Annotated in this window: 55 protein-coding genes; 30 read left to right on the top strand and 25 right to left on the bottom strand. The window is 69.8% G+C overall.

From position 1 onward, the window contains the following. The first annotated feature begins 414 nt into the window (after positions 1-414). On the top strand, positions 415-1,875 hold the full coding sequence (locus tag AB0M56_RS26970) for a SulP family inorganic anion transporter (protein WP_364180514.1): 1,461 nt from the start codon (positions 415-417) through the stop codon (positions 1,873-1,875). Here AB0M56_RS26970 and AB0M56_RS26965 read toward each other — a convergent pair. Continuing rightward, a complete protein-coding gene (locus tag AB0M56_RS26965; RefSeq protein ID WP_364180512.1) occupies positions 1,872-2,747 on the bottom strand; it encodes a LysR family transcriptional regulator in 876 nt (291 codons plus the stop codon). The genes AB0M56_RS26970 and AB0M56_RS26965 overlap by 4 nt on opposite strands. A gap of 70 nt (positions 2,748-2,817) precedes the next feature. On the opposite strand from AB0M56_RS26965, the gene AB0M56_RS26960 reads away from it, so the two are divergent. The 4 genes from AB0M56_RS26960 to AB0M56_RS26945 all read left to right on the top strand — a co-directional run bounded on the left by AB0M56_RS26960 (position 2,818) and on the right by AB0M56_RS26945 (position 6,829). Then, positions 2,818-3,024, top strand: a complete 207-nt coding sequence (locus AB0M56_RS26960) for a hypothetical protein (RefSeq protein WP_364180510.1) — start codon at positions 2,818-2,820, stop codon at positions 3,022-3,024. Further along, positions 2,970-3,959 carry an FAD-binding oxidoreductase gene (locus AB0M56_RS26955; protein WP_364180509.1) on the top strand — a complete coding sequence of 330 codons (990 nt, stop codon included), beginning with the start codon at positions 2,970-2,972 and terminating at the stop codon, positions 3,957-3,959. The genes AB0M56_RS26960 and AB0M56_RS26955 overlap by 55 nt, the downstream gene beginning before the upstream one ends. A 110-nt stretch (positions 3,960-4,069) precedes the next feature. Further along, on the top strand, positions 4,070-4,498 hold the full coding sequence (locus tag AB0M56_RS26950; RefSeq protein WP_364180508.1) for a hypothetical protein: 429 nt from the start codon (positions 4,070-4,072) through the stop codon (positions 4,496-4,498). A gap of 291 nt (positions 4,499-4,789) precedes the next feature. Then, complete coding sequence (locus AB0M56_RS26945) at positions 4,790-6,829, top strand: alkaline phosphatase family protein (RefSeq protein ID WP_364180507.1); 2,040 nt, start codon at positions 4,790-4,792, stop codon at positions 6,827-6,829. A gap of 49 nt (positions 6,830-6,878) precedes the next feature. Here the strand turns inward: AB0M56_RS26945 and AB0M56_RS26940 are convergent, their stop codons facing one another. Further along, complete coding sequence (locus AB0M56_RS26940) at positions 6,879-7,094, bottom strand: hypothetical protein (RefSeq protein ID WP_364180505.1); 216 nt, start codon at positions 7,092-7,094, stop codon at positions 6,879-6,881. Between the two features lie 119 nt (positions 7,095-7,213). Between AB0M56_RS26940 and AB0M56_RS26935 the strand changes: the two genes are divergently transcribed. After that, positions 7,214-8,365 (top strand): acyltransferase, encoded by a 1,152-nt coding sequence (locus tag AB0M56_RS26935; protein ID WP_364180503.1) that lies wholly within the window; start codon positions 7,214-7,216, stop codon positions 8,363-8,365. 15 nt (positions 8,366-8,380) lie between these two features. Here the strand turns inward: AB0M56_RS26935 and AB0M56_RS26930 are convergent, their stop codons facing one another. After that, entirely contained in the window at positions 8,381-8,788 is a 408-nt protein-coding gene (locus tag AB0M56_RS26930; protein WP_364180501.1) for a nitroreductase family deazaflavin-dependent oxidoreductase, read from the bottom strand. A 121-nt stretch (positions 8,789-8,909) separates the two neighbouring features. Here AB0M56_RS26930 and AB0M56_RS26925 point away from each other — a divergent pair, with 121 nt between their 5' ends. After that, positions 8,910-9,365, top strand: coding sequence for a MarR family winged helix-turn-helix transcriptional regulator (locus AB0M56_RS26925; protein WP_364180500.1), 456 nt, complete (start codon positions 8,910-8,912; stop codon positions 9,363-9,365). Here AB0M56_RS26925 and AB0M56_RS26920 read toward each other — a convergent pair. Both AB0M56_RS26920 and AB0M56_RS26915 read right to left on the bottom strand, forming a co-directional pair. Next, positions 9,346-9,915, bottom strand: a complete 570-nt coding sequence (locus AB0M56_RS26920; protein WP_364180499.1) for an oxidoreductase — start codon at positions 9,913-9,915, stop codon at positions 9,346-9,348. The two genes, AB0M56_RS26925 and AB0M56_RS26920, sit on opposite strands and share 20 nt — an antisense overlap. A gap of 747 nt (positions 9,916-10,662) precedes the next feature. Further along, positions 10,663-11,331, bottom strand: coding sequence for a GNAT family N-acetyltransferase (locus AB0M56_RS26915; RefSeq protein WP_364180497.1), 669 nt, complete (start codon positions 11,329-11,331; stop codon positions 10,663-10,665). A 52-nt stretch (positions 11,332-11,383) separates the two neighbouring features. On the opposite strand from AB0M56_RS26915, the gene AB0M56_RS26910 reads away from it, so the two are divergent. Then, positions 11,384-12,232 carry a PaaX family transcriptional regulator C-terminal domain-containing protein gene (locus AB0M56_RS26910; protein WP_220244509.1) on the top strand — a complete coding sequence of 283 codons (849 nt, stop codon included), beginning with the start codon at positions 11,384-11,386 and terminating at the stop codon, positions 12,230-12,232. Here the strand turns inward: AB0M56_RS26910 and AB0M56_RS26905 are convergent. Then, positions 12,222-12,614 carry a RidA family protein gene (locus AB0M56_RS26905; RefSeq protein ID WP_364180495.1) on the bottom strand — a complete coding sequence of 131 codons (393 nt, stop codon included), beginning with the start codon at positions 12,612-12,614 and terminating at the stop codon, positions 12,222-12,224. The two genes, AB0M56_RS26910 and AB0M56_RS26905, sit on opposite strands and share 11 nt — an antisense overlap. A gap of 68 nt (positions 12,615-12,682) precedes the next feature. Between AB0M56_RS26905 and AB0M56_RS26900 the strand changes: the two genes are divergently transcribed. The 3 genes from AB0M56_RS26900 to AB0M56_RS26890 are packed head-to-tail and all read left to right on the top strand — an operon-like array spanning position 12,683 to position 16,962. Next, the gene (locus AB0M56_RS26900; RefSeq protein WP_364180493.1) at positions 12,683-15,034 is read left to right on the top strand and encodes a bifunctional salicylyl-CoA 5-hydroxylase/oxidoreductase; all 2,352 of its coding nucleotides are present in this window, start codon (positions 12,683-12,685) and stop codon (positions 15,032-15,034) included. Beyond that, positions 15,031-16,170, top strand: a complete 1,140-nt coding sequence (locus AB0M56_RS26895) for an acyl-CoA dehydrogenase family protein (protein ID WP_364180491.1) — start codon at positions 15,031-15,033, stop codon at positions 16,168-16,170. Before AB0M56_RS26900 ends, AB0M56_RS26895 begins: the two co-directional genes overlap by 4 nt. A gap of 60 nt (positions 16,171-16,230) precedes the next feature. Then, positions 16,231-16,962, top strand: a complete 732-nt coding sequence (locus AB0M56_RS26890) for a dienelactone hydrolase family protein (RefSeq protein WP_364180490.1) — start codon at positions 16,231-16,233, stop codon at positions 16,960-16,962. Here AB0M56_RS26890 and AB0M56_RS26885 read toward each other — a convergent pair. Next, on the bottom strand, positions 16,959-17,684 hold the full coding sequence (locus AB0M56_RS26885) for a decarboxylase (protein WP_364180488.1): 726 nt from the start codon (positions 17,682-17,684) through the stop codon (positions 16,959-16,961). The two genes, AB0M56_RS26890 and AB0M56_RS26885, sit on opposite strands and share 4 nt — an antisense overlap. A gap of 9 nt (positions 17,685-17,693) precedes the next feature. Beyond that, positions 17,694-18,407, bottom strand: coding sequence for a DUF2306 domain-containing protein (locus AB0M56_RS26880; protein ID WP_364180486.1), 714 nt, complete (start codon positions 18,405-18,407; stop codon positions 17,694-17,696). Positions 18,408-18,594: 187 nt separating this feature from the next. On the opposite strand from AB0M56_RS26880, the gene AB0M56_RS26875 reads away from it, so the two are divergent. Beyond that, entirely contained in the window at positions 18,595-19,434 is an 840-nt protein-coding gene (locus AB0M56_RS26875; protein ID WP_364180484.1) for a TIGR03619 family F420-dependent LLM class oxidoreductase, read from the top strand. On the opposite strand, the gene AB0M56_RS26870 is transcribed toward AB0M56_RS26875, so the two are convergent. From AB0M56_RS26870 to AB0M56_RS26835, 8 genes are all read right to left on the bottom strand, one after another. Further along, a complete protein-coding gene (locus AB0M56_RS26870) occupies positions 19,425-19,778 on the bottom strand; it encodes a nuclear transport factor 2 family protein (protein ID WP_364180483.1) in 354 nt (117 codons plus the stop codon). The genes AB0M56_RS26875 and AB0M56_RS26870 overlap by 10 nt on opposite strands. A 159-nt stretch (positions 19,779-19,937) precedes the next feature. Further along, positions 19,938-21,344 (bottom strand): GH1 family beta-glucosidase, encoded by a 1,407-nt coding sequence (locus AB0M56_RS26865; RefSeq protein ID WP_364180481.1) that lies wholly within the window; start codon positions 21,342-21,344, stop codon positions 19,938-19,940. 13 nt (positions 21,345-21,357) lie between these two features. Beyond that, on the bottom strand, positions 21,358-22,374 hold the full coding sequence (locus AB0M56_RS26860; RefSeq protein WP_364180479.1) for an ABC transporter ATP-binding protein: 1,017 nt from the start codon (positions 22,372-22,374) through the stop codon (positions 21,358-21,360). Continuing rightward, positions 22,371-23,369, bottom strand: coding sequence for an ABC transporter permease (locus tag AB0M56_RS26855; protein ID WP_364180478.1), 999 nt, complete (start codon positions 23,367-23,369; stop codon positions 22,371-22,373). The genes AB0M56_RS26860 and AB0M56_RS26855 overlap by 4 nt, the downstream gene beginning before the upstream one ends. A 3-nt stretch (positions 23,370-23,372) precedes the next feature. Continuing rightward, on the bottom strand, positions 23,373-24,353 hold the full coding sequence (locus AB0M56_RS26850) for an ABC transporter permease (protein ID WP_364180476.1): 981 nt from the start codon (positions 24,351-24,353) through the stop codon (positions 23,373-23,375). Next, positions 24,350-25,462 (bottom strand): ABC transporter ATP-binding protein, encoded by a 1,113-nt coding sequence (locus AB0M56_RS26845; protein ID WP_364180475.1) that lies wholly within the window; start codon positions 25,460-25,462, stop codon positions 24,350-24,352. Before AB0M56_RS26845 ends, AB0M56_RS26850 begins: the two co-directional genes overlap by 4 nt. Before the next feature lie 21 nt (positions 25,463-25,483). Further along, positions 25,484-27,154, bottom strand: a complete 1,671-nt coding sequence (locus AB0M56_RS26840) for an ABC transporter substrate-binding protein (RefSeq protein ID WP_364180473.1) — start codon at positions 27,152-27,154, stop codon at positions 25,484-25,486. A 201-nt stretch (positions 27,155-27,355) separates the two neighbouring features. Further along, positions 27,356-28,552 (bottom strand): ROK family protein, encoded by a 1,197-nt coding sequence (locus AB0M56_RS26835; RefSeq protein ID WP_364180471.1) that lies wholly within the window; start codon positions 28,550-28,552, stop codon positions 27,356-27,358. Positions 28,553-28,673: 121 nt separating this feature from the next. Here AB0M56_RS26835 and AB0M56_RS26830 point away from each other — a divergent pair, with 121 nt between their 5' ends. The 5 genes from AB0M56_RS26830 (at position 28,674) to AB0M56_RS26810 (ending at position 36,401) form a co-directional block, all read left to right on the top strand. Continuing rightward, positions 28,674-29,924 carry an ROK family transcriptional regulator gene (locus tag AB0M56_RS26830; protein WP_364180469.1) on the top strand — a complete coding sequence of 417 codons (1,251 nt, stop codon included), beginning with the start codon at positions 28,674-28,676 and terminating at the stop codon, positions 29,922-29,924. Between the two features lie 352 nt (positions 29,925-30,276). Beyond that, positions 30,277-31,521: a family 16 glycosylhydrolase gene (locus AB0M56_RS26825; RefSeq protein ID WP_364180467.1), complete on the top strand. Its 1,245-nt coding sequence runs from the start codon at positions 30,277-30,279 to the stop codon at positions 31,519-31,521. 530 nt (positions 31,522-32,051) lie between these two features. After that, positions 32,052-33,143, top strand: coding sequence for a ricin-type beta-trefoil lectin domain protein (locus AB0M56_RS26820; RefSeq protein ID WP_364180466.1), 1,092 nt, complete (start codon positions 32,052-32,054; stop codon positions 33,141-33,143). A 2-nt stretch (positions 33,144-33,145) separates the two neighbouring features. Next, a complete protein-coding gene (locus AB0M56_RS26815) occupies positions 33,146-35,017 on the top strand; it encodes a ricin-type beta-trefoil lectin domain protein (protein ID WP_364180464.1) in 1,872 nt (623 codons plus the stop codon). Between the two features lie 19 nt (positions 35,018-35,036). Next, entirely contained in the window at positions 35,037-36,401 is a 1,365-nt protein-coding gene (locus AB0M56_RS26810; RefSeq protein WP_364180463.1) for a ricin-type beta-trefoil lectin domain protein, read from the top strand. Positions 36,402-36,912: 511 nt separating this feature from the next. Here AB0M56_RS26810 and AB0M56_RS26805 read toward each other — a convergent pair. Next, a complete protein-coding gene (locus AB0M56_RS26805; RefSeq protein ID WP_364180461.1) occupies positions 36,913-37,620 on the bottom strand; it encodes a GntR family transcriptional regulator in 708 nt (235 codons plus the stop codon). Between the two features lie 124 nt (positions 37,621-37,744). Between AB0M56_RS26805 and AB0M56_RS26800 the strand changes: the two genes are divergently transcribed. The 6 genes from AB0M56_RS26800 (at position 37,745) to AB0M56_RS26775 (ending at position 43,018) form a co-directional block, all read left to right on the top strand. Then, positions 37,745-39,019: an MFS transporter gene (locus AB0M56_RS26800; RefSeq protein ID WP_364180459.1), complete on the top strand. Its 1,275-nt coding sequence runs from the start codon at positions 37,745-37,747 to the stop codon at positions 39,017-39,019. Further along, positions 39,016-39,810, top strand: coding sequence for a putative hydro-lyase (locus AB0M56_RS26795; RefSeq protein WP_364180457.1), 795 nt, complete (start codon positions 39,016-39,018; stop codon positions 39,808-39,810). Before AB0M56_RS26800 ends, AB0M56_RS26795 begins: the two co-directional genes overlap by 4 nt. After that, the gene (locus AB0M56_RS26790; protein WP_364180455.1) at positions 39,801-40,550 is read left to right on the top strand and encodes a 5-oxoprolinase subunit PxpA; all 750 of its coding nucleotides are present in this window, start codon (positions 39,801-39,803) and stop codon (positions 40,548-40,550) included. The genes AB0M56_RS26795 and AB0M56_RS26790 overlap by 10 nt, the downstream gene beginning before the upstream one ends. Further along, positions 40,550-41,149: a 5-oxoprolinase subunit PxpB gene (gene pxpB / locus AB0M56_RS26785; protein WP_364180453.1), complete on the top strand. Its 600-nt coding sequence runs from the start codon at positions 40,550-40,552 to the stop codon at positions 41,147-41,149. The genes AB0M56_RS26790 and pxpB overlap by 1 nt, the downstream gene beginning before the upstream one ends. Next, a complete protein-coding gene (locus AB0M56_RS26780) occupies positions 41,149-42,015 on the top strand; it encodes a biotin-dependent carboxyltransferase family protein (RefSeq protein WP_364180452.1) in 867 nt (288 codons plus the stop codon). The genes pxpB and AB0M56_RS26780 overlap by 1 nt, the downstream gene beginning before the upstream one ends. 115 nt (positions 42,016-42,130) lie before the next feature. Then, entirely contained in the window at positions 42,131-43,018 is an 888-nt protein-coding gene (locus AB0M56_RS26775) for a helix-turn-helix domain-containing protein (protein WP_364180450.1), read from the top strand. Here the strand turns inward: AB0M56_RS26775 and AB0M56_RS26770 are convergent. Both AB0M56_RS26770 and AB0M56_RS26765 read right to left on the bottom strand, forming a co-directional pair. Then, positions 42,987-43,607: an alpha-ketoglutarate-dependent dioxygenase AlkB gene (locus AB0M56_RS26770; RefSeq protein ID WP_364180448.1), complete on the bottom strand. Its 621-nt coding sequence runs from the start codon at positions 43,605-43,607 to the stop codon at positions 42,987-42,989. The genes AB0M56_RS26775 and AB0M56_RS26770 overlap by 32 nt on opposite strands. Positions 43,608-43,810: 203 nt before the next feature. Further along, positions 43,811-44,881: an alcohol dehydrogenase catalytic domain-containing protein gene (locus AB0M56_RS26765; RefSeq protein WP_364180447.1), complete on the bottom strand. Its 1,071-nt coding sequence runs from the start codon at positions 44,879-44,881 to the stop codon at positions 43,811-43,813. Positions 44,882-44,929: 48 nt separating this feature from the next. Between AB0M56_RS26765 and AB0M56_RS26760 the strand changes: the two genes are divergently transcribed. After that, positions 44,930-45,196: a hypothetical protein gene (locus tag AB0M56_RS26760; protein ID WP_364180533.1), complete on the top strand. Its 267-nt coding sequence runs from the start codon at positions 44,930-44,932 to the stop codon at positions 45,194-45,196. On the opposite strand, the gene AB0M56_RS26755 is transcribed toward AB0M56_RS26760, so the two are convergent. From AB0M56_RS26755 to AB0M56_RS26740, 4 genes are all read right to left on the bottom strand, one after another. Further along, the gene (locus AB0M56_RS26755) at positions 45,107-45,436 is read right to left on the bottom strand and encodes a transcriptional regulator (protein ID WP_354874815.1); all 330 of its coding nucleotides are present in this window, start codon (positions 45,434-45,436) and stop codon (positions 45,107-45,109) included. The two genes, AB0M56_RS26760 and AB0M56_RS26755, sit on opposite strands and share 90 nt — an antisense overlap. 74 nt (positions 45,437-45,510) lie before the next feature. Then, a complete protein-coding gene (locus tag AB0M56_RS26750) occupies positions 45,511-46,332 on the bottom strand; it encodes an LLM class flavin-dependent oxidoreductase (protein ID WP_364180445.1) in 822 nt (273 codons plus the stop codon). Between the two features lie 301 nt (positions 46,333-46,633). Next, positions 46,634-47,317, bottom strand: a complete 684-nt coding sequence (locus AB0M56_RS26745) for a metal-dependent transcriptional regulator (RefSeq protein ID WP_354874811.1) — start codon at positions 47,315-47,317, stop codon at positions 46,634-46,636. 110 nt (positions 47,318-47,427) lie between these two features. Continuing rightward, positions 47,428-47,868 (bottom strand): GNAT family N-acetyltransferase, encoded by a 441-nt coding sequence (locus tag AB0M56_RS26740; protein WP_364180443.1) that lies wholly within the window; start codon positions 47,866-47,868, stop codon positions 47,428-47,430. A gap of 45 nt (positions 47,869-47,913) precedes the next feature. Between AB0M56_RS26740 and AB0M56_RS26735 the strand changes: the two genes are divergently transcribed. Beyond that, positions 47,914-48,261 carry a hypothetical protein gene (locus AB0M56_RS26735; protein ID WP_364180441.1) on the top strand — a complete coding sequence of 116 codons (348 nt, stop codon included), beginning with the start codon at positions 47,914-47,916 and terminating at the stop codon, positions 48,259-48,261. Here the strand turns inward: AB0M56_RS26735 and AB0M56_RS26730 are convergent. Continuing rightward, a complete protein-coding gene (locus AB0M56_RS26730) occupies positions 48,246-49,862 on the bottom strand; it encodes an amidohydrolase (RefSeq protein WP_364180439.1) in 1,617 nt (538 codons plus the stop codon). The two genes, AB0M56_RS26735 and AB0M56_RS26730, sit on opposite strands and share 16 nt — an antisense overlap. A 47-nt stretch (positions 49,863-49,909) precedes the next feature. Here AB0M56_RS26730 and AB0M56_RS26725 point away from each other — a divergent pair, with 47 nt between their 5' ends. From AB0M56_RS26725 to AB0M56_RS26710, 4 genes are read left to right on the top strand one after another with little or no spacing between them, the layout of a single operon-like run. Continuing rightward, the gene (locus AB0M56_RS26725) at positions 49,910-50,653 is read left to right on the top strand and encodes an enoyl-CoA hydratase/isomerase family protein (protein ID WP_364180437.1); all 744 of its coding nucleotides are present in this window, start codon (positions 49,910-49,912) and stop codon (positions 50,651-50,653) included. Next, positions 50,650-52,182 (top strand): ATP-dependent acyl-CoA ligase, encoded by a 1,533-nt coding sequence (locus tag AB0M56_RS26720; RefSeq protein ID WP_364180435.1) that lies wholly within the window; start codon positions 50,650-50,652, stop codon positions 52,180-52,182. The genes AB0M56_RS26725 and AB0M56_RS26720 overlap by 4 nt, the downstream gene beginning before the upstream one ends. Further along, positions 52,179-52,826 (top strand): TetR/AcrR family transcriptional regulator, encoded by a 648-nt coding sequence (locus tag AB0M56_RS26715; protein ID WP_364180434.1) that lies wholly within the window; start codon positions 52,179-52,181, stop codon positions 52,824-52,826. Before AB0M56_RS26720 ends, AB0M56_RS26715 begins: the two co-directional genes overlap by 4 nt. A 46-nt stretch (positions 52,827-52,872) precedes the next feature. Beyond that, the gene (locus tag AB0M56_RS26710) at positions 52,873-53,196 is read left to right on the top strand and encodes a hypothetical protein (RefSeq protein WP_364180432.1); all 324 of its coding nucleotides are present in this window, start codon (positions 52,873-52,875) and stop codon (positions 53,194-53,196) included. A gap of 107 nt (positions 53,197-53,303) precedes the next feature. Here AB0M56_RS26710 and AB0M56_RS26705 read toward each other — a convergent pair whose 3' ends face one another. Then, positions 53,304-54,473: an acyl-CoA dehydrogenase family protein gene (locus tag AB0M56_RS26705; protein WP_364180430.1), complete on the bottom strand. Its 1,170-nt coding sequence runs from the start codon at positions 54,471-54,473 to the stop codon at positions 53,304-53,306. 147 nt (positions 54,474-54,620) lie between these two features. On the opposite strand from AB0M56_RS26705, the gene AB0M56_RS26700 reads away from it, so the two are divergent. Further along, positions 54,621-55,310: a 4'-phosphopantetheinyl transferase superfamily protein gene (locus AB0M56_RS26700; protein WP_364180428.1), complete on the top strand. Its 690-nt coding sequence runs from the start codon at positions 54,621-54,623 to the stop codon at positions 55,308-55,310. Positions 55,311-55,418: the final 108 nt, after the last annotated feature.

Below are 55,418 nucleotides of genomic sequence, written 5' to 3'. Positions count from 1 at the left end.
AGGCACGCTTTCCCGCCTTGACAACACGTCACCGGCCGTCAACACAATCCAGCTTCGGGGTGCACCCCCCACGCAACACGCCCCGCGAGGCCCGAACCCGCACCCCCCACGCAACACGCCCCGCGAGGCCCTCTTGTCTTGGCTGCAGAAGCTCACAACGGAAGACCCCATGCCTAGACCGGCCACCCACCGTGAGGTGATCCCCGCCGCACTCGACCAGGGAGGTCGCGACCACCCGGTTCACGCTGATCTAACGTCGAACCCCGAGTCGCCACCGAGGGCGGCCGCTCCCCGGGCGAGCTGGGCGGCGCCCCGCAGTGGCCGCCAGACTGGAGAAGCCGGGGGTGCAACCCCAGGCGCGTCGGCGGCGCGTCCGAACGAGTCAGGGCGTGTGGCGTGCCGAAGGTGTTCCGAATGGCCCGGCCGGCGTGGTTGTCGCCCAAGGTGGCGCGGGTGGAGGTGCTCGGCGGGCTCGTCGTGGCGCTCGCGCTGATCCCCGAGGCGATCTCGTTCTCGATCATCGCCGGCGTCGACCCGCGGGTGGGGCTGTGCGCGTCGTTCACGATGGCCGTGGTGATCTCGATCGTGGGTGGGCGCCCGGCGATGATCTCGGCCGCGACGGGGGCGATCGCGCTGGTCGTGGCGCCGCTGGCGCGTGAGTACGGGTTCGGCTACCTCATCGCGACGGTGATCCTCGGTGGTCTGATCCAGATCCTGCTCGGCGCGCTCGGCGTGGCCAAGCTGATGCGGTTCGTGCCGCGCAGCGTGATGGTCGGGTTCGTCAACGCGCTGGCCATCCTGATCTTTCTGGCGCAGCTGCCATCGCTGATCGACGTGCCGTGGCCGGTCTACCCGCTCTTCGCCGGCGGCCTGCTGCTCATGGTCTTCCTGCCCCGGCTCACCAAGGTCGTCCCGGCGCCGCTGATCTCGATCGTCGTCCTCACCACGCTCACGATCGGCGCCGGCATCACCGTGCCGACCGTCGGCGACAAGGGCGCGCTGCCGTCCTCGTTGCCCGTGCCCGGAGTGCCCGACGTGCCGTTCACGATGAACACCCTCACCTTGCTCGCGCCGTACGCGATCGCGTTCGCGCTGGTCGGGCTGATGGAGTCGATGATGACGGCCCAGCTCGTCGACGACATCACCGACACCCGGTCGAGCAAGACCCGTGAGGCCATCGGCCAGGGCATCGCCAACGTCGTCACCGGCATCTTCGGCGGCATGGGCGGCTGCGCGATGATCGGGCAGACCATGATCAACGTCAAAACCGCCGGCTCCCGCACGCGCCTGTCGACGTTCCTGGCCGGCACGTTCCTGATCATCCTGTGCATCGTCTTCGGCCCGCTCGTCTCGCGGATCCCGATGGCCGCGCTCGTGGCCGTGATGGTGCTCGTCGCGTTCGGCACGTTCGACTGGCACAGCATCGCCCCGGCCACGCTCAAACGGATGCCCGCCGGCGAGATCACGGTCATGGTGATCACCGTCGCCGTCGTGGTGGCCACCAGCAACCTCGCGATCGGCGTGGTCGTCGGCACGATCACCGCGATGGTCATCTTCGCGCGCCGCGTCGCGCGGCTGCTCGACGTGACCGCCGCCGTGGACCCCGACGGCAACCAGGTCGTCTACGCGGTCACCGGCGAGCTGTTCTTCGCCTCCAGCAACGACCTCGTCTCCCGCTTCGACTACGCCGGCGACCCCGCCCACGTCGTCCTCGACCTCACCGACGCCCACATCTGGGACGCCTCCACCGTCGCCGCGCTCGACGCCATCACCACGAAGTACGCCGCCCGCGGCAAAACCGTCGAGATCGTCGGCCTCAACTCCCCGAGCGCCCGCATGCACGGCCGGCTCACCGGAGAGCTCACGGCACACTAGAGCACCGAGCGCGCGAACTCGATCAACGTGCGCGCGGCGGGACCGCTCGGACCGTCGGCCCGCCACGCCAACGCGAGCTGACCACGCAGCCGCGGTCGCAGCTGCAGCATGTGCAGCTCGGCGGCGTAGTACCGCGCAAGGGATTCCGGCACGATCGCCACGCCGAGACCGCGCATCGCCAGCTGTGCCAGCACGTTCGGGTCGCTGGCCTCGATCGTCACGCGCGGGTGGACCCCCGCCGTCGCGAAGCCGCGGTCGAGGACACCGCGCACGCCGGTGCCCTTCGGCAGGCAGATCAGGCCGCGGCCGGCCAGGTCGGCGAACGTGACCTCCGAACGTGCGGCCAGATCGTCGGACACAGCGGTGACGGCGACGACGGCCTCGTCGAGCACGACCTGCGCGGCGAGGCCCGCGGGCACGCCGTCGGCGAGGCCGATCACGGCGACGTCGAGGCGGCCTTCGCGCAGCGCTTCGACCATCACGTCGGAGTTGGTCTCGCCCAGGGTGATCTCAACCCCCGGGTAGCGCTCGGCGAAGCCGGCGAGGAAATCGGGCAGCGCGACCGGTCCCGCCGACGTCACGATCCCCATCGCCACCTGCCCGCGGACCAGACCCTCGTGCTCGGCCACGGTCTCGCGCACGGCGGCCACCGCGGCGAGCGCGGCGCGCGCGTGCGGCAACGCGGCGGCGCCGACGTCGGTGAGCCGCACCGCGCGCGCCGACCGGTCGAACAACGGCTGCCCCAGCTCGCGTTCCAGGCGCCGGATCTGCGCACTGACGCCGGGCTGCGCGACGTGCATCCGGGCCGCGGCGCGCGTGAAGTTGGCTTCTTCGGCGACGGCCACGAAGTACTCGAGCTGGTGCAGTTCCATAAGCACTGATTCTAGCTCTGGGAAGTACTATCTCTTGGACTTCTCGAAAGCCACGAGCCACGCTGGAGTCATGCAGACCTTCACCCCTGGCCAGGACGGCTACCGCGAGGAAATCGCCGGTTTCCAGACCGGCATCGAGTCGGCGCCGAAGCTGGTCGTCGCCGCCACCACGGCCGATGACGTCGCCGGGGCCGTGCGCCACGCCGCGGCCCGCGACCTCCCGTGGCGGTCCAGGCGACCGGCCACGGCCTGCGCGCCCCGGCCGACGGGGTGCTGATCTCGACGCGCCGCATGACCAACGTCGAGATCGACCCGGTCAGCGCCGTCGCCCGGGTCGAGGCCGGCACCACCTGGGGCAAGGTGCTCGAGGCCGCCGCCGAACACGGGCTCGCGCCGCTCAGCGGCTCGGCGCCCGGCGTCGGAGTCGTCGGCTACACGCTGGGCGGCGGCTTCAGCCTGCTCGGGCGCCGCTACGGCCTCGCCGCCGACCACGTGCGCTCCGCCGAAGTCGTGACCGCCGAGGGCACGATCGAACGCACCACCGACCTCGGCGACGGCGTGATCACCGCGCTGGAGTTCGGCCTCGTCCCCGTGACCAGCCTGTACGGCGGCGGCCTCTACTTCGACACCCCGAAGCTGCCCGAGGTCCTGCACACCTGGCGCGACTGGACCGCCGACCTCGCCGACACGCTCACCACGTCACTCGCCCTGATCCCCTACCCGGACCTGCCGATGGTGCCGGAACCGTTGCGTGGCAAGCACATCGCCCACGTCCGCGTCGCCCACCTCGGCGACGACGGCCCGCGGCTCGTCGCACCTCCGCGCGCGCTGGGACCGCTCGTGGACACGCTCAAGACCATGCCGTTCACCGACTCCGGCTCCATCGCCGCCGAGCCGCCGCATCCCCACGCGTACCTCGGCGACAACCGCGTGATCGCGCATCTGCCCGACACCACGATCGACGCGATCCTCGAGCACGCCGGCCCTGGCGCGCCCGTGCCGACCGTGCTGATCGTCGACCTCCTCGGTGGCGCCTACGTCCATGCGAAGGCCCCGGACTTCACTCCCGACTCGCGCTACACGATCCGCGCTCTGTCCGTTTTGGACGAATCCGGACCGGACCCGGTGCGCGCGGCCCACGCCAAATTGTTCGCCCCGCTCACCGCGACAGGCCGGTTGCGCAGTTTCGTGTACGGGCAGCCGCTCTCCTAAGTCGATCTCAAGTTTTCACCGGAGGTCTCGACGCCCGCCGCGCGCTGAGTAGATTTGCGCCAGGCCAGTCGAATTCTGGGGGCTGGCACTACTGGGAAGGTTCACCGCGAATGGGTATTCAGGATTCTTCGCGCCGTTTTTCCCGACTCGCCGCGGTCGTCGCGGCGACCGCGGTCGCCGGCGGCATGCTGCTCACCGGCGCCACGGCCGAGGCGGCACCGCAGTCGGCCAACGCGTGTTCGGGCTCCCACCAGGCGGGGGGCGCGCCGCAGGTCTGGAGCAAGGCGTCACACTCGGGCTGCAGCGTGTTCGGTTCGCCGGGCCGCAAGCAGGGCTACAGCTTCACCGTGACGAACAACCAGACCGCCTGCGTGCAGGGCTGGGGATTCGACTCGGCGCACCCGAAGGGCGGCTGGTTCGACATCGGCTGTGGCGTTTCCGGGCACATGACCGTGCCGTGGGGAAATGTTCTGGGCGAACCGCAGGTGCGCGTGAAGAGCGTTTCCCTCCTGCCGACACTGCCCGACTGGTACAAATGATTTCCTGAAACCGCGGCCGGCGAATTCATTTCCCCGATTGAATTCGCCGGCCGTTTCTTTCACTCCTCACCCCGGCGGTTGCCCTTTCTCCACTCGCACCGCACGCCCGCCAACGCCTGACCACAATTGGGCGTTTTGTGCGGTTTCGGGGCACTTGATGCGGTCTCGTGGGACCGTCTGCCCTCAACCGTCGGCCGCCTGCCAGTGATCGCTCCGCAGGTGTTCACGTGGCGTTGGTGTCGGCTGGATTGGATCGACGGTCGACACCACCCTCGCGTGAGGAGTTTTGCCTTGTCCGCCGACCCCACCACCCCCACCCCCGAGCCCGACTCCGGCACCACCCGCCGCCGGTTCCTGCAGGGCGCGGGCGTCGCCGCCGGAGCGCTGATGTTCGGCGGGATCGCCGACGCGGGCACCGCGAACGCCGCCACCCTGGGCAGCAACGGCCTGCCTCGGGGGTTCAAAGGCGACCTGTCCGACCTGAGACACGTCGTGATCCTGATGCAGGAGAACCGCTCGCTCGACCACTACTTCGGCACGTTCCCCGGCGTGCGCGGCTTCAACGACAAGCAGGCGCTGAAGTTCCAGGACGGCACCAGCGTCTTCCAGCAGAAGGACAAGACCGGCGCCATCGTGACGCCGAAGGTCGACGACGGCATGTGGGGCAACGACCACGGTGCCTGGGGCGACGTCGCGCACCGCAGCTGGGACCAGTGGGTGCAGCACAACGGTGCCAGCTGCATGAACTACCACAGCGACGGCTACATGAGCTTCTACCACTCGGTGGCGGCCCAGTACACGATCGCCGACCAGAACTTCTGCTCCGAGTTCGGCCCGACCGACCCGAACCGCAAGTACCTGTGGAGCGGCACGTCCAACACCGAGACCGGCAACACGGACGAGTCGAACTACAGCCGCCCGTGGATCACCGTGCCCGAGCAGCTGCAGCAGGCCGGCATCGACTGGCGCCTCTACTCCGACAACAGCGGCAACGGCCGCCAGGGCTACCTCAGCTCGTGGATCGGCGACTACGGCGACAACGAGCTCAAGTACTTCAAGGGTTTCGAACCCAATGGACTGAGCCCGCTGGACCCGAAGTTGCAGCCGGGCACCGGCCTGATCTGGCGCGGCAACGCCACCTACTACGCCGGCAAGACCACGCCGGACGACGACTCCGACGCCAACCTGCAGGCCGTCCTCAAGGACTTCCGTGACGCCTGCCGGCCGGGCGCCGAGCACCCGCTGCCGGCCGTCTCCTGGCTCGTGGCGCCCTACGGCTGGTCCGAGCACCCGGACGCCGACACGCTGCACGGCGAGCGCTACGTCCAAGAGGTGCTCGCGATCCTGCAGAGCAACCCCGACATCTGGAACCACACTCTCTTCATCCTCAACTACGACGAGAACGACGGGAAGTTCGACCACGTGCTCCCGCCGTGGCCCGAGGCCGGCACCGCGGGCGAGTACACCGGCTCGTACCCGCTCGGCTTCGGCCCGCGCGTGCCGATGCTGCTCGTCTCGCCGTGGTCGCGCGGTGGCTACGTCGCCTCGGAGGTCTTCGACCACACGTCGACGATCAAGTTCCTTGAGAAGTGGGCGGCGCACCTCGACAAGCCGTTCACCTGCCCCAACATCAGCGACTGGCGCCGCTCGATCGCCGGTGACCTGACGAGCGCGCTCGACTTCGCCCACCCGCAGACCGGGCCGGCGACGTTCGCGGACGCGGCGGCCGAGCAGCCGGTGAAGGTCGCGGCCGGCCACATGAAGCCGCGGCCGCTGAGCTTCCAGCCGCACGCCACCCTCACGCAGGACCACAAGGGCAAGGTCACCGCGAAGATGACGCTGGCCGGCGGCGACAAGGGCAAGGCCGTGAGCTTCCAGGTCTTCCCGGACAAGCTCAAGCCGTTCACGAGCACGCCGTTCACGGTCACCGAGCGCAAGTCGCAGTCCTACACCTGGGACACCGCCGCCACCGGCGGCGAGTACGCGTTCTCGATCTACTCGAACGACGGCTTCGTGCGCTCGTTCGCGGGCAAGGTCACCGCGTCCGGGCACGACCCGCGAGTGGACGCCGACCTGCTGCAGCCGACGCTGCTGGTGCGTGAGCAGCACGTGCGCTTCACGCTGCACAACGACAACCTGCTCAAGCCGATGCACTACAAGCTGACCGCGAACGACTTCAGCGGCGGGACCAAGACCGTCACGGTGCTCGGCCTGCTGCCGGCGGTCGTGAACTGGCCGACCGAAAACGGCTACTACGACGTGGTCATCACGGTCGAGGGCGACTCGACGTGGCAGCAGCGCTACGCCGGCCGGATCGGCGAGGACTGCTGACCCTGGTCACCGACGGCGGCCGGTGGATCCTTCACGGGTCCGCCGGCCGTCAGCGTTTGTTCCGGCGGACGCGGTCGTGCCAGGAGTGGTCGCTGCTCTGGTAACGGGCGAGCTCGGCGGCGTGAAAATCGCGGCGCGTCTCCCTGAGCGCGTCCCAGCCGTCTTCGGCCGCGCGACGGCCGCGTCGGCGGGCCCGGAGGTCGAGGGCGGCGGCGACGCCGATCACCACGAGCACAGCCCCGACCAGGATCACCAACAGCGTCACAGCCCCCACCACCCAGAGCAATCGCAGGTCACGGGCGCGAACCCGCCGCGCGGGTGCCCGTGATCGTCCACCTATACTCCCACCGCAGCCAGGCGATTGGGGTCGATTTCTTGCGAACGATGAGCCATGACGAGTACCTCGGCATGCGCAGGTTCCCCGGCCTCGACGGTCTGCGCGCCATCGCCGCCACGATCGTCGTGTTCTTCCACTTCGCCGGGCCGAAGTTCGTGTGGCCGTCGGGCTGGGTGGGCGTCTACATCTTCTTCGTGCTGTCGGGGTTCCTGATCACGACGCTGCTGCTGCGCGAGCAGGACCGCACCGGGCGCATCTCGCTGAGCGGCTTCTACGTGCGGCGCGTGTTCCGGATCCTGCCGCCGTACTTGGTGATCCTCGGCGGGATCATCGCGTTCGTGCTGCTGCGCGGCGAGTTCCTCACGCGCGACTTCCCCCACGCGCTGAAGTACTACCTGACCTTCCTCAACGAGTTCTTCCCCGGCTCGCACGGCAACGGCTCCGACAACTTCTTCTCCGGCTCGTGGACGCTGGGCATCGAGGAGAAGTTCTACCTGGTGTGGCCGTTCCTGCTGGTCGCGATCGGCATCGGCGCCGCGCGGCGCAAGCTCGCCCTGGTGCTCGCCGCGATGGCCGTGCTGCTCGCGCTCGTGCCGCTGACCACGGGCGGCTGGCTGCTCGACTTCTCGCCGACGGCCGTCTACCGCTCGAGCATCCACTACGCCATCCTGCTCGGCGGCTGCCTGCTCGCGATCCTGCTGCACTACCGGCGCGGCTTCGCCGCGCTGCGGCCGTTCACGCACCCGCTGGCCGCGATCCCGATCGTCGCCGGGTTCCTCGTGCTGCACGCCAACCTCGACCCGCTCTGGCGCGAGACGCGGCAGAACCTGCTGGTGCTGCTCGCGTACGCGGCGCTCACCATGCTGCTGCTGATCGTGCTGCTGTCACCGGGCCCCGCCCGCTGGCTGCTTTCGACGGCGCCGATGCGATTCGTCGGCGAGCGGTCGTATTCGCTGTACCTGCTGCAGGGCCCGGTGCACTTCGTGGTGGTCCAGGCCGTACCGGCGCTGGGTCACAACCGGCTGATCACGGCCGTGACGGTGTTCCTGGTCGACCTCGCGATCGCCGACCTGATTCACCGCTGGGTCGAACAGCCGATGATCGCGACCGGCAAACGGCTGCTCACGCGCCGGCAGGCCCGCAAAGCCGCACGGGCCGCGGTTCCTGCCGACGCGACGCCGGTGCCGGCTCGCGTTTGAGCGGTTCGGGCGTGCTCAGCGCTCCAGCACGAAGACCGGGATCAGGCGCGTGGTCTTCTTCTCGTAGTCGGCGAACCCGGGCATGTGCTTGACCATGCCGGCGTAGAGGCGGTCGCGCTCGGCGCGGTCCTCGATCAGCTTGGCCGTGGCGTCGAACTTCTCGGTGCCGATCTCCAGCGTGACCTTCGGGTTGGCCACGAGGTTGTGGTACCAGTCCGGGTTGGTGTCCGCGCCGCCCTTGGACGCGGCGATGACGTAACGGCCGTCGCCGTCGGTGGTGTAGACCAGGGGCGCAACGCGCTGCGCGCCGCTCTTCGCGCCGGTGTGGGTCACCAGGATCATGTTCGCGCCCTCGAACATCCCGCCGACCTTGCCCTCGTTGGCGCGGAACTCGTCGACGATCTGCTGGTTCCAGTCCGACATGGGGTGGTGTCCCTCCAGTTTGGTTTGCGAGCAAACTTACTTTGTTTGCAAAACTGATGTCAACGCGAGGTACCCTCTTGCGCGACAAGGTGTTTTGCGTGGTTCTGTTCGAGGGAGCGGGATGACCACCGGACCGAGCCTCGAGGACGGCGTGCGCGAGCTGCTGCTGCTCATGCCCCGCCTGGCCGGCCGCGGCAAGCGCGCCCCGGTGCCACCCGAGCTCGCGGACCTGTCGCTCGCGCCGCGCCACCTGTGTCTGCTGTCCATCTTGTTGTTCGACGGCCCCATGACCGTCACCGAGCTCGCCGGCCGCCTCGAGATCGCCCCCACCACCGCCAGCCTCATGATCGGCGACCTCTCGCGCCAGGGCGTGCTCGCCCGCGCCGAGGACCCGGCCGACCGCCGCCGCACGATCGTCAGCATCAGCCCTTCGCAGCGCGCCGCCGTGGACGCCTGGCTGGCCCCGGGGGCGCGGGCTTGGGAGCGGGCGCTGGCGCCGTTGTCGCCGGGTGAGCGGGCGTTGGTGATCGATACGTTGAAGGTCTATTCGTCGGAGTTCACCGGCGAGTGCTGCTGAGGGCTCCTTCGGCGAGGCCTTTGGCGTGCGCTTCTCCGGGGCACGCGTGAGGGCCGGTTCCGAAGGGGAAGTCCTTGAGATCGACGGTGACCTCGGCTCCGTCGACCCAGCGGCGGGTGCTGGGGACGGGTGGGGTTCTGTTGGCGATCAGGCCCTCGGTGGCCGCGGCCTGGACCAGTAGCGCGACTTTGGCGGCGGTGCGCTCGTCGGGTTGGCCGAGTGCTGTGACCAGCCTCTTGCATGCTTCGTCGGCCTCCGCGCTCTGGGGGAAGTGGGGCTGGTAAGCCTTCGCCACTTTGTCGACATCGGCCGGGTCGACCTCGAACCCCAGCACCTCGGCGAGCGTCGCGACCGGACCTTGGCGGGGTTTCTCCGCTGCCGCTTTTCGCAGCGCTTCCGGCTCGGCCCTGGCGAGCTCATCGATGACCAGCTCGCGCCGCCTGGCGTGGTCCTCGCCGCTGCTGAACCTGGCGACCATCGCACGCAACCAGGCCACGTTCACCTCGAGCGGCGGCACGGGCGTTTCGGTGAGGAGCTCACGGGAATCCATGCCTGCGACGGTAGGGCCGGAAACCGTCGGCGCAGGCCGAAGTGTTGTGCCGCCGGCCCCTCGCCGAGGCAACCCCCGCCCTCCCTGAGGGGCGTCGGCAAAGTCTTGTGTGTTGTCGAGGGGTGGATGCCGAGCGGGGTGAGGGCTCTGGTGGGTGCGAGTTGGGTGGTGCGGCGTTCGGTGCGGCCGTGGCCACAGTCGGTGGTGATGCGGGCGGGGATCTCGTGCCAGGGCAAGGTCTGGAGCAGCCCGTGGAGGCGGTGCTGGTCTTCTTCGACGATGAACACGTAGTCGGGGCCACGGGCATGCAGGTAGTGGGCATGGTCGGTGGTGGTGCGGGGCGTCGGCGGTGACGACCCTTCCGGCCAGATCACTGGTGTCCAGAAGCCGTGGAAACCAGGTGATTTCGCTGCTGCCGGCCGGGACCTGGCGTTGCCCGACAACCGTTGCCCGCTCGTCGACTCGAGTAAACGCCGCACGCCCCGCCGATGCCGCAGGTCCGGCACCATGGCCAGGTGTTTACGCAGACCGTGGCCGCCCTACAACCAGGGCCACACAACTTTGCCAGCCCCCGCCCTCCCTGAGGGGGTCGTCCCCATGTCCATTTTACCGGCCGCCACCGACGAAACCGCGGAAAGCACTGGTAGGAGCCGAGTTGTCCACAACTGCGGGTGGCTGTGGACAACCAGCGACGGGGCGGCGAACCGCCGCGGGGGAAGCCCGCGGTGCCGCACCCCGCCAGTCACCTCAAAAAGCCAGCCACGCCGCCTGCGGCCCCTCACACCGGTGCGGCCGTGGCGCATCGTGCTGGTACCACCAAGCCTCGCTCACCCGCCCGTTCGGCAGCGTGTACCGAGGCGGCCCCGCCGCCCGACGCATCCCCGCGGCCTCCAGGGACCGCCCGCTCGCCACGTTCCCCACCTCAGCCCCCGCCCGAACCCGCGGCAGCCCGAGATGCGAGTGCGCCAGCACCAACCCCGCCGTGAACAGATCGCGTCCCAGCCCGCGCCCCCGATACGCCGGCGAGAGGTATCCACCCGTCTCCGGACCGCCGTTCTCCCCGGCGTGCACGCTGACCAGCCCGGCGCAGCGGTTCTCCCGCAGGTCGATGGCCACGATGTCGACGGACTGCGGATCCGGATAGGTCCAAGCCGGCCCGGTGCCGGGCGTCACACGGAGGGCTTCGGACCGAAGGGGCTCGGCGATGACCGAGTCCGCGAGCCAGCCGAGCCACCGCTGAGCGGCCGGATCGCTGCCGGAGGCCACCGCGGCGGCGTACTCCCAGGCCGTGGGGGTGCGGAAGAGGAACCGGCCGAGTGCGAACGCGTGACCCCTGCGGTCGCAGGTGCGTTTCGCCATGAGCCGGCCTCGGCGGGTCAACCGGCCGAACAGCGGTGCTTCACCCAGGTTCACCATCGCGGGCCAAATGGTACCCGCAGTCACGGCCCGCGGTTGTTATGGTGACCAGGTGACGGCCGTACCGGAGTCAACCGAGCTCGACGCCGGGCGTGCCGCCCAGCCTCGGCAGCTGATCGTGTCCGTATACGGCTTCTACCACCGCATCGAGGGTGGCTGGCTGTCCGTGGCGTCGCTCATCGACCTGCTCGCGGCGCTCGGCGTCGACGAGCCGGCGGTGCGCTCGTCGATCTCGCGACTCAAGCGCCGGAGCATTCTCGACGCCGTGCGGCGCGACGGGACGGCCGGCTACGAGCTGTCGGACACCGCGCTGGCGATCCTGCGCGAGGGCGACGACCGCATCTTCCGCCGCGACCGCGCGACGCTGGCCGACGGCTGGCTGCTCGCCGTGTTCTCCGTGCCCGAGACCGAGCGCCACAAGCGCCACGTCCTGCGCACGCAGCTGGCGCGGCTCGGGTTCGGCACGGCGTCGTCCGGCGTGTGGATCGCGCCCGCGCACCTGCACCAGGTCACGGCCGAGGCGCTGACCCGCCTGGGCCTCGCGAGTTACGCCGACCTGTTCCGCGCCGAACACCTGGCGTTCGGAAACGCACAGGACAAGGTGCGCGAGTGGTGGGATCTCGACCAGCTCGACGAGCTGTACACGGCGTTTCTCGACGAGCACGCCCCCGTGCTCGACCGCTGGAAGCGCCGCCGCACAGTGCCCGGCGACGAGGCGTTCGCCGACTACGTGCGCGTGCTCACCGGGTGGCGCCGCATGCCCTACCTCGACCCGGGCCTGCCCGCCGAGTTGCTGCCCGCCGACTGGTCCGGCATCCGCGCGGCCGAGGTGTTCTTCGCGCTCCACGAACGCCTGGAAGCCCCGGCCCGCGAGTACCTGCTGCAGGTCCTCAGCGGCTGAGCACCGCGAACCCCTGCACCTCCACCAGCGCCTCGATGTCCCACAGCCGGCTCACGCCGATGCCCGCCATCGCCGGGTACTCGGTGCCGGCGAGGGTCTTCCACACCTTGCCGATCTCGCGCGCGTGGGCCTTGTAGTCGTCCAGGTCGACGATGTAGATGGTCACGCTGCACAGGTCGGCGGGCTCGCCGCCGGCCGCGCGCAGGGCCGTGAGCAGGTTGCCCAGCGCCTGGGAGAACTGCTCGACCACGCCGTCGCCGACGATCTTGCCCTCGGCGTCGAGAGCGGTCTGTCCGGCGAGGAACACGAGCTGTCCGGTTGCGGACACGGCGTGAGAGAAACCGGACGGGCGGCCCAGCTCGGGCGGGTTGATGCGCTCCATGTCGCGGAAGCCTAGCTCATGTATCGCATTCTTGACGATCGTATGTCAGACGACATATCCTTGCTCTCGTGCGGATATCGGTTCTCGGCGGCGGCCCGGCGGGCCTGTACTTCGCCGCCCTCGCGAAACAGCTCGGGCCAGGCCACGAGATCACGGTGTGGGAACGCAACGCGCCGGACGACACCTTCGGGTTCGGCGTGGTGTTCTCCGACGAGACGCTCGGCGGCATCGAACACGCCGACGCGCAGGTCCACGAGGCCATGAGCCGCGAGTTCGCGCGCTGGGACGACATCGACGTGCACTATCGCGGCGAGGTCCACACGTCCGGCGGCCACGGGTTCGCCGCGATGAGCCGCAAGCGCCTGCTCGCGATCCTGCAGGAACGCTGCCGTGAGCTGGGCGTCGACCTGCGCTTTCGCACCGAGGCGCCCGACCCGGAGCAGCTCTCGCGCGACTACGACCTCGTGATCGCCTCCGACGGCGTCAACTCGGGGGTGCGCCGGCGGTTCGCCGACTCATTCCGCCCAACGATCGAGACGCGCCGCTGCCGCTACATCTGGCTCGGCACCGACCTCGTCTTCGACGCCTTCAAGTTCCACGTGCTCGACACGCCGCACGGGATCATGCAGATCCACGGCTACCCCTACGGCCGCGACGGCAGCACCTTCATCCTCGAGCTGCACGAGGACGTGTGGCAGCAGGCGTTCGCGCCGATCGCCGCCACCGATCTCGGGCCGGGCGAGAGCGACGAGAAGTCCATCGAGCTGATCCGCGAGCTGTGCGCCGACGTCCTCGGCGACCACCACGTGCTGGCCAACAACTCGAAGTGGAACACCTTCGGCACCGTCCGCTGCGAAAGCTGGGTGCACGACAACGTGGTGCTGCTCGGCGACGCCGCCCACACCGCCCACTTCTCCATCGGCTCCGGCACGAAGCTGGCGATGGAAGACGCGCTGGCGCTGGTGGCGTGCCTGCACGAGCAGGACACCGTGCCCGAGGCGCTGGCGGCGTACGAGGCCGAGCGCAAGCCGGTCGTCGAGTCGACGCAGCGCGCGGCGCAGGCGAGCCTGGAGTGGTTCGAGAACCTCGCGCAGTACACGCACCAGGAGCCGGAGCAGTTCGCGTTCAACCTGCTCACGCGCAGCCGCCGCGTCACCTACGACAACCTGAAGCTGCGCGACCCGGAGTTCGCCACGGAGCTCGACGAGTGGTTCGCGCGCTCGCTGGGCACGACACCCGCGCCGCCGATGTTCCATCCCGTGCGCATCGGTGAGCTGGAGCTGCCCAACCGCGTGATCGTGTCGCCGATGGACATGTACGTGGCCGTCGACGGCGTGCCTGGCGAGTTCCACCTCGTGCACCTGGGCGGCAAGGCGCTCGGCGGTGCCGGCCTGGTGATGACGGAGATGATCTGCGTGTCACCCGAGGCGCGGATCACGCCGGGCTGCCCCGGGCTGTACAACGACGAGCAGGAGCAGGCCTGGAAACGCATCGTCGACTTCGTGCACGGCAGCACGCCGGCGAAAATCGGCCTGCAGCTGGGCCATTCCGGACGCAAGGGCTCCACGAAGCTCATGTGGGAGGGCATGGACGACCCGTTGCCGGAGGGCAACTGGGAGGTCTGCGGGCCGTCGCCGTTGCCGTACCGGCCGGACAGCCAGACGCCACGTGAGCTGAGCGTCGAGGAGCTGGCGGAAATCCGTGAGCAGTTCGTGGCGTCGGCGCGCTCGGCGGCGCGGGCCGGATTCGACCTGCTGGAGCTGCACTGTGCGCACGGGTATCTGTTGTCGTCGTTCATCTCACCGCTCACGAACCAGCGAACGGATGAGTACGGCGGCTCGCTGGAGAACCGGCTGCGGTACCCGCTCGAGGTGTTCGACGCCGTGCGCGAGGTGTGGCCGGCCGAGCGGCCCATGACGGTGCGCATCTCGGCCAGCGACTGGTACGACGGCGGGATCGAGGCCGACGAGGCCGTCGCCATCGCGACGGCGTTCGCCGAGCACGGGGCCGCCGCGGTCGACGTGTCGACCGGGCAGGTGGTGAGCGAGGAGAAGCCGAAGTTCGGCCGCAGCTACCAGACGCCGTACGCCGACCGGATCCGCAACGAGGTGGGGCTCAAGTACGGCATCGCCGTGATCGCCGTCGGCGCGATCTCCTCGTACGACGACATGAACGCGCTCATCCTCGCCGGCCGCGCCGACCTGTGCGCGCTGGGGCGGACACACCTCTACGATCCACAGTGGACGTTGCACGCGGCGGCGGAGCAGGACTACGTGATGCCGTGGCCGAAGCCGTGGGCGGCCGGGAAGCGCCGGCCCCAGACGGGCCGCACCGACGGGCCGGAGCCACGGCTGGAACTCGTACGCACCGGTGGGCACCAGACCGCGCACGCCCGCTGGCGACCGGAAAGGGATCGATGAACGCCTTCGCACTGACGCCGGACCAGCAGGCTTTCACTGCTTCCGTTCGCACCATCGCCACGGAACAGCTGCGACCGCTCGCCGAGGCCGGCGAGGAAGGCGCGGTGAACCGGCCGCTGCTCAAGGCGATGGGCTCGCAGGGTCTGCTGGCACGGCTGTTCCCCGGCGTCTCGGCGGGTAACCCGACGCGCCAGGCCGCGGCGTTCGACCTGTGCCTGCTGCGCGAAGCGCTGGCGACCGTGAACACCGAGGCCGAGACGGCGCTCGCGTTGCAGGGACTGGGAAGTTACCCCGTCTTGCAGTCCGGAAAGGACGAACAGGTCGCGCGCTGGCTGCCGGCCGTGGCGGCGGGTGACGCGGCGGCGGCGTTCGCGCTGACCGAGCCCGACGCCGGTTCCGACGCGGCCGCCCTGCAGCTGGCGGCCGAGCCCGACGGCGACGGCTGGCGGCTCACCGGACAGAAGATGTGGATCTCCAACGCTCCCGAGGCCGACTTCTACACCGTCTTCGCGCGCACGACGCCGGATGCCGGCTCGCGGGGTGTGAGCGCGTTCGTCGTGCCGGGCGACCGCGCGGGCCTGTCCGGTGAGCACCTCGACCTGGTCAGCCCGCACCCGATCGGCACGTTGGAGTTCGACGGCGTGCGCGTGCACCGCGACGAGCTGCTGGGCGAGGAGAACCGCGGCTTCGCCGTCGCGATGCGGACGCTGGATCTGTTCCGGCCGAGCGTCGGGGCGTTCGCGGTGGGGATGGCGCAGGCCGCTCTCGACGCCACCGTGGAGTACACGGGCTCGCGCATTGCTTTCGGTGGGCCGCTGGCGAAGCAGCAGACCGTGGCGCACACGCTCGCGGACATGGCGACGCGGACGGAGGCGGCGCGGCTGTTGGTCTACGCCGCGGCTGCCGCGTACGACGCGGGCGAGACCGGCCTGGCCGGTCGCGCGGCGATGGCGAAGCTGTTCGCGACGGAGTCGGCGCAGTACGTCGTGGATTCCGCGGTGCAGCTGCACGGCGCGCGGGCGTTGCGGCGGGGGCACCTGCTGGAGCACCTCTACCGGGAGGTCCGGGCGCCGCGGATCTACGAAGGCGCGTCGGAGATCCAGCGGACGATCATCGCACGGTGGCTGCGCTCCTGAAGTTTCCGCTCAGCGCGATACCGGCTCCGCGAACTCCGCGTGCCCGGTAGTTTTGGCGACATGTCGAGGATCGCGGTCACCATCACCACGCCGGACGGCCTCTGCACGGCCACACTGCACACGCCACTGAGCGCCGGCCCCGCGGTGATCCTGTACGCCGACGCGGCCGGGGTCCGGGAGACGTTCGCCGAGATGGCGGACCGGCTCTGCGCGCTCGGCTACGTCGTCCTCCTGCCGGACGGCTACTACCGCACGCCGTTCGCGCCGTTCGACGTCACCACGGTCTTCACCGTGCCCGAGGAACGGCAGCGGCTGACCCGGCTCGCGGGGAGCGTGACAGCGGAGATGGCGGTGCGCGACACCGGCGCGTACCTCGACTTCCTGTCCGGGCGCGGCGAAGTCGCGGGCTCGCTGGTGGGGACGACCGGGTACTGCATGGGAGGGCGGTTTTCGCTGTGGGCCGCCGCGCGTTTCCCGTCGCGCGTCGCGGCCGCCGCTTCGTTCCACGGCGGCAACCTCGCCGCCGACGATCCCGACAGCCCGCACCTGCTGGCCGACCGGATCCGCGCGTCCGTGCTGGTCGCGGCGGCGCGGGACGACAGCGCGTTCCCGCCCGAGCAGTTCGAGCGGTTGCGTGGAGCGTTCGTCGGCGAGGGCGTGCGGCACACGCTGGAGACGTATCCCGCCAAGCACGGGTTCGCGGTGCCGGACAACGACACGTACGACCCTGCCGCCGCCGAGCGCCACTGGGCCGCGCTGGCCGAGCTGTTCGCGGAGAACTTGCCGCGCTAAGGGCGGAAAAGCGGACCGGCGCCTTCGGCGGTGGGCCGTGCTCCGACGAGCCGGGCGGCGGCCCAGAGCGTGACCTGGGTGGCTGTGAGGACGGGGCAGCCGGCGGCCCGCTCGAGGTCGACGGTGAGGCGGTTGGCGTGCAGGGCGGTTTCCGGCACGAGCACGGCCTGCGCCGCCGGGTGCGCGGCCCGCGCGACGAGGTCGATGATCCGCTCGGCCGGCCATGCGGCGAGCTCGCGGTCGGAGCCGGCGGAGGCGTCGACGCGGTGGACGACGTCGGCGTCGGCTTCCCGGATTCGCGCGATGAACCGGTCGGAGAGGCTCGGGTGGTAGACCGAGGCCAAGGCGACCGTGTCGAAGCCGAGGAAACGGATCGCATCCTGGAACGCGGCGGTGGTGCTGGTGGCCGGGGCGCCGGAGAGACGGCGCAGCGTCTCCAGCTGGTGCCGGGTGTCGGTCAAGAAACTGGAGCTGGTGACGGCGAAGGCGACCGCGTCGAACGGTTCGAGGTCGCGCAGGGCCGTGGCCAGGTGGTCGTCCGAGCCCAGGCGGCGGACGGCGTCGATGACTTGCGCAAGATCCAGCTCCCCCACGTCGTCCACATCGGACGGCCACGGGAAGTAGCGGACGGCCAGGTCGAGAGCGGGATGGAGCCGGCCGGCGAGGTCGAGGAAGTCGTCCTCACCGGCGTTCCGGGTCGGGTAGAGCAGGCCGAGTCGCATGGCCCGAGACTAGGCGGCGACGGCCTTCTTCGGTTTGCGCTCCAGCCACAGCTGGGCACCGATCAGGGCGACCGTCCAGCTCACCCAGGCGGCAATGGCCGCGATGGACTGCATGAACGCGACCTCACTGCCGCCGAAGGTGGTGGCGATCCGGGGTTCCAGGATGATCATCGCGATCGGCGAGATCAGGCGGTTGAGGATGATCGACATGGTCAGCGCGAAGCTGCGGATCATCCAGCGGCGGTGGTCACCGAAGCGACGGTCACGAGCGGCGCGGTAGCCGGCCCAAGTGCAGCCGATCCAGATGACCGCGAGCATGACGTCGCTGGCTCGCGTGGCGGGGCCGAAGGGGCTGGCGGCGCCGATCGTCAGGGCCATCACGCCGGAAGGCAGCACGCCACCGAACACGTAGGCGCGGCCGGCGTAGCGGTGCACCACCGGGAAGCGGCGGCGGATCCACGGCCAGATCTGGACGACCGCGCAGATCATCGCGATCGAGCCGAACACCACATGGCCCACGAGGAACCAGTAGTGCGCGCCGAAACCGGCCGGGGCCGGGACGCGCGACTGCGCCGGGTCGAGCGCGAGGTACGGCGGCAGCGAGTACGCCAGGAAGGCCACCACGACCAGCCCCAGCACCCCGATCCACGGGCGGCGCTTCTTCGTCGTGCGCGGCTGCTGCGCCGGCACCCGCGGTGGTCGCAGATCCGTCCCCGCCGTCATGGCCACTCTCCCTCGCTCGTCGCCTGATGCTCTACGAACGTAGATCCGGCAGGGGTGGCGCAACCATGGTGCGCGCTGGCGTCGGCCGGGTGGGGACAGCCTTACCCTCGGCCGGGTGATCTTCGGGCTTGCCTTGACGCGCGCGGCAACGTTTACCGTCTCCGCCATCCACTCGAGCGGAGGCACGATGCGGTTCGCGGTCAGCTACAACCCGGCGTTCCACGGGCTCGAGGGCCTCGTGGCGTTCGCGCGCCACGCGGAGGCGTGCGGCTTCGAGGGGCTCCTCCTGCCGGAACACCTGGCCTCGCGCCCAGGCGTCAAGCTCGGCGGGTGGGAGATTCCGCCGACGCTGCCCTACGCCGACCCGCTCGAATGCCTCGCCCACGTCGCCTCGGTCACCGACCGGCTGCTGCTCGGGACCGGGGTGCTGCTGCTGCCGTACCACCAACCGGTCGCGCTGGCGAAGCGCTTGGCCACGCTCGATGTCCTGTCCGGCGGCCGGCTGCGTCTGGTGACCGTCGGCGTTGGGGCGCTGCCACACGAGGCTTCGGCGGCCGGGGTGGACTACCGGACGCGAGGCCGTCGTGCGGACGAGGCGCTCGACATTCTTCGTCTACTGTGGACGGGTGGTGCCGAAGGTGTGAGCCATCACGGCGAGTTCGTCGAGTTCGACGACCTCTGCAGCTACCCCAAACCGGTCGGCACCATCCCGATTCGTGTGGGCGGGTCCAGCCGTGCCGCCGCGCGCCGGGCCGGGTTGCGCGGCGACGGCTGGTTTCCGGGCGGCTCGCTCACCCCTGACGACCGCGTCGCCTTGTTCGACCTGGTCCGCGCCGTCGCCGACGAAGCGGGCCGCCCCACACCGGACTACACGCGGTGGGGCTCGACCGAGCTCACGTCAGAGGGCATCGACGCGCTGGCCGCCGAAGGCGTGACCCGCGTGGTCGTCTCGGCCGGAAGCGCCGATCCGCAGGAGCGGCTCGACGAGCTGTCCGCGTTCGCCGACCGGTTCGCCCTTCACGCGTAACTGGCGTGGGCGGCGATCACCCGCCAGCCGTCCGACGTGCGCAGCCACGTGCGGGTGTAGCGCATCCGCGCGGTGAAGGGCTCACCGCCGAGCGAACCCGACAGACGGCCGAGAAACCACGTGACGCCGGTCGTCCCTTCCGAGAACACCCGCAGGTCTTCCTCCACGAGCTCGGTCAGGACCTGGCTGCCGCTGCGGTGACCAGTCAGGTCGTCGGCCTTCGAAGCGACCGAGCCGAAGGTGAAGATCAGGCGGTCGTCCAGGAGTTCGTCGAGCGCACCGACGTCACCGGCCAGCTGCGCGGCCTGGAGGCGGTGTTCGGCGTCGAGCAAGGTCGGGTCCACGGGGAGGCTCCTTCATCACGCGGTAGAACGCCATCGTGGCCTGGAAACCTGCCGAGTGAAGGGAAGTTCGCGCAGAGCCGAAGTCGTTCAGTCCCGAACCGAGATGAAGGGCACCTCGACGAGAATCGAGGTGCCCTTCTCTTCACCCCCCGGGGTGGGTCAGGAACCGCGGACCCGCCGCACCGTGTCCCGGTAGAACAGGCCGCTCTGTTTGATCGTGCGCACCTGCGTTTCGTAATCCACGCGCACGAGGCCGAAGCGCTTGGCGTAGCCGTACGCCCACTCGAAGTTGTCCAGCAGAGACCACGCGAAGTAGCCCCGGATGTCCACGCCTGCCAAGCGCGCGGCGGCCACCGCGGCCAGGTGCGAAGCCAGGTAAGCCGTGCGGCCCTCGTCGCGGACGAAGCCGTCGGCGTCGGGCGCGTCGTCGAAAGCCGAGCCGTTTTCGGTGATGTACATGGGCAAACCGGGGTAGTCGCGGCCGAGGCGGGTGAGCAGCTCGGTGAATTTACCCGGCAGGATCTCCCAGCCCATGGCCGTGGTGGGCTCGCCGAACGGCACGGCGCGCTGCACCGGGAAGCCGTCCTCGCCCACGGTGCGGCCTTGCTCGTCGACGCCCGAGTACTGCTGGCCGAAGTAGTAGTTCACGCCCAGGAAGTCCAGTGGAGTCGAAATGATCTCCAGATCACCGTCCTCAATGGGCAGTTCGGCGCCGCGAACAGCCATGTCCGCCACCACGTCCGCGGGATAGGAGCCACGCACCAAGGGATCGAGGTAGACACGCACGCCCATGCCGTCGGCGTTGCGCGCGGCCTCGCGGTCGAGCTCGCTGCCGGACGCGGCGTCGGACGTGCCCATGTTGAGCGTGATGCCGAACTGCGTGCCCTCGGGTGCGGCCTCGCGCATGCGCTGCGTGGCCAGGCCGTGGCCGAGCAGCAGGTGGTGGATCGCCTTCATGCCGGCCGCGAAGTCGCGCCGGCCCGGGGCCATCACGCCGTGCACATAGCCGTGCATGGCCGAGCACCACGGCTCGTTGAGCGTCGTCCAGTGGCGCACGCGGTCGGAAAGCCGGTCGAACACGAGCATCGAGTAGTCGGCGAAGCGGTACGCGGTATCGCGCGCCGGCCAGCCGCCCGCGTCTTCGAGCTCCTGCGGCAGGTCCCAGTGGTACAGCGTGAGCCACGGCGCGAGGTCCTTGGCCAGCAGCTCGTCCACGAGCCGGTCGTAGAACCCGATCCCGGCCTCGTTGACCGGGCCCTTGCCGTTGGGCTGCACGCGCGGCCACGCGACGGAGAAGCGGTAGGTGTCGGCGCCGAGCTCCTTGACGAGCCCCACGTCCTCGGGCATGCGGTGGTAGTGGTCACACGCGACGTCGCCGTTGTCGTTGTTGTCGATCGCCCACGGGACCCGGCAGAAGGTGTCCCAGATGGACGGTGTGCGCCCGTCTTCGGCCACCGCGCCCTCGATCTGGTACGCGGCCGTCGCCACGCCCCACCGGAAGTCCGGCGGCAGCGAGTCGATCAGCGCCTGCTGCTCGCGGGTCGCAGCGTCGGTGGTCTCGGTCAAGGGGTCTCCTTATCTACGACTTGACGGCGGCGACGGAGTCGGCCGGGTGCAGCCAGCACGCCACGCTGCGCGCGGGATCGTCACGGTCGGCGGGCACGCCGAGCACCGGCACCTCGGTGGTGCAGCGATCGAACGCGTGCGGGCACCGCGGCGAAAACGCGCACCCGACCGGCAGCGACCGCGGGTCGGGCGGCGAGCCGGGGATGCCGGTGAGCTCACGCCGCGGCCCGCGCAGCGCGGGGAACGAGTGCAGCAGACCGTCGCTGTACGGGTGCAGCGAATCGCGGTACAGGTCCACGCCGCGGGCCTGCTCCACGATCCGGCCGCCGTACATGATCGCGATGCGATCGGAGAACTCCACCAGCAGCGACAGGTCGTGGGTGATGAACAGGACCGAGAAGCCCAGCCGCTCGCGCAGTTCCACGAGCTGCGCCAGGATCTGGCGCTGCATCACCACGTCGAGTGCCGTGGTGGGCTCGTCCATGATCACCACGCGCGGCTCCAGCGCCAGCGCCATCGCGATCATCACGCGCTGGCGCATGCCGCCGGAAAGCTGGTGCGGGTACGCGTCGAGCCGGTCGGCCGCGATGCCCACCAGGCGCAGCAGCTCACGTGCCCGGGCGAGCCGGGCCGCCTTGGTGCTGCGCGGATCGTGGGCCTTGATCACGTCCATCAGCTGCACCGAAACCTTGTGCACCGGGTTGAGCGAGTTCATCGCGCCCTGGAACACAATGGACGTTTCGGCCCAGCGGAAGTCGCGCAACTGCTTGGGCGTCAGCTTCAGCACGTCGTACGGCTCGCCGTCGCCGGGGTGGTAGACCACGCTGCCACCGCGGATCACGCCCGGCGGCGGGAGCAGCCGAGTCAGGCCGTAGGCCAAAGTGGACTTTCCGCTGCCGCTTTCACCGGCCAGACCGAGCACCTCGCCGCGGTGCAGCGTCAGGTGCACGTCCTGCACCGCGTGCACAGCGTCGGCACCGAGGCCGTAGTCGACGTCCAGGCCCTTGATCTCGAGTACGGGTTCGATCATTGTTTCTCCCGGCCCAGCACGGGCGTGAAGCCGACGCGCAGGCGCACCGTCTTGCCCTCGGCGTTCTTCGCCTTGGTCTTGCCGCTCGACCGCAGCCGCGGGCTCACGAACTCGTCGATGCCGAAGTTCAGCAGCGACAACGCGGTGCCGAGGATCGCGATCGCGAGCCCCGCCGGCACGAACCACCACCACGCGCCCTGCGCCAGCGCCTGCTGGCTCTGCGCCCAGAACAGGATCGTGCCCCAGTTCCACTCCGAGAAGCTGGAGACGCCGACGAACGCCAGCGTGATCTCCGACATCACCGCGAACACGACCGTGCCCACGAAGCTCGACGCGATCACCGCGGTGAGGTTCGGCAGGATTTCGAAGAAGATGATCCGCCACGTCGACTCGCCGCTCGCCCGCGATGCCTCGACGTATTCCCTCCTTCGCAAGGAAAGCGTCTGCGCTCGCAGGATCCGTGCGCCCCACGCCCAGGAGGTGAAGCCGATGATCACGGCCACCAGGTAGTCGCCGCCACTGGGCAGCGCTGTGCCGATGATGATGATCAGCGGCAGCGCCGGGATCACGAGGAACACATTGGACAATGCCGACAGGCCCTCACCCGGCGTCCCGCCGAGATAGCCGGACGTGACACCGACGATCACGGCGAGGATCGTCGCCACGATGCCGGCCGTGAGCCCCACGAGCATCACGCTGCGCGTGCCCACGATGACCTGGCTGAAGATGTCCTGACCGAGGTGCGTGGTGCCGAACCAGTGCTTGCCCGAAGGAGATTCGAGCAGGTCGTTGCTGCGCGCGGACGGGTCGAACGGCGCGATCCACGGCCCGATGATCGCGATGACCACGAAGAAGGTCAGCAGGACGAGACCGGTGATCGTCTTGCCGCCGGTCAGGAACCGGAAGCGCCGGCGTTTGGCCGCGGGCCCGGCGATCGCGTCGGCCGGGAGCGGCTCGGGCGCGGCGGCCTTGAGGTCGGCTACGGGAACTGCCACGACTCAGCCCTCCTTCCGGGTGCGCGGGTCGAGCATGAGGTAGGCGACGTCGGCGAGCAGGTTGGCCACCAGCACCGAGAGCGTGATGATGAGGAAGATGCCCTGCATCAGCGGGTAGTCCTGCGAGCCGACGGCCTGGAACAGCTCGTAGCCGACGCCGGGGTAGGAGAACACGATCTCCACCAGCAGCGTGCCGCCCACGATGAAACCCAGCGCCAGCGCGAAACCCGACACGCTCGGCAGCAGCGCGTTGCGGGCGGCGTAACTCACCATCACGCGGCGTTCCTTGAGGCCCTTGGCGTGCGCGACGGTGATGTAGTCCTCCGACGCGACGGTGACCATCATGTTGCGCATGCCGAGGATCCAGCTGCCCATGGAGCTGATGAGGATCGTGATCGCCGGCAGCAGGCTGTGCTGGATCGCGCTGCCGATGAAGTCACCACCCCAGCCGGGCACCAGGCCCGGGTCGTAGCCGCCGGACGCCGGGAAGAAGCTGCCCGGGCCGGCCAGCAGCGTGATCGCGATCAGGCCGAGCCAGAAGTACGGGATGGACGAGAGGAACGTGGTGACCGGCAGCAGACCGTCCACCCAGGACCCGCGCCGCCAACCCGCGACGACACCGAGGCCGGTGCCGATCAGGAAGCCCACCACCGTGGTGAAACCGACGAGGATGATCGTCCACGGCAGACTGTCGCCGATCACTTCGGACACGGGCGAGGGGAAGAAGGTGAACGACAGCCCGAGGTCGCCGCGGAAGAGCTGAGCCCAGTAGTGGAAGTACTGGGTGATCAGGCTTTCGTTCTTGTCGAGTCCGAACAGGACGTACAGCGACTGGATCGCGTCCGCGCTGAGCGTGCCCTGGTTCTTCGTGATGAGCGACTGCACCGGGTCACCCGGGATCAGCCGCGGGATGAAGAAGTTGATCGTGACGGCGGCCCACGCGGTGAACAGGTAGAAGCCGAGCCGTTGGAGCAGGTACCTCACGGGCGCACCGCCGAGTCGTACAGCCAGCACGCGGCCCAGTGGCCGGGGGCGTCGTCCACCTCGAACCGCGGCGGCAGGTCGATTTTGCAGCGTTCCATCGCCACTGGGCACCGCGGGTGGAACCTGCAGCCCGACGGCGGCGCGATCAGGCTCGGCGGCTCGCCGGAACCCTTCTCCGTCGGCGCTTCACCCGGTGCGGCTTCCGCGCCCGGGTCGAGCCGGTCGGGGTCGGGTGCCGATTCGATCAGCAGCCGCGTGTAGGGGTGCGCGGGCTGCTGCGTCACGGTCTCGGAATCGCCGCCCTCCACCATGCGCCCGGCGTACATCACCAGCGTCTCGTCGGCGAAGTAGCGCGCCGACGCGATGTCGTGCGTGATGTAGAGGATCGCGAGATGCAGGCGTTCCTTCAGGTCCCGCAACAGGTTCAGCACGCCGAGGCGGATGGAGACGTCCAACATGGACACCGGCTCGTCGGCCAGCAGTGCCTCGGGGTCGGCGCCGAGCGCCCGCGCGATCGCGACGCGCTGGCGCTGGCCACCGGAAAGCTCGTGGGGGAACTTGTCGACGTAGCGCTCCGGCGGGGTCAGCTGCACCCGCGTGAGCAGCTCGTGCAGCGCCTGCTCCAGGTCAGCGTCGGACTTGCCCGCGCGGTCGTGGATCTTCAACGCCCGCGTGAGGTGGTAGCGCACGGTGTGCACGGGGTTCAGCGACGCGAACGGGTCCTGGAAGATCATCTGGACCTTGCGGCAGTAGGCCCGGAAAGCCTTGCCGCCCTTCACGGTCGTGGACTTGCCGTGCAACCGGATGTCGCCGCTCGTGCGCGGGTAGAGCTGGGCGAGCAGCCGCGCCACGGTCGATTTGCCCGAGCCGGACTCGCCCACCAGCGCGGTCACGCGGCCGCGCCGCAGCACCAGGTCGACGTCGTCGACGGCCTGAACGCTGCGGCGCCCCTTCGTGAGCACCTCGCGCCCGCGCTTGCGCACGGGGAAGTGCTTGGTCAGCCCGGAGGCCTCGAGCACGATCGTGTCCGAGGCCCCGGTTTCGATCTCGCCGGCCGGGGAGGCCACCCCCGCCTCGAGCGAGGCTGAGGTGGCTTCCCGGGTGGCCACTGCGTTGTCCTCGGCCATAGATCAGGCCGCGGGCTTCAGGTGCATGACGATGTCCAGCGCGTTGCGCAGGGTCGGCTGCGCGGGGCCGTACGGGTTGGCTTCGTCGGGCCAGCCAGTCCAGTTCTTCGTGCTGTACTCGCCGCCGGAGTTGGCCGCCATGAGCGGGACCATCGGCTGCTGGTCGATCATGATCTGCTGCAACGTGTTCATCGCGGTGGCGCGGCTCGCGTCGTCGGCGGCGTTGGCGTAGGTCTCGAGTGCCTGGGTCGCCTGGTCGTTCTTGAAGCGGCCGTAGTTGCCGTTGATGCCGCCCTGGCCGGTCGGCTTGTAGCGGTTGCCGTCCATCACGTCGCGGTACAGGTCGTATGGCGTGGCACCGTCGTTGGTCCAGTGCAGCAGACCCTCGAAGTCACCGGTGTCGACGGACTTCGTCCACGCGTCCTGGTTCATCTTCTCGACGGTGGCGGTGATGCCGATCTGCGACAGGTTGTCCTTGATGATCTCGAGGTCGGTGATGTAGTCCGACCAGCCCGAGGGCACGGTGAGCTTGAGGGTCACCGGCTTGCCGCTCGGGTCCACGAGCTGGTTGCCGTTGTAGGAGAAGCCCGCGCCGGTGAGCAGCGACTTGGCGCCCGGCACGTCGACCTTCACGGTCTGGCCCTTGTACTGCGACGCGATGAACGAGTCACCCGCCGGCGTCGGGATGCCGGTGACCTGGTCGTTCTTCGGGTAGAAGTAGCCGGCCTCGCCCTGGTTGAAGATGTCGTCGCGGTTGATGACCTTGTTGATCGCCTGGCGCAGCTTCGCGTTGTTCCACGGCGCCTTCTCCGTGTTGAACCACAGGCCGTGCACCGCGAGCTGGGCCGGGAACCACAGCTTGTAGTGCTGCGGGTCCTTGTTCACGTAGACGGTCTTGTAGTTCGGGATGAAGACGAAGCTCCACTCGGCCGCACCGCTGGTGAGAGCGGCGACCTGCGCGTTGTTGTCGTTGTAGGAGGTGTAACGGATCTCCTTGACCGCCGGCGCCTGCTGCCAATAGCCGGTGCGCTGGCTCACGGTGATCGTCTGCGGGGTGAACGACTTCAGCGTGAACGGGCCGGTGCCCACCGGGTTCTTCACGGTGTCGGTGGACGGGTCCTTGATCTGCGACCAGATGTGCTTGGGCACCACGATCGTCTGCAAGATCTTGACCTGGTTCACGAACTGCGAGGTGTCGAAGCCCAGGGTGACCTGGTTCCCGCTCGCGGTGATGTCCTTGTAGGGCACCGAGTCGATGTTCAGCGCTTTGTTGTCGCGCAGCAGCTGGAACGTGTAGGCCACGTCGTCGCCGGTCATCGGCGTGCCGTCGGAGAACTTGACTCCGTCGCGGATGGTCAGGACCAGCTTCTTGTAGTTGTCCGACCAGTCCCACTTCGTGGCCAGCCACGGCTTGCCGGCTTCCTGCGGCTTCACGCGGTTGAGCATCACGAGGGGCTCGTAGATCACGTAGCGGTACCCGAGCGACGCTGCCGCCGAGGTCTCCAGGAACGGGTTGTTGTTCTCGGCCTGCGGGCCGTTCGGCATGCCGACGTTCAGCACGGCCGCGGCGTTGCCGCCGCCACCCGCACTGCTCGAGCCGCCGCCACAAGCGGCGAGCACCGCGGCTGCCACCACGGCGACGAGCGCTGCGACGACGGAGCGCTTCACTCGCATTCGTCCTCCTAGGTCCTGGTGCTACGGATTCCGCCCGTGCTCTTCAGAGCTCGGTCCGGCCGCGCGACAGGACGGAGTCAACCCGGGTGACTCGGGTCACGTCAATAACACGGCGGTAACATTTTGTGCCTAAGTTTAAGTACTGAAAGAAAGGCTCACGCTCGGTGTCCGCCCATCGATCTCCTTGCAGGGCAAGGAGATTCAGCCGGCTGAACGCCCGCCCGACGCCAGCAACGCCGCGATCGGCAACGTCGCCGCACCCAGCGCGACAGCCTCCCGGCCCAGCTCCCCGAGCTCGACCACGGTCGCCTCGGCGAGGTAGCCGAGCGCGTGCCGGGCGGCGGCGTCACGGACGTGCGGCAGGATCGCCGGGCCCATGATCGCTCCCGCCGAGCCTGCCAGCACAACCCGGTCGGGCGCCAGGAGGTTGATCAGATTCGCGATGCCGATGCCCAGGTATTCACCCGTCGCGGCGAGTGTTTCGGCAGCTGGACCAGACCTTTCGGCCAGGGCGACGAGCTCGGCGAGCCGGCTCTCGCTGTCCACGCCGGGCAGCGGCCGGGCGCCCGGGCTCTCGGCGTAGTGGCGGACCACGGCCTCGGTACCGACGTAGGCCTCCAGACAGCCGCGCGAACCGCAGCGGCAGGCAGCGCCCGCTGCCTGCACCACGGTGTGGCCCCACTCACTGGTCGTGATGCCGGGAAAAGACCCACCGTCGGTGACGAAGGCCGCGCCGACGCCCACGCCGAGCAGCGCGATCACGGCGCGGCCGGCTCCGCGACCGGCGCCGAGCCACATCTCGGCCTGGCCGAGCGTGCGGGCGCGGTTGTCGAGGTGCAGGGGCGCGTCGGCGAACTGTGCGTGAGCGCGCAGCAGGTCGGCGAAGGCGACGCCGGCCCAGCCGAGCGTGGGGGCGTGCACGATGCCGCCGTCCCGCACCGCGCCCGGCACGCCGACGCCCACGCCGAGCACACGAGACGCACCGGCCGACAGCACCTCGGCGACGCCGGCCCGCGCGAGCTCCACCACTTCCGCCGGGTCGGGGTTGCTGCCCGCGAGCGGGTGCTGCACGGTCGCGAGCGTCCCGAGCGCGCAGTCGAAGAGCCCGGCGCGCACGTGGGTCTCGCCGACGTCGACGCCTACGACCTGCCCGTATTCGGGCCGGACGCGCAGCAGCGTGCGCGGCCTGCCACCATCGGACTCGACGGAACCGGCCTCGGCCACCACACCGTCGCCAATGAGTTCCGCGACCACGTTCGTCACGGTCGCGGGACTGAGCCCGGACTCGGCGACGAGTTCGAGCCGGCTGACCGGCCCCCTCAGGTAGAGCGACGACAGGAGCGCCGCGCGGTTGTGCCGCCTCAGATCACGGGTTGTCTGCCGGAGCACCCTCGTCACCTGGGGGATTCTGCCAGACGTCCATATGTTCGGGACTTAGTTCACTAGTTAATACATGGCCACAACTTACGGTGATCAGGCATCCTGGTGCCGGGAGAGTTCGAGGCCAGATGGGTGTCACATGGCGACCAAGCGCACGACCGTCCGAGATCTGCGGCGGCACAACCGTTCCCTGCTGCTGTCGAAACTGTACTTCGACGGCCCGCTGTCGCGGCACGAACTGAGCCAGCTCACCGGCCTTTCGGCGGCGACGGTCAGCAACGTGACCGCCGAGCTCGGCGAGGAACGGCTCATCACCGAGGCCGGCCTGGTCGAATCCGACGGCGGACGGCCGCGCGTGCTGCTGCGCGTGGACCCGGCGTACGGCTACGTCGCGGGCGTCGACATCGGCGAGACGGGCGTGCGCGTGGAGCTGTTCGACCTCGCGATGCAACGGCTGGCCACAGTCGAGCACGAGCTGTCACCGGCGCGCACCGAACCGGCCGCGGTCGTCGCGGCCGTCGTCTCCGGGTTGCGCGAGGTGATCACGTCCGCCGGAGCCGAGGAGTCGGCCGTGATCGGCGTGGGCGTCGGCGTGCCCGGCACGGTCGAGCAGGGCGAACGCGTGCTGGTGCACGCGCCCACCATCGGCTGGGATTCCGTCGCGCTGGCCGACGACCTGCGCGCGGCCGGCATCGAGCTGCCCGTGTTCGTCGACAACGGTGCCAAAACCCAGGGCCAAGCCGAGATGTGGTTCGGCGCCGGGCGCGGCGCGCGCCACGCGGTGATCGTGCTCATCGGCTCGGGCGTCGGCGCGGCCGTGATCGCCGACGGCGCCACCTACCGCGGCTCCACCAGCAGCGCCGGCGAGTGGGGTCACACCACCATCGTCTACGGCGGGCAGGCCTGCCGCTGCGGTTCGCACGGCTGCCTCGAGGCCTACATCGGCGCCGAGGCTGTGCTCGCGCGTTACCGCCGCGCCCGCGGCAAGCCCGTGCCCGGCGAGACCGAGCAGGACCAGTTCGCCGCGCTCCTCGCCTCGGCCGACCGCTCGAAGTCGGCCCAGAAGGTCCTCGAGGAGACGGCCGGTTACCTCGGTGCCGGCATCGCGAACCTGATCAACCTGTTCAACCCGGAGCGCATCGTCGTCGGCGGCTGGGCCGGCCTCGCCCTCGGCGAGCGCCTGCTGCCGCTGATCCGCTCCACCGCGTCGGCCCACGCGCTGAGCCACCCGTTCGGCGAGACCACGATCCAGCTCGGGCACCTGGGTCTCGACGCCGTCGCGACGGGCGCCGCCACCCTGCCCGTCGCCGACCTCCTGGAACAGGGCGCCGATCCGCGACTTCTGGTCAAGCCGGCCCCCGCGATCCGCTCGGGCGCGGGCGCGGCCTAGAACCCCGTTGTCACCCAGCGAACATTCCCGAGAACCCCAGGTGACCGGCCGGTGATCACCGTCGATCACCTGGGCGACAACCGGCGCCCCTTAATTCGGGTTGAAAAAATTCTCACATCCGCCATTGCCGCAGTGGTACGGACCATGCATACTGCTTTTACTTTGTTGCCAGGCACAACAAAGTAGTCCGATTAGTCCGACCCCTGCCGCCCGCCTGCGGTCCACCTCCGGAGTGGACACGAAGCGCTCGGCCGAGAACCGCACGGTCCCCCCGCCGTGCTCTCCTCCGCCCCACCGCGTTTTCGTGCTGCGCGTGAAAGCGCGGTCCCCTCCGCAAGAAGAGGTGACAACGATGTCCATCTCACGTTCTCTGAGACGTTCCCGCTGGGCCGGGCTCTTCGCGGCCGCTTCGCTGCTGGCCGTCGGAGTGCAGGCGACGCCCGCCGTCTTCGCGCCCACAGAAGCCGCGGCGGCGGCCAGCTTCACCGACGACTTCAACGGGTCCGCAGGCAGCCCGGCCGACGGTTCGAAGTGGAACTACGAAACCGGCGACAACGTCAACAACCACGAGCGCCAGTACTACACGTCCGGCACGAACAACGCCGCGCTCGACGGGCAAGGCCACCTGGTGATCACGGCCAAGCGCGAGAACCCGGGCAACTACAACTGCTGGTACGGCCGCTGCGAGTACACGTCCGCGCGCCTCAACACCTCCGGCAAGTTCAGCCAGGCCTACGGCCACTTCGAGACCCGCATGAAGCTCCCGCGCGGTCAGGGCATGTGGCCCGCGTTCTGGATGCTCGGCGGCGGCAACTGGCCGGCCGACGGCGAGATCGACGTGATGGAGAACGTCGGCTTCGAGCCCAACACCGTGCACGGCACCATCCACGGCCCCGGCTACTCGGGCGCGGGCGGCATCGGCGCCGGCTACAGCGGCCCCAACTTCTCCGACGACTTCCACACCTACGCCGTGGACTGGTCGCCCAACAAGATCGTCTGGACGGTCGACGGCAACGTCTACCAGACCCGCACGCCGGCCGATCTCAACGGCAACCGCTGGGTCTACGACCACAACTTCTTCATCATCATGAACCTCGCCGTGGGCGGCTACTGGCCCGGCGACCCCAACGGCAGCACGCAGTTCCCGCAGCAGCTGGTCGTCGACTACGTGCACGTGACCACGAGCACCGGCGGCGGCACCACGCCGCCGAGCGGGAGCACCGGGCGCATCACCGGCATCGGCGGCAAGTGCGTGGACGTCGCGGGCGCCAACAGCGCCAACGGCACACCCATCCAGATCACCGACTGCAACGGCAACGCGGCGCAGAACTGGACCGTCGGCAGCGACGGCACCCTGCGGGCGCTGGGCAAGTGCATGGACGTCACCTCGGCCGGCACCAGCGATGGAACTCCCGTGCAGCTATACGACTGCAACGGTTCCGGCGCCCAGCAATGGGTAGTCACCTCGGCGCACGACATCGTGAACCCGGCCGCGAACAAGTGCCTCGACGCCACCGGCAACAGCTCGGCCAACGGCACCCGCCTGCAGATCTGGACCTGCACGGGCGCGGCCAACCAGAAGTGGACCGCACCCTGATCTACTGACCGCCGGTACGCGCTGCGCCACAACAAAAGCCGACGCGTTTCCCGGTGCCCTTCAAAGCCGCCGCGCGGGGCTGCTCGCCTCCTCTCCCTCCTCCGGCAGCCTCGCGCGGTGTTCCACTCCGGTCCCCACCGGCTCCCCGTTCGCCCGGGTGGCGTGACCCCGACCGGATCACGCCACCCGGCGCCCCGGATCCCCACCGGCCCGCCTCCACCCGAGAGGCATCCGCCGGGGTGTCCGCGAACGCGCTCGATCCACCCGTTCCCCACCGGGCTCTCCCGCTCCCACCGGGCTTTCCCCGTCCCCACCGAGCTTTCCCGTCCCCACCGAGCTTTTCTCCCCACCCCAAACGGCCCGACAGACAGCCCCCGCCCTCCCAAGGGGGGCGTCCCCATTCCATTCTACCGGCGAGGTGTGACAAAAAGTGGCCACACGGCCACGGACGGCGATGTTGTCCACAACTCGCCTCGCCTGTGGAAAACCCGGTCCTCACCGGGATCTCCCCTTCCCCCAAGGAGAAACACATGCGGCGATTCCTCGTCGCGCTGGCAGGGTGTGTCCTGTTAGCGCTTTCCTTCCTCTCCGGCACCACAGCCTCAGCGGCACCAGCCACACCAGCGGCACCGGCCGCCGCAGCCGCAGCCCCCACCGCGGCCCAGCTGCTCGCCAAGACCAACTCCTGTCAGCAGATCTCCAACGGCAAGTACAGCTACGACGAAGGCGGCGCCGCCACCGTCCCCGTCTGCCAGTCCAGCGGTGCCGTGTTCTTCAAAGCCGACATGGACATCGACTGCGACGGCCAGCGCACGACGCAGTGCAACGAGAACACCGACTGCTGCTTCTACCCGGACACGGCATTCCACACGTCCACCGACCAGCCGTTGAACGCGGCGCAGCTGCCCTACATCGTGTTGCCACAGCCGACGTCCACTTGGGACTACCGCCAGTACGGGATCGACGGTGGCTCGGTGGTCGCCGTCATCTACAACAACAAAGTCACCTACGCGGTCGTCGGTGACACCGGCCCGACGAGCATCATCGGCGAAGCGTCCTACGCCACGGCCGTGAGCCTCGGCATCGACCCCGACCCGAGCACCGGCGGCACCGAGGGACCGGTCACCTACGTCGTGTTCCCGAACACGCACGTGAACCCGATCGAGAACCACAACACCGCGGTGAGCGTCGGCGAGTCGTCGGCGAGCACCTGGGTCGGCGGCGGCCAGACCGACCCGCCGACCGGTGGCGCCGGCCAGATCACCGGCCTCGGCGGCAAATGCGTGGACGTCGCTGCGGCCAACAGCGCCAACGGCACCGCCGTGCAGCTGTATGACTGCAACGGCACCACCGCGCAGCAGTGGACCGTCGGCTCCGACGGCACGATCCGCGCACTCGGCAAGTGCCTCGACGCCGCCGGCACCGCCAACGGCACCAAGACGCAGATCTGGGACTGCACCGGCGGCGCGGTCCAGCGCTGGAGCCGGAACTCGACCGGCAATCTCGTGAACGCCGCCTCCGGCAAGTGCCTCGACGCCACGGACAACAGCTCCGCCAACGGCACCCGCCTGCAGATCTGGACGTGCGCCGCCACCCCCAACCAGAAGTGGACGGTGTCGTAGGCATGCGCAAACGCCACCTGCTCCCGCTGCTCGGCGCGGCGGCCCTGGCGCTGTCCACAATGGCCGTCCCGACCGCGCAGGCCGCCGGCGAGGCCGTGAACATCTGGCTCACCACCACCGACGACGCCAAGGGCGTGAACGTGACGCGCGGCCTGCAGCAGCAGACGCCCATCGCGTTCTCCGCCGGCACCGGCAGTGGCCAGGCCACGATCAACGTCAACGAGAACACCACCTACCAGCAGTTCGAAGGCGCGGGCGCGTCCTTCACCGACAGCGCGGCATACCTGCTGAACTCCAGCAACCTGCTGTCCGCGAGCACCCGCAACCAGGTGATGCAGAAGCTGTTCGATCCCAACGCCGGCATCGGCATCAGTTTCCTGCGCAACCCGATCGGCGCGTCGGACCTGGCGCGCTACAGCTACACGTTCGACGACATGCCCGCCGGGCGGACCGACCCGAACCTGCAGCACTTCTCCATCGCCCACGACCAGGTGGACGTGCTGCCGCTGACGCAGCAGGCCAAACAGCTCAACCCGCAGCTGAAGGTGATGGCTTCTCCGTGGAGCGCACCGCCGTGGATGAAGGACAACGACGACTACAAGCTCGGCTGGGTCGAGTCGCAGTACTACAACGCCTACGCCCAGTACTTCGTGAAGTACGTGCAGGCGTATCAAAACGCGGGCGTGCCGATCAACTACCTCACTGTGCAGAACGAGCCGACGTGCTGCGCGAGCTACCCGTCCACGAACTGGAACGGCTCGGGCCTGGCCTACTTCACCAAGAACAACCTGCTGCCCGCGTTGCATTCCGCGGGGCTGTCGACCAAGGTCCTGGCGCTGGACTGGAACTGGGACCAGTACCAGTCCTTCGCCGCGCCGACGATGGACGACCCGGCCATCCGCGACGACCCGAACTTCGGTGGCATGGCGTGGCACGGGTACGGCGGCAACGTCTCGCAGCAGACGACCGTGCACAACCAGTATCCGAACGTCAACGCGTACTCGACCGAGCACTCCGGCGGCACCTGGGTGTCGAACCAGCAGGCCGAGGACATGAACAACATCGTCGACTACACGCGCAACTGGAGCCGCACGGTCACCAAGTGGAGCCTCGCGATGGACCAGGCCCACAACCCGCACAACGGCGGCTGTGACACCTGCACCGGCCTCGTGACCGTCCACAACGGAGACGGGCGCAACGGCCAGGTCGACTACACCGTCGAGTACTACACGATGGGCCACCTCACCAAGTTCGTGAAGCCGGGCGCGGTGCGGATCGACTCGAACGACAACGCCACCGTGCGCAACGTCGCGTGGAAGAACCCGGACGGGTCCAAGGCGCTCATCGCGTACAACTCGGGCACGGGCAACCAGAGCGTGCGCGTGAACTGGGGCGGGCAGTCGTTCACCTACACGCTGCCGGGCCACACGTCGGCCACGTTCACGTGGAACGGCACGCAGGCGGGCGGGGGCACCACCACGCCGCCAACCGGCCGCATCGGCCAGATCACCGGGCTGGGCGGCAAGTGCCTCGACGTCGCGGGCGCCAACAGCGCCAACGGCACCGCGGTCGACCTCTACGACTGCAACGGCACGGGCGCACAGCAGTGGACCATCGGCTCCGACGGCACGATCCGGGCACTGGGCAAGTGCCTCGACGTCAGTTCTGCGTCCACAACGGACGGTTCGAAAGTCCAGCTGTACGACTGCAACGGCACCGGCGCGCAGCAATGGACGGCCAACTCGTCCCGCGACATCGTGAACACCGCCGCCGACAAGTGCCTCGACGTCACCGGAAACACCTCGGCCAACGGCACGCGCACGCAGATTTGGACGTGCACCGGCGCGGCCAACCAGAAGTGGACCACACCGTAACCCTCCCCAGGAGTCCCCGATGAGAAGAAGAGTCCTCGCGGCACTAGGCGGCCTGCTCGCCGCCTCCGCCGTCACCCTGATCCCGGCCGACGCGCAGGCGGCGACCGGGCAGATCACCGGCCTCGGCGGCAAGTGCGTCGACGTCGCCGGCGCGAACAGCGCCAACGGTTCCGCCGTGCAGCTCTACGGCTGCAACGGAACCACGGCACAGCAGTGGAACGTCGGCTCCGACGGCACGATCCGGGCGCTCGGCAAGTGCCTCGACGTGGCCTCGGCAGCCACCACCGACGGGGCCAAGGTGCAGCTGTACGACTGCAACGGCACTGGCGCGCAGCAGTGGACGGTCAGCGCCGCGCACGACATCGTGAACACCGCGGCGAACAAGTGCCTCGACGCCACCGGCCAGAGCTCGGCCGATGGCACGCGCCTGCAGATCTGGACGTGTACCGGCACGGCCAACCAGAAGTGGACCGCGCCTTCCGGCGGCGGCGACACGACTCCGCCGCCTTCGGCCGGCGCGATGGCCGTGGCCCCGTACATCTACAACGGCTGGGGCGCGCCGCCGAATCCGACCACGATCATGAACGCGACGGGCGTGAAGTGGTTCACGCTGGCGTTCGTGCTGTCCAACGGCTACTGCAACCCGCAGTGGGACGGCGCGCGTGCACTCACCGGCGGCGTGGACCAGGGCACGATCAACACCGTGCGCGGCGCGGGCGGCGACGTGATCCCGTCGTTCGGCGGTTACAGCGGCAACAAGCTGGAGTCCTCGTGCGGCAGCGCGGGTGAGCTCGCGTCGGCGTACCAGAAGGTGATCAACGCCTACGGCCTCAAGGCGATCGACATCGACATCGAGGCCGACGCCTACAGCAACCCGACGGTGCAGCAGCGCACCGTCGATGCGCTCAAGACCGTGCGTGCCAACAACCCGGGCATCAAGATCTACGTCACGTTCGGCACGGGCACCAGCGGCCCGGACTCGAGCCTGGTCAACCGCGCGGCGCAGTCCGGCTTCGCGGCCGACGGCTGGGTCATCATGCCGTTCGACTTCGGCGGCGCCGGGCAGAACATGGGCACCCTCACCACACGTGCGGCCGAGGGCCTGAAGAACGTCGTCAAGAACGCCTTCGGCTACACCGACGACAACGCCTACCGGCACATGGGCATCTCGTCCATGAACGGCATCACCGACCAGAACGAGACGGTGACCGTGGCGGACTTCACCACCATCCTGGGTTACGCGAACCAGCATCACCTGTCGCGGCTGACGTTCTGGTCGGCCAACCGTGACCGACCGTGCACGGGTGGTCCGGACGACAGCTGCTCGAAGGTCTCGCAGCAGCCGTGGGACTACACCAAGGTGTTCGCCCAGTACGCCGGCTGAGGATCCGAAGTGGACTGAATCGGAAACAACGCAGCGGCGAACCGTGATCTCCCCCCGGGGACCACGGTTCGCCGTTGCTCCACCATCTCCACCATCTCCTGGCCACGCACGCCGGATCGGGCACTGGGGGCGACCATCCCGATTCGGTCTTCGCGAAGGGGCCCACGCCCCGTCTGGGGGTTCCGGGGCGTGGGGGGCCCATCGCTTCACGCGACCTGATGAAGACGTTAATCAGGTGTCCGCGATCTTGACACCACCCAGACTACGGACGGCACGAACGGCCACATTCGGGTGCCCATCCGCGCGAAAGCACGCTATGTAAGCAAGTGCTTCATCCCTTTTCCGACGGAAGTAGTGCCGTTCCTGCGTCACGGACGCGCAACTCGTGGCAAACGTTTTCCATGGCGCAGCACACACTTTCCCGTCGGGTCACGGCGATTTTCGGGCCCCTGACACGGATCCCGCCCCGGCGCGAGACGGCGGGCAGTCCGGTTTGGACCACCACCGTGAGTTACAGACTCGCGCCGTCCACCGAACGCTCCGAGTACGCCTCGACGAGCTGCGCTTCCGCGTCGGAGAGGTAAGCCGCGAGCAGTTTTTCCGCGCGCCGACCGTCTCCTTCTCCGAGCGGCCCGAGCAGTTCGCGGTTGCGCGGCAGGTAGCGCTCGTGGAACCGCCGCGGGTCGGCCATCACGTGGAACACCAGCCGCAGCTCGGCCGTGAGGCCCTGCATCAGCTCAACCACGCGCTCGCTCCCGGTCAACGCGACGAGCTCGCTGTGGAACCGGATGTTCGCCGTGCCGAGGTCCTGCCAACGGCCGGTTTCGGCTGCTTGGTCACCCTCGGCGACCGTGGCCGCAATCTGGTCGTAGGACGCCGGCCGCTCGGAGATCCCGCGGACCGCGGCGCACTCGACGAGCTTGCGGACACGGTAGATGTCGCGCACGTCGTCGACCGTCGGCACGCGGACGAAGACGCCGCGGTTGAGCTCGTGGGTGAGCAGCCGCTCGTGCGTGAGCAGGCGGAACGACTCGCGCAGCGTGTTGCGTGAGACGCCCAGCGCGTTGCCGATGTCCTGCTCCGACAGCCGGCCGCCGGGCAGGAAGAAGCCCTCTGCGATGCGCGTGCGCAGCACTCCGGCGACCCGCTCCGCGGTGCTCGTGCGGCTCAGCAGGCCGCGGTCGGCTTCCAGGCCCAGCGGGCTCTCGTCGGTGACCACGTCGCCCAGCGTAGCCGCAGGGTTGAGAACGATAAAATGAGAGACTTGTGGAATTGTTCAACGATCCGTACGGTGACTGCCATGTGACTCGTGCCACTATGAGAACTCTCCCTGCGAGGTACCCATGAACACGAACGTGACAGCAGGCATCACGAGTGCGGCCCGGCCGTTCGAGTGGTTCCGCTCCCTCGGACCCAAGGGCAAGCGCGCCTTCTTCGCCGCCTTCGGCGGTTACGGACTCGACTCCTTCGACTACCAGACCCTGCCGTTCGGTCTGGCCGCCATCACGGCGTACTTCGGCATCTCCTCCGGCGAGGCAGGCCTGCTCAGCACGACCACGTTGGTCGTCTCCGCGATCGGCGGCATCGGCGCCGGCGTGCTGGCCGACCGCATCGGCCGCGTCCGCACGCTGCAGCTGACCATCGCGCTGTACACGGTCTTCACGGTGCTCTGCGGTTTCGCACCGAACTTCGAGACGCTGCTGGTGTTCCGCGGCTTGCAGGGCCTCGGCTTCGGTGGCGAGTGGGCCGTCGGCGCCGCGCTGGTCGCCGAGTACTGCTCGGCGCGCTACCGCGGCCGGACCGTCGCGTTCGTGCAGAGCGCGTGGGCCGTGGGCTGGGGCCTGCTGGTGATCGTCTACACCGTGCTGTTCAGCGTGCTCGACGACGCCGTCGCGTGGCGCGTGCTGTTCTGGGTCGGTGTGCTGCCGGCGCTGCTCGTGCTGTGGGTGCGCCGCCGCGTGACCGACGCGGAGCACGTGACCGAACGCCGGCTGACGACTCTGAAGACCAAGGCGCGCGGTTCGCTCGCCGGCATCTTCCGCCCCGGCCTGCTGCGCACCACGCTCTTCGCGGCGCTGCTCGCGACCGGTGTCCAGGGCGGGTACTACACGCTGTTCACGTGGCTGCCCCAGTACCTCAAGACTGCCCGCGGCCTGTCCGTGGTCGGCACCGGCGGGTACTTCGCGCTGCTGATCCCCGGCGCGTTCATCGGCTACGTCTGCGGCGGGTACCTCGCGGACCTGTTGGGGCGCAAGCGAACCTTCCTGCTGTTCTCGGTGCTGTCGGCGGCGCTGATCGTGCTGTTCGTGCAGCTACCCTACGGCGCCAACGGCCTCATGCCGCTGATCAGCTTCCCGCTGGGGTTCTCGACGTCGGCGATCTTCAGCGGCTTCGGCGCGTACCTCGCGGAGCTGTACCCGACCGAGGTGCGGGCCACTGGCCAGGGCTTCACGTACAACTTCGGGCGCGCGGTGGGTGCCGCGTTCCCCGCGGTGGTCGGGTTCATGGGCGCGGGTGGCGCGATCGCGCTCGGTGCCGTCGGGTACGCGATCGCCGCGCTCGCGTTACTGGGCCTGCCCGAAACCCGCGGACGGGAACTGACCGGGATCGGGTCATGACCACGTTCCGCGACCCAGCCACGCTGACACCCGCCGAGGCCCGCGCGCTCTTCCGCGCGGGCACCGAGCGGCCGACCGAGGGCTGGGCGCGGGGCTACGCGCAGGCCAACCTGATCGCCGTGCCGCAGGACTGGGCCGACGATGTGCTGCTGTTCTGCGCGCGAAACCCGCGCGCGTGCCCAGTGCTCGACGTCAGCCGGCCCGGCGACCCGGGATCGCGGCTCGCGCCGGGCGCCGACCTGCGCACCGATCTGCCGCGCTACCGCGTGTGGCACAACGGGGTGCTGACCGGCGAGGTCGGCGACGCGACGGGCCTGTGGCGCAGCGACATGGTGGCGTTCTCGATCGGCTGCACCTACTCGTTCGAGGCGCCGCTGGTCGCGGGCGGAGTGCCCCTGCGGAACCTGACGCAGGGGCGCGGCGTCGCGATGTACGTGACCGACCGTCCGTGCACGCCGGCCGGGCGGCTGCACGGACCGTTGGTGGTGACGATGCGGCCGGTCCCGGCCGAACTGCTCGACGAGGCCGTGCGGATCACCTCGGCGTCGCCCTCGCTGCCCGGCGCCCCGGTGCACGTCGGCGATGCGGCCGCGCTGGGCATCGCGGACCGGGCGCGGCCCGACTTCGGCGACGCCGTGGACCTGGAACCCGGCGACGTGCCGGTGTTCTGGGCCTGTGGCGTCACCCCCCAGGCGGCGGTGATGGCTTCGCGGCCGCCGTTCGCCATCACGCACGCGCCGGGGTACATGTTCTTGACAGACCAGCGCGAGACGGGAGTGACATGGATCTGAACAGTGACCTCGGCGAAGGCTTCGGCACGTGGCGGATGGGCGACGACGAGGCGATGCTTGACATCGTGACCAGCGCGAACATCGCGTGCGGCTTCCACGCGGGCGACCCCGGCGTGATGCGGCGGGTGTGCGCCCGCGCGGCCGAGCGGGGCGTGACGATCGGGGCGCACGTGGGGTACCGCGACCTCGCCGGCTTCGGCCGCCGGGCGCTGGACATCGCGCCCGCGGACCTCACGGACGACGTGCTGTACCAAATCGGCGCGTTGGACGCTTTCGCGCGAGCTGCGGGGTCTTCGGTGAAGTACGTGAAGGCGCACGGTGCGCTGTACAACACGGCGGCGGTGGATCCGGCGCAGGCGGCGGCGCTCGTGGAGGGCGTGCGGCAGTTCGGCACCGGGTTGGCGCTGTTGTGCCCGCCGGACTCCGAGATGCTGCGCGCGGCTTCGGCGGCCGGCGTGACGGGGTACGCGGAGGCGTTCGCCGATCGGGCTTACACGCCGGAGGGGCAGCTCGTGTCCCGCAAGCTGCCGGGTGCGGTGCTGCACGACGCCGACGCGGTCGCCGAGCGCGCCACGGCCATGGCAACGACGGGTTCGGTCCTCGATGTGGCCGGCGGGAAGCTCGACCTGAGGGCGGTTTCCCTCTGCGTGCACGGTGATACGCCGGGGGCCGTGGACATCGCGCGGCGGATTCGTGCTTCGTTGACGGAGGCGGGGGTCACGGTGGAGTCGTTCGTGTGATGGCCGTGTTGCCGTACGGCGGTTCCGCGGTTCTCGTGGAGGCTCAGGACGTGCTCGGGTTGCAGGCGGCGTTGGAGGCGGATCTGCCGGCCGGGGTGGTGGAGCTGGTGCCGGCCGCGCGGACGCTGTTGGTGCGGTTCGATCCTGCGGTGGTGGAGGTGGCTTCGTTGACGCGGTTGTTGTCTTCGGTGTCCACTGTGGATGTTGCCACCGGCTCTTCGGGTGCCGTCACCGTGCCGGTGCGCTACGACGGGGCGGATCTCGCCGATGTCGCGGAGGCTTCGGGGTTGTCGGTGCGGGAGGTCGTGTCCTTGCACAGCTCGGCTTCGTACGTGGTGTCGTTCTGCGGCTTCGCGCCGGGTTTCGCTTACTTGACGGGCCTGGATCCCGCGCTGCACCTGCCGCGCCGTTCCGTGCCACGCACCCGCGTGCCCGCCGGTTCGGTCGCCATCGCGGGCGAGTACTCGGCCGTCTACCCCCGCCCGTCCCCCGGTGGCTGGCACCTGGTGGGGACGACTTCGCTGCCGGTCTGGGACGTCGAGCGCGACCCGCCCAACCGGCTCACGCCGGGCACGCGCGTGCGGTTCGAGGCGGTGTGATGACCGGGAAGGTGGAAGTGCTCGCGACCGGTCCCTTCGCGACCGTTCAAGACCTGGGCCGGCCCGGTCTCGCCGCCGTCGGGGTCGGGCGGTCGGGGGCGGCGGACCGTTCGTCGTTGCGGCTGGCGAACCGGCTGGTCGGCAATCCCGAGACGCACGCGGCCCTGGAAGTGACGCTCGGTGGGTTGCGGCTGCGGGTCTCCGAAGGCGCGTTGGTCGCCGTCACCGGTGCGGAGGTCGCGGTGTGGGCCGGGCGGCGAGCGGCCGCACCGAACGGACCCATCATGCTGCGGGTGGGCGAGGAGCTGGCGCTGGGCACCGCCACCCGCGGCCTGCGCTGCTACGTCGCTGTCCGCGGCGGTTTCGACGTGCGGCCTGTGCTCGGCGCGCGGGCCACCGACACCATGGGCGGGCTCGGGCCGCCGCCCCTGGCTCCGGGCATGACCCTTCCGGTGGGGGACGTCGTCGCCGGTCAGCCGGTCGTCGACCTGGCTCCGCTGGCCCGGCTTTCGGAAGAACCGGTTCTACGCGTCACCCCCGGGCCGCGCCTCGACTGGTTCACGCGGACAGCACTGTCCACTTTGGTCACCTCCCGCTACACGGTGACCACCGACCTCGACCGCGTCGGCGTCCGGCTCGACGGGCCGCCGCTCGACCGCGCACGCTCCGGCGAATTGCCGCCGGAAGCCGCCGTGCCGGGTGCACTGCAGGTGCCACCCTCGGGCGTGCCGATCCTTTTCCTCGCCGACCACCCCGTGACCGGCGGCTATCCCGTGCCCGCCGTCGTCCGCGAACCCGACCTCGACGTCGCCGCGCAGCTGCGGCCCGGGCAGCGCGTGCGCTTCGCGCTGAGCCGCGAAGGCTGACACCAGGCAGAACACCGCCAGTGGCACCTCGAGCACCGCCATCGCCACCGACGCCGCGACGTCCGGCCCGGCCGTGGTCACGTCGAACCACGCATCGACCAGCAGGAGCGCCCCCGTGGCGGCCGCGGGGGCCGGCGCGCGGCGATCGCCGCGCAGCAGCCACCAGCCGGTGAGCAGCAAGCCGGCCGACTCCAGCACGTCGAGCCCCATCCACGCGAGCCGCCAGTGCTGCGCCGCATACGTGTCGGGCAGAGTCGCGGCCAAGATTCCCAGCCACGGCAGCAATCCCGCTCCGGCGAGCGCCGGCACCCAACCCCTCTTCATGACTTCCCCCTTCGTCCCGGCCAGGCTAGCCAATTGCAGAGACTTTTTGCAAACTTTTTCTGCAATGGTTCTCTGCACTACGCTGAGTGGCATGGCGGAACCACCGGAACAGCGGGTCCTCACCGGCCCCGACCTCAAGGCCCTCCAGAAGGCACTGGCCAACCCGGTGCGCCGCGACATCCTCGGCTACCTGGGCAAACACGGCGAAGCGAATTCGACGAGCGTCGCCAAGGCGCTCGGCGAGAGCACGGGCACCACGAGCTACCACCTGCGCAAGCTCGCCGAGCAGAAGCTGATCGCCGAGATCGAGGAGCGCTCGGCGGGCCGCGAACGGTGGTGGCGCTCGATGATGACGAACATCTACACCCCGCCCGGCCTCGAACTGACCGACGACGAGCGCACGGCCGCCACGCAGATCGGTGCGCTGAAGATGAGCCACGACCTCGACCTCGTCGTCCGCGCGTACGCCGGCTACGACAGTTCGGAAGGCTGGAACCAGATCTATCGGGCCGGACTCACGCTCACCAAAGACCAGGTGGAAGCGTTTGCGACCGAGTTCCGGGCGCTGCTGTGGAAGTACACGACCGAAGCGGAGCCAGGCGCGCGGGACATGGCCATCCGGCTCGTCGTACTACCGGAGGACAACCTCACAAACCCGACACCCGCAACGTCAGATTGAGCCGCCCCGTCAGGCCCAGCGCCGGGTCGGCCGTGCCGGGCAGGGTGCGCGGCACGCCGTGGTACGCCAGCCGCGAGGGGCCGCCGAAGACGAACAGGTCGCCGGAGCGCAGCTCGATGTCCGTGTAGGGCCGGTTGCGGTTCTCCGTGTTGCCGAAGCGGAAGACGCACGTGTCGCCGAGGCTCAGGGACACGACCGGCGCCAGGGAGCGCTCGTCCTTGTCCTGGTGCTGGCCCATTTTGGCCGTGGCGTCGTAGTAGTTCACGAGGGCGACGTCGGGTTCGTAGCCTGCCGGGTCGCCGTACGCCGAGGCCACCGCGCGCCGGCCGAGGTCGCCCAGCCAGGGCGGGAACGGTTCCACCGGCGAGCCGTCCTCACGGGTGCGGGAGTAGCGGTACGGGAGCCAGTGCCAGCCGAGGCAGACCATGCGGACGGACATCATCGCGCCGCTGGGCAGGCGGGTCTGGCGGTAGCCGCGCCAGCCACGGCAGGCCTCGACGAGCGAGCGCTGTTCGTCGAGGTCGAGCCAGTCGGGGACGTGGACCGCGCCAGGCGCGAGTTCGACCCGGGGACGTGGCAGCAGTTCCATCGCGAGCATTGTCGCAAACGGTTCGGTCCCAGGAGAGCGGCAGACCGCAGGAGCCACCCGAAGGGTCCAGCCGGGCGCTCCTGCGGCGGCACCCCTCGCCGTAACCGCCGCTTTGACACTCCCACACTCGTGTGTCACAGGCCAGGTGTCGATCAGCTACAAGATGGAAACGTGACGCGACGGCCAAGACTCATCACACTGTGTCACGCAACCTCGATCTGCCCGATCTCGACCACGGTCACGCCGGCGCGCGCGGGCACGGGGTCGTTCATCGCGGCCAGCGCGGCCGGCACGTCGTCGAGGCCGATCCGGGTGCCGATGAGGCCCGCGAGGTCGATACCCGACCGCTCGACCACGCTCAGCAACTCGGGGTACTCGTGCGCCTGCAGGCCATGGATGCCCACGATCTCCAGCTCGCCGCCGATCACGCGGTGCATCGGGATCGGCGCGACGCCCTGCGCGGGCGGCATCAGGCCCGCCTGCACGTGCCGGCCGCGTTTGCGCAGGCTGCCGACCGAAGCGGCGCACGTGGCCGGCGAGCCCAGGCAGTCGAGCGACACGTGGGTGCCGCCGCCGGTCAGCGACCGGACGTGCTCGGCGAGCGCCTCCGGCCCGTCGAAGGCGCCCGCGTCCACGCTCAGCACCGCGCCCGAACGCTCGGCGAGCGCTCGCGCGGCCGGCGAGACGTCCACCGCCACGACCTTCGCGCCCGCCGCCGCGGCCAGCAGCACAGCGGAGATCCCGACGCCGCCGCAGCCGTAGACCGAAACCCACTGGCCGGCGCGCACGCCGCCCTGCCGCAGCACCGCGCGGAACGCCGTGCCGAAGCGGCAGCCGAGCGCGGCCGCCTCCGCCGCCGACATCGCGTCCGGCAGCGCGACGAGGTTCGCCTGCGCGTGCTCGATCGCGACGAGCTCCGCGAACGACCCCCAGTGGGTGGCGCCCGGCTGGAACTCGTCGTCGCAGATCTGCTGGTCACCGCGCGCACACTGCGCACAGCTACCGCACGCGCACACGAACGGCACCGTCACCCGCGCGCCGACCTCCCAGCCGCGCACGCCCGCACCGATCGCAGCGATCCGCCCCGCCAGCTCGTGGCCGGCGACGTGCGGCAGCTTCACGGCCTCGTCGTGGCCCTGCCACGTGTGCCAGTCGCTGCGGCACACACCCGTGGCGTCCACCGCGATCACCACCCCGCCAGGCGGCGCCACCGGATCCGGCACCTCAACCACCTGGGGCAGCACCCCGAAATCCTCGATCACGACCGCACGCATGCGCTCGATCGTAGGAGAGGCAGCAGTCCCACCCGCACCCTGCTCGACATGCTCCTGCCGCGCGCTTCCGCCCCGCCAAGCCCACAACGCGAGATCGCGCCGGTTTCCGGATTGGGCGGCGCGATCGGCCGCCAGGCCGATCCGGTCGCTCAATCCGGAAACCGGCTCAAAGGCGATCTCGCACGCCTCGGCGGAGCCGAGGCCGAAAACACAGCCGAAGGTGGCTTATCGGTGCTGAGCGCGCGAGCGCGAAGGACCGAGAAGCCGCCGCAGGGAATTCGGCGGGACACCCAGGATGTCTTCCAGATTCCTTAGGGCCTGCAACGATTCCGGCCGCTCCGGGCGGCACCGCCCCGACTGCCAGTGGCTCAATGTCGCGAGACTGAGGGAAGTTCCCCTGCCACGCAAGCGATATCTGATCCTATCCAGTCCTAGCCCCCTCGCCCTGATTGCCGCCCGCAGGGCGTCCGCGAACGGGCCGGCCTCGAGCAGCCGCCCGAGATCCCGTTCCGCCGTTTCCGCCCTGTCCATCGTCGACGTTCGCTGACCGGTCATCGCACACGCTCCGAACCATGTCGCTTCCCGAAACCTCGGAGCGTAGGCCGGAGTCCACATGATCGGAAGGGCACTCACCCGCCTGCGGAGAGAGAACGAGCGATCTCCGCAAAGGGTTCCGCGTAGCCGGAATTGACGGTGACGTAGGAAATCCCCCACCGTTCGCGCCACCGGAGAAGAGTTTCCTTTGCTACAGCCGGGTTTTCCGGCAGAACCGTGACTGCGCCGGCAGCGGCGAGCTCGGGTACGTCCACACCGGTGTACTTCGCGATCTGCGGCGCCGGCGCATTTCCGACGGCAATCAAGTTCACCGAAAGTTCGATGTCGGCGAATCGCGTGCCCGCCATTTCGCGGAAGTTGTCCACAATAGAATCGGCTTCGGATTCCGTGGTCTGCGGTGCCCACGACAGAGTGACCACATCGGCCTCGCGCGCGGCGAGCGCGAGCATCTTCGGCCCGCCGCCGGCGAGCAGCAGGCGCGGCCGCTCGGGCGTCTGCTTCAGGAACGCGATGGTGTCGGCCAGGCGCGCGATGCGCTCACCCGGCGACGCGAACTCCCGGCCGAGGCCGCGCGCGAACGCACCGGCGCCGGGCCGCCCGACGCCCAGGCCGAGCTCGAACCGGCCGCCCGTCACGCGGTGCAACGTGGACACCTGCCAGCCGAGCTGACGGACGTCGCGGAACGGGTCAGCGAGCACGAAGGTGCCCAGCGTGAGGCGGCTGGTGACGGCGGCGGCCGCGGGCACCAGCGTGAGCGGGTCGGCGTCGCCGACGGGGTCGGTGGCGAGCAGGGTGTCGAGGCCGAGCTCCTCGATCCGGCGGGCCTGGTCGGTCCAGGCCTTGAGGTCGGGGGCGTACCCGGAGACGATCCCGAAGCGGAACGGTTTGGTGGTCATGGCGACCATCGTCGGCGCCGGCGGGGGTAGCCCACATCCGCCGAGAAGCGACACCGGCGCGTACGCCCGGCAGCGCAGGTTTGCTCAGCGCGGAATCGGCGATCTTGGTTGCCTGTGGACAACTCCAGTGAGCACCGGGTTTTGTCGGTGCGCGCAGGTAGAATGGATCTTGGGCGGCCCCCTGGGAGGGTGGGCCCTGCCGCCGGCCCAGCTCTGCGCCAGCCCAGCCCTGCCGCCAGCCCAGCCCTGCCGCCAACCCAGCCCTGCCGCCGGCTCAGCCCTGTCCGCAGCCCAGAACAGCTCAGCGCACGGCGACAGACAGCGCTTGCGCGATCTCCTTGCCGATCGCGTGCGTCGCCGCGTCCGGCGGCTGGCCCACCTTCACGACCATCGGCCCGCCGAACGGCTGGCGCTCCACCACCTCGATGCGTTCGCCCAGGCCGATGGCGTGCTCGGTGAGGTAGCGCAGCAGTTCCGGGTCCGTGTCCCACACGCGCACGATCTCGCCGACGGCGCCGGGCGGCAGGTCGTCCAGGATGCGCATCGGCACCTCCTCGACGCTGCCGTCGGGGGCCGGGATGGGATCGCCGTGCGGATCGCGCAGGGGATTGCCGAGTTTGGCGGCGATGCGCTCGACCAGCCGGTCGGACACCGCGTGCTCCAGCGCGTCGGCCTCCGAGTGGACCTCGTCCCAGGTGTAGCCCAGCTCGGAGACGAGGTAGGTCTCGATCAACCGGTGCCGGCGCAGCACCGAGCGCGCCAGCAGCCGCCCCTCGGCGGTCAGCTCGATACCCCGGTAGGGCACGTGGGCCACCAGCCCGAGCTGCGAAAGCTTCGTGACCATGCCCGACGCCGACGACGGGCTCACCTCGAGCCGTCCCGCCAGCGTCGCATTGGTCACGGCCTCACCGCGCTCGACGAGCCCGTAGATCACGCGCACGTAGTCCTCGACCGACGACGACCTCCGGACGGAACCATCTTCCATACCGCATACGATACGGGCTCGCCGCTCACCGTCCGGACGCCATGGGGCGCCCGAATGTGGTTCAACGCTGAACGACTCGGTCCGGACCGGCGTGGTCCGGACGGCGGCACTCACGGCCGCCAGCGGTACCTGATCCAGCCCGGCACTGGCTCCGCGCCCAGCTGCTCGTAGAACGCCTCGGCCTTCTCGTTGCCCGCCTGCATGTCCCACTCGACGCGGCCGGTGGTGCGCGAACGCAGCTCGTCGAGCAGCTCGCGGCCCAGCCCGTGGCGGCGGTGTTCGGGGCGGATGAACAGGTCGTCGAGCCAGATCCCCGGCCGCGCTTCCCACGTCGAGAAGTTCCAGCTGCAGAACGCGAAGCCCGCGACCACGTCCGGGCGATGCGGCAGCGTCGCGAGGACGACCCACGCCTTGGGCTCGGGCCCGAACAGGTATCCGCTCATCTCGGCGCGGTCGAGCTTCAGGTCGTGCTTGTCCTCGTACACGGCGTGCTCTTCGATGAGCGCGCAGATCTCTTCGGCGTCTTCGAAGACGGCGTCGCGGACGGGCATGCGAGGAGCCCCAATCTTGTCGGTGGTAGCGGTTACGGTGCGGACATGAGCCCTGAAGACCGGTTCGAGAACCTGATCGACGAGCTGCTGGGCGGCGAAGACGCCGAGGGCGTCGAGCCGCCACGGCCCGGAAGCGGCTTCGGGTCGAGTGCCCTGCGCGTGGACAACCGCATCTTCGCCATGCTCGTGCGCGGGCGCCTTGTGGTAAAGCTGCCGAAGCGCCGCGTCGACGCGCTGGTGGCCGAGGGCCACCGGCGTGCGGTTCGACGCGAACAAAGGCACGCCGATGAAGGAGTGGTTCACGCTCGACGAGGAGTCGTCGCTCGACTGGCCCGCGTTGGCGCGCGAAGCGTGTGCGTTCGTCGGCAAGCGATAGGTCACGATGCCTCGTAGCGCAGTTCGCCACCCACGGCGGTGGCGAGCACGCGGACATCTTCCACAGCGTCCATAGTGGACAGATGATCACCCGAAAGGACTACGAAGTCTGCCAGCTTGCCCGGCTCCAGCGTGCCGAGGTCGTGTTCGGCGAAGGTCGCGTACGCCGAGCCGTAGGTGTACGCGCGCAGCGCCTCCTGCGGGGTGAGCGCTTCCTCGGGCGAGAACGGCGCGCCCGACGACGTGCGCCGGTGCACCATGTCGGCCAGGCCGAGCAGCGGCGCGCCGTCGACGACCGGCCGGTCCGAGCTCGCGGGCAGCACGCAGCCGGCGTCGAGGACGCTGCGCAGGCGGTAACACCACGGCACCCGTGACTCGCCGAGCGCGGCGCGCATGCCGTCGCCCAGCTCGTTCACGAACCGGCCCTGCGGCGAAGCGATGAGCCCGAGCCGAGCCAGCCGAGCCAGCTCCGCCGGCTGAAGCACCGCGCAGTGCTCGATGCGGTGCCGGTGGTCCTCGCGCGGCGAAGCGGCCAACGCGGCTTCGTACGCGTCGAGCACCACGGTGATGGCGCGGTCGCCGATGGCGTGCGTCGCGATCTGCCAGCCCGCGTCGTGCGCGATGCGGATCGTGCGGGCCAGCTCCTCCTCGGGTACCTGGAAGTAGCCGCGGTTGTCCGGCTCGCCCGCGAACGGCTCGTGCATCGCGCAGGTGCGCCCGACCAGCGAACCATCGGCGAAGAGCTTCATCGGCCCGACGCGCAGCCACTCGTCGCCGAAGCCCGTGCGCAGGCCCAGGTCAAGGCCGAACCCGGCGCCGTCGGGCAGGTCGTGGAGCACGCTCGCGGCCACCATCACCGTGCTCCGCACGCGCAGCACCCCGCGTTCGCGCGCCAGCTGGTAGGCGGCCAGCTCGGCGGGCGTCTCCCCGACCAGCCCGCCGCCGATGCCGGCCTCCTGCACGCTCGTGATGCCCTCGGCCAGGAACCGCTCGCTCGCGCGGTCGAGGCCGCGGACCACGGACTCCATCGGCGCCGGGTAGGTCAGCGGTCGCAGCAGGAGCTGGGCCTGCTCACGCAGCAGCCCGGTCGGCGACCCGGAAGCGTCGAGCACCACGTCGCCGCCCACCGGCACGTGCGCGAGATCGAGCTGGTGCAGCACGGCGGAGTTGACCACGGTCATGTGCCCGGACGTGTGCTTGAGCCGCACGAGCATCCCGGGCGCGGCGCGGTCGAGGCCGTGGCGGTCGGGGTGCGCGCCGCCGGCCAGCTTGTTCTGGTCGTAACCGCTGCCGATGACCCAGCTGCCGGCGGGCAGCTCGGCGGCCCGGCGTGCCACTGCGTCGTAGACCTCCTCGACGCTGCGGCAGTCGCTCAGCGCCACGTCGTCCAGGCCCATGCCGAACCACGCCATGTGGTTGTGGGCGTCGTGAAACCCGGGCACCACGTAAGCGCCGCCGAGGTCGATCCGCCGGCGCGCCGACAGCGCCTCGGCGTCCTCGCCCAGCGCCACGACCCGGCCGTGCAGCACGGCGAGCGCACTGTCCCCGGTGGCGCTCTCCCCGGTAGCACTGTCCCCGGTGAGCAGCCGGGCGTTCTCGTACACCGCGTCGACCCGCATGAACGAGACCCTATCGATCGATCGATCGAACGTCTAGGCTCACTGCCATGAGCACCGTGGACCTCGCCGTCGAGGGCGGCATCGCGCACATCCGGCTGAACCGCCCCGAGCAGCTGAACGCCGTGGCGCCCGTGCTGGTGGACGACTTCCTGACCGCGCTGGACGGCGTCGCACGCAGCACCGCCCACGTGGTTCTGCTGTCCGGCAACGGCCGCGCCTTCTGCGCCGGCCACGACCTCAAGGAGCCGACGCCGGAAGGTGACTCGCGGGCCCGGCTCGACCGGCTGCAGGACGTGACTCGCAAGCTGCGCGCGCTGCCGCAGCCGGTGATCGCCGCCGTGCACGGCTACGCGCTCGGCGCCGGCGCGGAGTTCGCGCTCGGCTGCGACCTGGTGCTGGCCGCCGACGACGCCGTGTTCGGCTTCCCCGAAGTCTCGCTCGGGCTCAGCGTGACGGGCGCGGCTTCGCGCCTGCTGCCGCTGCTCGTCGGGCCCATGAGGGCCAAGGAGCTGCTCCTGCTCGGCGAGCGCTTCGACGGCCTGCGCGCCCACGACCTGGGCCTGGTCAACGCCGCCGTACCGGCCGCCGAGCTCATGACGCTGGCGCTGGGCTGGGCCGAAAAGATCGCGCACCACCCCGCCGAGGCCGCCACCATGGCCAAGCGGGCGCTCGACTCCGGCATCGACCACGCGCTGGAATCAGCCCTGGAGCTGGAGGTCAGCCACGCGCTGATCACCGAGCACTCGGCCGCCGTGCGCGAGTCCACCGAGGCGTTCCGGAGCCGTGCGTGAAGACCCTGCAGCAGGCCGACACCCTCGTGGCGCTGCTCGACCGCGCCGCGCAGCTGTGGCCGGAGCGCACGGCGTGGGTCTTCGACGCGACGGGCGAGCGGTTCACCTTCGCCGACGTCGACGAGCGCAGCGGCCGGTTCGCCGCCGCGTTGCACGGGCTGGGCGTGCGGCCCGGCGACCGCGTGGCCGTGATGCTGCGCAACCAGCCGGAGTTCCCGCTGCTGTGGCTCGCGCTGGCGAAGCTCGGCGCGGTGCTGGTGCCGGTGAACACGAACTACCGCGAGTTCGACGGCGCCCACGTGCTGCGCCACTCCGGCGCGCGGTTCGCGGTGGGGGCCGAGGAGTTCGTGGAGCTGCTGGAGAAGATCGCGCCGGACACCGCTGTGGAGCGAGTGCTGACGCCGGCGGAGCTGCGGGCTTCGGACGCGAAGCCGGCCACGGCCGTCGTCGCCGAGCAGCCCGTGAACATCCAGTACACCTCCGGCACCACCGGCGCGCCCAAGGGCTGCGTGCTGCCGCACCGGTACTGGACCACGCTCGCCGTCAGCCTCGCCACGGACTTCCCCGCCATCGGAGAAGAAGACATCCTCCTGACCGCCCAGCCGTTCCACTACATCGATCCACAGTGGAACGTCGCGTTGGGACTCGCGGGCGGCGCGACGCTCGTGGTGCTCGACCGCTTCCACCCGTCCACGTTCTGGGCCAAGGTGCGCGAGCACCGAGTCACGTGGTTCTACTGCCTCGGCCTGATGCCGACACTCCTACTGCGCCAGCCGCCGCACGAAAACGACCGCAACCACCGCGTGCGTGCGATCTGCGCGTCGGCCATCCCGCGTGAGCTGCACGCCGAGCTGGAACAGCGGTGGGGCGCGCCGTGGTACGAGGCGTTCGGCATGACCGAGACCGGCGGCGACATCCGTGTGCCGGAGGCCGACCACGACGTCGCCGTGGGCACCGGCTGCATCGGCCGGCCCAGCCGCGACCGCGAGGTGATGATCGCCGACGAGGCCGGGAAACCCCTGCCGCGCGGGGAAACCGGCGAGCTGCTCATCCGCGGTATCGGCCTGATGCACGGCTACCACGACGACGCGCAAGCCACCGCGCGCGCGTTCGCCGGCGGCTGGTTCCACACGGGCGACCTCGCGAGCATGGACGCCGAGGGCCGCGTCTTCTTCGTGGGCCGCACCAAGGACATGATCCGGCGCAGCGGCGAGAACGTCTCGGCCGACGAGGTCGAACGCGCGCTGCTGCTGCACCCCGCCGTACGCCTGGCGGCGGTGCTCGCGGTGCCGGACGAGCTGCGCGGCGAAGAGGTGAAGGCCTACGTCGTCTGCGAAGGTTCGCCGACACCCGAGGAGCTGGCGGAGTTCTGCGCGGAGAAACTGGCCTACTTCAAGGTGCCGCGGTTCTGGGCCTTCGCCGACGAACTACCGCTCACCCCGTCCGAACGCGTCGCGAAGGGCGAGCTGCGGAAGGTGGCGGACCTGCGCGCCGACGCGTGGGACCGGACCACGGGGACGTGGCTGTGAGCAGCGGTGAACGCGTGCGCGCGGCGGCCGTGAAACTGTTCGCCGCCAAGGGTTTCCACGGCACCGGCATCCGCGAACTCGCGAGCGAGGCCGAGCTGTCGTCGGCGAGCCTGTACCACTACATGGGCACCAAGGAGGACCTGCTCGTCGAGATCATGACCACCGCGTTGCGGCGGCTGCTCGACGCGGCGGACAAGGCCACCGCCGGCGCGGCCGACCCGGTGGCGCGCCTGCGTTCGCTCGTCGCGCTTCACGTGCTCGCCCACGCCGCGCGGCCCGCCGAAACCCGCGTGGTGGACAACGAGGTCGACGCGCTTTCGGATGCCGCGCGTACGCGAGTCGTCGCTCTGCGGGACGAATACGAGGGCCTGTGGGCACAGGCGATCTCCGACGGCGTCGCCGCGGGCGTGTTCCACACCCCACACCCGGCCGTGACGCGCCTGGCACTGCTGGAGATGTGCAGCGGAGTTGCCCGTTGGTACTCACCAAGGGGGCCGTTGCCGCTCGAAGGGCTGGCCACGCACTACGCGGAGCTGGCGCTCGGGGCGCTCGGACACCCCGTTGCCGTAGCTGTTCCCGATCTGCGACAGTGCCTGGAAGTGGTCGCCCAGGTGTGGGACATGCCTGTTCAGCCGGGGTTTTAGCGACCTACGCCTTGCTGATTGGGCGAACGTGGGGGACGCTCGAAGGGTGACTGAGCAAACGATCCACCTGGAATTGGACGACTCGGGTCTCGCACCTAGCCTGCCCGCTCCAGCAAATCCCCGCGACCAGGTGCAGGATGTGCCGTACCGCCCGGTCGAGTTCCGCGATGACGATCTGCCGACCGCACTCGAACGCTGCGCCGTCTGGCTGCGTCAAGCTCAGGAGTGGCTCGGTGAACCGCTCGACATCCTGGCGATCCACCTGGACTACGACGACCGCCAGGGTTCCCCGTATTACGACGTGAAGGTGCTCTGCAACGAAGAGGACCTGGCCGGCGTCCCCATCGCCCTCCGCAACAGCAGCAAGTGATTCACTGAGAACACCGTTCATCCCCTGAAGGCCTCGTGGCCGGACCACGCGTCCCGCCACGAGGCCTTCACGGTTTTCATGCCGTTTTCACACTCGGCTTTCACGGCTCAGCCGAGCGCGCCACCGACCTTCACGTGGCCCTTGAGCAGGTTGCGCGCGATGGTGCGGCGCTGGATCTCGTCGGTGCCCTCGTAGATGCGCAGCAGCCGCAGCTCGCGGTACCAGCGCTCCACCGGCAGCTCGCGCGTGTAGCCCATGCCGCCGTGGATCTGCAGCACGCGGTCCACGATCTCGTTGGCCTTCTGGCCGCCGTAGAGCTTCGCCATCGACTGCGCGTGGCGCGAGTCCATCTTCTGGTCGACCTGCCACGCGGCGTGCAGCACGAGCCAGCGCAACGCTTCGAGCTCCACCCCGGAGTCGGCGATCATCCACTGGATCGCCTGGCGTTCGGCGATCTTCTGCCCGAACGTCTCGCGCGTGTTGGCGTGCTCGATGGCCATGGAGATCAGGCGCTCGCACGAACCGATCGCGCGGGCGGGCAGCAGGTAGCGGCCCTGGCCGATCCACTGCATCGCCAGCTCGAAGCCGCGGCCCTCCTCACCGAGGATCTGCGACTCGGGCACGCGCACGTCCTGGAACACCAGCGCCGCCGGGCCCCACTCGCCCATCGTGTCGATGTACTCGGACTTCCAGCCCATCTCGCGGTCGACGAGGAAGCAGGTGACGCCACCGTTGGCGCCCTTTTCCGGGTCGGTGATGGCGAAGACCATCACGAAGTCGGCTTCGTTGCCGCCGGTGATGAAGGTCTTCTCGCCGTTGATGACCCAGTCGGAGCCGTCCTTGCGCGCGGTGGTGCGGATGGCCTTCGCGTCGGAGCCGGCGCCGGGTTCGGTGATGGCGAAGCACGACTTGCGCTCGCCGGAGATCGTCGGCAGCAGGTAGGTCTGCTTCTGCTCCTCGTTGGCGTGGAACAGGATGTTGTCCGCGGCGCCGCCGAAGCGGAACGGCACGAAGGTGCGGCCCAGCTCGGCCTCCAGCAGCGCGGCCATCACGGCCGAGAGCCCCATGCCGCCGTACTCCTCCGGCGTGAGCACGCCCCAGAAGCCGGATTCCTTGGCCTTGAGCTGCAGCTCCGTCAGCTCCTCGGCCGTGACGCCCGGCTGGCCGGCGCGCTCGCGGCGGAGCACCTCCTGCTCACGCGGCACCAGCTCGCGCTGCACGAACGTGCGCACCCAGTCGCGCACTTCGCGTTCTTCGGTGCTCAGGGTGAAATCCATCGAGTCGTCCCTTTCCAAGCCGTCCGGCTAAGCGCTTGCTTAGCCGAGGGTACCGCGTCGTCTCGGGGTCCCCCTAGTAGCTGGCCGGTTTCCGTGACAACGCGCCCCGGCGCCGGGAAGATCGAGGGTGGACGAGGAGGGTGCCAGGTGACGCAGATCGTGGTCCGGTGGTCGGAGCCACTGGCGGCGGAGGACCGCTTCCTTCGGCTGCTCGACGAGCTCGAGCGCGGCCGCTTCGAGGCCTACCGGCTGGAGCTGGACAAGCGCCGTTTCCTGACCGGCCGCGTGCTGGCGAAGACGCTCACGGCGGCGCGCCTGGGCGTGCCGGTGGAGTCCGTGGTCTTCGACGCCACCTGCGAGGACTGCGGCAAGCCCCACGGCCGGCCCCGAGTGCCCGGTTCGGACCTTACGTTGTCGATTTCGCACTCAGGCCAGCTCATCGGCGTGGCCGCCACGGACGGCGTGCCGGTGGGCCTGGACGTCGAGACCTCTTCGCGCCGGGCCGACAAGTCGCTCATCGAGTACGCCCTGAGCCCGGCCGAGCAGCAGGCCGTGGCGGAGCTGCCCGAGGCCTCGCGATCCGCCGCCTTCTTCGTTTACTGGACCCGCAAGGAGGCCGTCATGAAGGCCACCGGCAAGGGCCTGAAGATCCCGCTGCAGAGCATCACGTTCTCGCCCTACGACGCGCCGGCCGAGCTCGTGTCCTCCGGCGACCCAGCGCTGGACCCCGCTCGCACCCGGCTGGCGGACCTCAAGGCGGCCGAGGGCCACCGCGCGGCCGTGGCGGCCCTCACCACGGAGGCGTTGGACGTCACCGAGGAGCACTGGCTCCCCTGAGCCTCACCGGTCAGTCGAGACCCATCGCGCCCAGCAGGGTCCGGAACTTCGCGATCGTCTCGTCGAACTCCGCCTGCGGATCCGACGCCGGCACAATCCCACCACCCG

Origin of the sequence: Amycolatopsis sp. NPDC051372 (genome assembly GCF_040682095.1) — a bacterium.
GTDB lineage: Bacteria > Actinomycetota > Actinomycetes > Mycobacteriales > Pseudonocardiaceae > Amycolatopsis.
This window is presented reverse-complemented; position numbering and strand designations above follow the sequence as displayed.

What these genes read in the sequence shown, in the direction of transcription:
- AB0M56_RS26970 (WP_364180514.1), top strand. Translation starts at nt 415, where the DNA reads ATGGCCCGGCCGGCGTGGTTGTCGCCCAAGGTGGCGCGGGTGGAGGTG.
- AB0M56_RS26965 (WP_364180512.1), bottom strand. Translation starts at nt 2,747, where the DNA reads ATGGAACTGCACCAGCTCGAGTACTTCGTGGCCGTCGCCGAAGAAGCC.
- AB0M56_RS26960 (WP_364180510.1), top strand. Translation starts at nt 2,818, where the DNA reads ATGCAGACCTTCACCCCTGGCCAGGACGGCTACCGCGAGGAAATCGCC.
- AB0M56_RS26950 (WP_364180508.1), top strand. Translation starts at nt 4,070, where the DNA reads ATGGGTATTCAGGATTCTTCGCGCCGTTTTTCCCGACTCGCCGCGGTC.
- AB0M56_RS26935 (WP_364180503.1), top strand. Translation starts at nt 7,214, where the DNA reads ATGAGCCATGACGAGTACCTCGGCATGCGCAGGTTCCCCGGCCTCGAC.
- AB0M56_RS26930 (WP_364180501.1), bottom strand. Translation starts at nt 8,788, where the DNA reads ATGTCGGACTGGAACCAGCAGATCGTCGACGAGTTCCGCGCCAACGAG.
- AB0M56_RS26925 (WP_364180500.1), top strand. Translation starts at nt 8,910, where the DNA reads ATGACCACCGGACCGAGCCTCGAGGACGGCGTGCGCGAGCTGCTGCTG.
- AB0M56_RS26920 (WP_364180499.1), bottom strand. Translation starts at nt 9,915, where the DNA reads ATGGATTCCCGTGAGCTCCTCACCGAAACGCCCGTGCCGCCGCTCGAG.
- AB0M56_RS26915 (WP_364180497.1), bottom strand. Translation starts at nt 11,331, where the DNA reads ATGGTGAACCTGGGTGAAGCACCGCTGTTCGGCCGGTTGACCCGCCGA.
- AB0M56_RS26905 (WP_364180495.1), bottom strand. Translation starts at nt 12,614, where the DNA reads ATGGAGCGCATCAACCCGCCCGAGCTGGGCCGCCCGTCCGGTTTCTCT.
- AB0M56_RS26895 (WP_364180491.1), top strand. Translation starts at nt 15,031, where the DNA reads ATGAACGCCTTCGCACTGACGCCGGACCAGCAGGCTTTCACTGCTTCC.
- AB0M56_RS26890 (WP_364180490.1), top strand. Translation starts at nt 16,231, where the DNA reads ATGTCGAGGATCGCGGTCACCATCACCACGCCGGACGGCCTCTGCACG.
- AB0M56_RS26885 (WP_364180488.1), bottom strand. Translation starts at nt 17,684, where the DNA reads ATGCGACTCGGCCTGCTCTACCCGACCCGGAACGCCGGTGAGGACGAC.
- AB0M56_RS26880 (WP_364180486.1), bottom strand. Translation starts at nt 18,407, where the DNA reads ATGACGGCGGGGACGGATCTGCGACCACCGCGGGTGCCGGCGCAGCAG.
- AB0M56_RS26875 (WP_364180484.1), top strand. Translation starts at nt 18,595, where the DNA reads ATGCGGTTCGCGGTCAGCTACAACCCGGCGTTCCACGGGCTCGAGGGC.
- AB0M56_RS26860 (WP_364180479.1), bottom strand. Translation starts at nt 22,374, where the DNA reads ATGATCGAACCCGTACTCGAGATCAAGGGCCTGGACGTCGACTACGGC.
- AB0M56_RS26840 (WP_364180473.1), bottom strand. Translation starts at nt 27,154, where the DNA reads ATGCGAGTGAAGCGCTCCGTCGTCGCAGCGCTCGTCGCCGTGGTGGCA.
- AB0M56_RS26830 (WP_364180469.1), top strand. Translation starts at nt 28,674, where the DNA reads ATGGCGACCAAGCGCACGACCGTCCGAGATCTGCGGCGGCACAACCGT.
- AB0M56_RS26825 (WP_364180467.1), top strand. Translation starts at nt 30,277, where the DNA reads ATGTCCATCTCACGTTCTCTGAGACGTTCCCGCTGGGCCGGGCTCTTC.
- AB0M56_RS26820 (WP_364180466.1), top strand. Translation starts at nt 32,052, where the DNA reads ATGCGGCGATTCCTCGTCGCGCTGGCAGGGTGTGTCCTGTTAGCGCTT.
- AB0M56_RS26815 (WP_364180464.1), top strand. Translation starts at nt 33,146, where the DNA reads ATGCGCAAACGCCACCTGCTCCCGCTGCTCGGCGCGGCGGCCCTGGCG.
- AB0M56_RS26810 (WP_364180463.1), top strand. Translation starts at nt 35,037, where the DNA reads ATGAGAAGAAGAGTCCTCGCGGCACTAGGCGGCCTGCTCGCCGCCTCC.
- AB0M56_RS26800 (WP_364180459.1), top strand. Translation starts at nt 37,745, where the DNA reads ATGAACACGAACGTGACAGCAGGCATCACGAGTGCGGCCCGGCCGTTC.
- AB0M56_RS26795 (WP_364180457.1), top strand. Translation starts at nt 39,016, where the DNA reads ATGACCACGTTCCGCGACCCAGCCACGCTGACACCCGCCGAGGCCCGC.
- AB0M56_RS26790 (WP_364180455.1), top strand. Translation starts at nt 39,801, where the DNA reads ATGGATCTGAACAGTGACCTCGGCGAAGGCTTCGGCACGTGGCGGATG.
- pxpB (WP_364180453.1), top strand. Translation starts at nt 40,550, where the DNA reads ATGGCCGTGTTGCCGTACGGCGGTTCCGCGGTTCTCGTGGAGGCTCAG.
- AB0M56_RS26780 (WP_364180452.1), top strand. Translation starts at nt 41,149, where the DNA reads ATGACCGGGAAGGTGGAAGTGCTCGCGACCGGTCCCTTCGCGACCGTT.
- AB0M56_RS26770 (WP_364180448.1), bottom strand. Translation starts at nt 43,607, where the DNA reads ATGGAACTGCTGCCACGTCCCCGGGTCGAACTCGCGCCTGGCGCGGTC.
- AB0M56_RS26765 (WP_364180447.1), bottom strand. Translation starts at nt 44,881, where the DNA reads ATGCGTGCGGTCGTGATCGAGGATTTCGGGGTGCTGCCCCAGGTGGTT.
- AB0M56_RS26760 (WP_364180533.1), top strand. Translation starts at nt 44,930, where the DNA reads ATGCTCCTGCCGCGCGCTTCCGCCCCGCCAAGCCCACAACGCGAGATC.
- AB0M56_RS26755 (WP_354874815.1), bottom strand. Translation starts at nt 45,436, where the DNA reads ATGACCGGTCAGCGAACGTCGACGATGGACAGGGCGGAAACGGCGGAA.
- AB0M56_RS26750 (WP_364180445.1), bottom strand. Translation starts at nt 46,332, where the DNA reads ATGACCACCAAACCGTTCCGCTTCGGGATCGTCTCCGGGTACGCCCCC.
- AB0M56_RS26745 (WP_354874811.1), bottom strand. Translation starts at nt 47,317, where the DNA reads ATGGAAGATGGTTCCGTCCGGAGGTCGTCGTCGGTCGAGGACTACGTG.
- AB0M56_RS26740 (WP_364180443.1), bottom strand. Translation starts at nt 47,868, where the DNA reads ATGCCCGTCCGCGACGCCGTCTTCGAAGACGCCGAAGAGATCTGCGCG.
- AB0M56_RS26735 (WP_364180441.1), top strand. Translation starts at nt 47,914, where the DNA reads ATGAGCCCTGAAGACCGGTTCGAGAACCTGATCGACGAGCTGCTGGGC.
- AB0M56_RS26730 (WP_364180439.1), bottom strand. Translation starts at nt 49,862, where the DNA reads ATGCGGGTCGACGCGGTGTACGAGAACGCCCGGCTGCTCACCGGGGAC.
- AB0M56_RS26725 (WP_364180437.1), top strand. Translation starts at nt 49,910, where the DNA reads ATGAGCACCGTGGACCTCGCCGTCGAGGGCGGCATCGCGCACATCCGG.
- AB0M56_RS26705 (WP_364180430.1), bottom strand. Translation starts at nt 54,473, where the DNA reads ATGGATTTCACCCTGAGCACCGAAGAACGCGAAGTGCGCGACTGGGTG.